Below are 54,715 nucleotides of genomic sequence, written 5' to 3'. Positions count from 1 at the left end.
TCGGCCGCCCGCTGCCCGCCGTACGGCGCCGCTGGGCCGGTGTCTACGCCCAGTGCACCGACACCTCACGCGTCGTCCACCGCGAACAGGTGCAGGACGGCGTCTGGCTGGTCACCGGGCCCGGCGGGCGCGGCATGACCTGCGCCCCCGCCATCGCCGAAACCACCGCGAACGACCTGGGCTGGTGACACCGATGACCGCACCGCACACCCCGCACGACCCCCGCGACACCGAACTCGTCGTGCTCGACATGGCCGGCACCACCGTCGCCGACGGCGGCCTCGTCGAGCGGGCCTTCGTCACGGCGGCCCGCGCGCTCGGCGTCGAACCCGGCAGCCCCGACCACGAAGAAAAGCTCCGGTACGTCCGCGCCACCATGGGCGAGTCCAAGATCTCCGTCTTCCGGCACCTCTTCGGCGACGAGGCGAGCGCACGGCGCGCCAACACCGCCTTCGAGGAGGCGTACGGGGAACTCGTCGACGGCGGCCTGATCACCCCGCTGCCCGGCGCCCGCGAGACCATCGAAACCCTCCGCGCCGCCGGTCTGACCACCGTCCTGACCACCGGCTTCGCCCGCGTCACCCAGGACGCGATCCTGCGCGCGCTCGGCTGGCAGGACCTGGCATCGCTCACCCTCTGCCCCGCCGACGCCGGGCGCGGGCGCCCCTACCCGGACATGGTGCTCACCGCCCTGCTGCGCACCGGCGCCACCGACAGCGTGCGGCGGATCGCGGTGGCGGGCGACACCTCGTACGACATGCTCTCCGGGTGCCGCGCGGGTGCCGCCGTCGTCGCCGGGGTCCTCACCGGCGCGCACGACGCGGCGCAGCTGGAGACGGCTGGTGCCACCCACGTCATCGGCTCGGTCGCCGAACTCCCCGCGCTGCTCGGGGTGGTGTGAGATGCCGCCCGCACCGCAGGCGGACACCCCGGCGGGCATCCGCTTCGACGGGGTGAGCGTCGCCTACGGCCGCAACGTCGTCCTGGACGGCCTCGATCTGACCGTCGAGCCGGGCGAGGTGATGGCGCTGCTCGGGCCGTCCGGATCCGGGAAGACCACCGCGCTGCGGGCGGTCGCCGGGTTCGTCAGGCCGGTGTCGGGGCGGGTGCTGATCGGCGGCCGTGACGTCACCGACCTGCCGCCGTACCGCCGCGGCATCGGCATGGTCGTCCAGCAGTACGCCCTGTTCCCGCACATGAAGGTCGCCGAGAACGTCGCCTTCGGCCTCAAGGCGCAGAAAGTGCCGCGTGCCGAGATCGCCCCCCGGGTGACCGAGGCGCTGGAGATGACCGGCATGGCCGGGTACGCGGAACGGCACCCCAGGGAACTGTCCGGCGGGCAGCAGCAGCGGGTGGCCATCGCGCGGGCGCTCGCCATCCGCCCCGGCGTGCTGCTCCTGGACGAACCGCTGTCCGCCCTCGACACCCGGCTGCGCTCCGGCATGCTCGCCGAACTCGCCCGCCTGCACCGCGAGTTGCCCGACGTCTCCATCCTCTACGTCACCCACGACCAGGTGGAGGCGCTGACCCTCGCCGACCGGATCGCCGTGATGGACCGGGCCAGGCTGCGCGACTGCGGCACGCCCCAGGACCTCTACCGCCGCCCGCGCACCGAGTTCACCGCCTCCTTCGTGGGCACCGCGAACCTGCTGCCGGTGACCGTGGCGGACGGCGCGGTCCGCTTCGCCGGCCGGACGCTGCCGCTCGCCACGGGCGGCGCGGCCGATGGCGCCGCCGCCACCCTGTGCGTACGCCCGCACCTCGTCGGCATCGGCGAGAGCCCGGCGGGGGACGGCGCCACCCTGCGCGGCACCCTCACCGACATCGAATGGCGCGGCGCCACCCACCGGCTGTACGCGGAGGTGTCAGGCCACCGCGTCATGGCCGACGTCCGCGAACTGCGCGAAACCCCGGCGCCGGGCGACGGGATCGCCCTCCACTTCGCCCCCGATGACGCGGTCCTCATCCCCGCCGGGCTCGCCGAAGGCGGCGTGGCCGATGGCTAGCGCGGCACGGCCCGGCGCGGCACCGGCCGCCCGCCGCACGCACGCCCTCTGGGCGCTGCCGCCCGTCGCCGCGCTGGCCCTCGTCTTCCTCTATCCGCTCGCCCTGGTGGTGTGGCAGTCCTTCAGCCCCGAGGACGGCGGCCACTCCACCGCCCCCTACGCGGCGGTGCTCGCCCAGGCGTCGTTCCGCGCCGCGCTGGCCGACACCGTGCTGATCGCCGTCGGCGCCACCGCCGGCGCCCTCGTGCTGGGCTGCGTCCTCGCGCTGGTCATCGCCTTCGTGCCGTTCCCCGGCGGCCGGGCGCTCGGCCGCTTCATCGACGTCTTCCTCGCCTTCCCCTCCTTCCTCATCACCCTCGCGCTGCTCTTCCTCTACGGCACCGTCGGCGTCGCCAACGGCGTGTGGGTCCAGGCGACCGGCGCGGCGAGCGGCCCCTTCGACTTCCTGCACACGCCCTGGGGCGTCCTGCTCGCCGAGGTCACCTACTTCACGCCCTTCGTGATGCGCCCGCTGCTGGCCGCCTTCGCCCAGGTGGAGACCGGTCAGCTGGAGGCCGCCTCGTCCCTCGGCGCCCGGCCCTGGCGGATCGTGCGGCAGGTGATCCTGCCCGAGGCGCTGCCCTCGCTCGCGGCGGGCGGCGCGCTGGTGCTGGTGATGTGCCTGAACGAGTTCGGCATCGTGCTCTTCACCGGCGCCAAGGACGTCGTGACCCTGCCGGTCCTCGTCTACACCAAGGCCATCCTCGACGGCGACTACACCGGGGCCTGCGTCGTCGCCGTCGTCAACATCGCCCTGTCCGTCGCGCTGTACGCGCTCTACCGGTGCGTGGCGGCCCGTACCGCCGCGGGAGGTGTCCGCCGTGCTCGTGCATAGCCGAGCTGCCCGATGGGCGGTGTGGACCGTCTTCTTCGCGCTCTTCCTGCCGCTCTTCGCGCTGCCCCTGCTGGTGATCGTGGCCGCGTCCTTCGCCACCGGCTGGAGCGGAGCCCTCCCCTCCGGCGCGACCCTGGCGCACTACCGGGACATGGCGCACGGCGGCTCCCTGGACGCCCTGGTGACGAGCGTGTCGACGGCACTGGCCGCGAGCGTCATCGCGCTGACGGCCGGTACCTGGGCGGCGCTGGCGGCCGAGCGGCTGCCGCGCCGCGTCCGCAGGATCGTCGACGGCCTGTTCCTGCTGCCCGTCGCCGTGCCGTCCGTCGCCGTCGGTCTTTCCCTGCTGGTCGCCTTCTCGCAGCCGCCGCTGCTGCTCAACGGCACCCGGCAGATCGTGATCATCGCGCACACGGTGCTGGTCACCGCCTTCGCCCACCAGTCCGTCAGCGCCGCGCTCGCCCGTCTCGACCCGGCGTACGAACAGAGCGCGGCCGGGCTCGGCGCGCGCCCCGGCTACGTCCTGTGGCGGGTGAAACTGCCGCTGCTGCTGCCGTCCCTGACCGCAGCCGCCGGGCTCTGCTTCGCCCTGTCCATGGGCGAGTTGAGCGCCACGATGATGATTTACCCGCCCGACTGGATGCCGCTGCCGGTGCAGATCTTCGCCACCACCGACCGGGGCTCCCTCTTCGCGGGCGCCGCGCTCGCCGTCGTCCTGATGGCCGCCACCCTCCTCGTCCTGCTCGCCGTCTCCCGCATCCGCACCAGGGCCTCGTACCGCTGACCCCCGGCCGGCCGCCCCCTCCCACCAGGAGTCCCACCCGCCATGCGCACGCACTCCCTTCCCGCCTCGCTCGCCGCCTGCGGCGGTGCGCTCGCCCTCGCCGCTTCGCTGACCGCCTGCGCCGCCGCCGACCCGAACGCCAAGGAGATCACCGTCTACAGCGCCGACGGCCTCCGCGGCGAGAAGGGCGACGGCTTCTACGACACGGTCTTCAAGGGCTTCGAGAAGGAGACCGGCATCAAGGTCAACTATGTCGAGAGCGGTTCCGGCGCCGCCGTCCAGCGGCTGGCGCGCGAGCGCTCCCACACCCAGGCCGACGTGCTCGTCACCCTCCCGCCCTTCATCCAGCAGGCCGACGGCAAGGGCCTGCTGGACACCTACCGGCCCCGGGGCTCCGACCACGTCGCCGCCCACGACAAGGACCCGGGCGGCAGATGGACCTCGGTCGTCAACAACTACTTCTGCTTCATCTACAACAAGAAGGAGCTGAAGCGGCCCCCGGAGAGCTGGCAGGACCTGCTCGACGCCAAGTACCGGGGCAAAATCCAGTACTCGACGCCGGGGGTGGCGGGCGACGGCACCGCCGTCGTCGTCAAGGCCATGCACGACCTCGGCGGGCAGGCACCGGCCATGGCCTACTTCAAGAAGCTCCAGGCCAACAACGTCGGCCCGTCCTCCTCCACCGGACAGCTCGCCCCCAAGACCGACAAGGGCGAACTCCTGGTCGCCAACGGCGATGTGCAGATGAACTACGCGAACATGCCCGCCATGCCGCACCAGGGCATCTTCTTCCCCGCGGCGAAGCCAGGCGGCAAGCCCGCCACCTTCGCCCTGCCGTACGCGGCGGGCCTGGTCAAGAACGCCCCGCACACCGCCCAGGCCAAGAAGTTCCTCGACTACCTGCTCTCCGAGCCCGTCCAGCGCCAGGTCTCCGCGGCCGGCGGCGGCTTCGCGGCCCGCCAGGACATCGAGGCGAAGGACGCCCGCGCCACCGAACTCGCCGCCCTCATGAAGGGAGTCGAGATCTTCGAGCCGGACTGGAAGGACATCGACAAGAACCTGGACAGCTACGTCGGCGCCTGGCGCACGGCGACCGGCGGCTGAGCCCGCGCCCCGGCGGACCGGAACCCGGACGACCGCCGGGGTCTCCCTGGGCCCGCCCTGACTTAGGCTGGCCGTGTCGGCTGTACGTACGAGTCCGCGGCGCACGGTGTGGTCCGTGGGGCGTACGGGAGGCGGTCGGCGCCCCTGGTCAACACGTACGGCAGGAGTCCGGCAGTGGCAGAGCGCAAGCCGATCGAGTCATGGCTCACCGACATGGACGGCGTCCTGATGCACGAGGGCATCCCCGTTCCCGGCGCCGACGCCTTCATCAAGCGGCTCCGCGAATCGGGCAGGCCCTTCCTCGTGCTGACCAACAACTCCATCTACACCCCGCGTGACCTGCACGCCAGGCTGTCCAGGATCGGGCTCGACGTGCCGTGGGAGTCGATCTGGACCTCCGCGCTCGCCACCGCCCAGTTCCTCGACGACCAGCGCCCCGGCGGCACCGCGTACGTCATCGGGGAGGCGGGCCTGACCACCGCCCTGCACGACATCGGCTACGTCCTCACCGACCACGCCCCCGATTACGTCGTGCTCGGCGAGACGCGGACCTACTCGTTCGAGGCGCTGACGAAGGCGATCCGGCTGATCAACGACGGCGCCCGTTTCATCGCCACCAACCCCGACGAGACCGGCCCGTCGGCCGAGGGCGCGCTGCCCGCGACGGGATCGGTCGCCGCGCTGATCACCAAGGCGACCGGCGTCGACCCGTACTTCGTCGGCAAGCCCAACCCGCTGATGATGCGGCACGGCCTCAACGTCATCGGCGCGCACTCCGAGACCTCCGCCATGATCGGCGACCGGATGGACACCGACGTGGTGGCCGGCCTGGAGGCGGGCATGGAGACCTTCCTCGTCCTCACCGGCCTCACCCGCCCCGAAGAGGTCGAGCGGCACCCCTTCCGCCCCTCCCGCGTCGTCGACTCCATCGCGGACCTCGTCGACCTGATCTGACCGGCCCGCCGTCCGGTGCCCCGCTCACCTGAACGGGGCACCTGACGGCCGCCCCGGATGCGGCAGGACCCGCGCGGGCTGACCTTCGACATATCGGAGGTTCACCATGCGCTCACCGCACTTCACTCTCTGTGCCGCACTCGCAGTGTGTGCGGTGACGGCATCGCCCGCGTACGCCGGGGACGGGCGCGGCGCCGGAACCGGCACGGCACTCATCGCCCCGGCCGCCGCCCCGAGCGGCTCGGCGGCCCTGCCCGGCACCGGCCCGGCAGCCCGCACCGTCATACCGGAGCTCAGGCCCCACCCGGCACCGGCCCCACGGCCCGAGCCCGCGCAGGTCACCGGCGCCGCGACCGACACCGAGATGAACAACACCCAGGCCGTCGGCCTCGTCCTGGCCGGCGGCGCGGTCCTGATCATCGCCGGGCAACTGCTCAGACTCCGCCTGCGCACCCGCCGCGAACGGCAGGGCGGTGGCGATGAGGACTGAGCACCACGGCGCAGCGCGGGTGGCCGCGACGGCCACCACGGGCGCCGGATACGGGCGGCTGTTCATCGGGGTGGGATGGCTGGTGCTGCTGCTCGGCCTGTGGCTGTGGGGGAGCGGAACGGCGGGGAACGCCGCCCTGTCCCAGCTGACCGCCACCGGAGACGTCGCAGCCGTCGGCCGCCCCCTGGGCGGCGGGCCCCCGCGCACCCACGACCCGGTCGCCGCGCCCGGCACCGTACGCCCCAGCGGCCTCACCATCCCCGCCCTCGGCATCCACACCGGGCTCGTCGCACAGGGCCTGGACGCCGACGGCGCGGTGGCCGTGCCCCCGGCTGACGCACCCGGCAGCGTCGGCTGGTACGCCGACGGGCCGCAACCCGGTGCGGCCGGAGCGGCGGTACTCGCCGGTCGGTCCACAGGGGGCGAGGGGCGGGCCGCCTTCGCCGGTCTGACCAGGCTCAGGCCGGGCGCGCGGGTGGACGTACAACGCTCGGACGGCAGCACCGCACGGTTCACCGTCGAGGACGTCCAGGTCTTCGAGCACCGGGACTTCGACGCACGGAAGGTCCGCCGCGCCCACGAGCCGGACCGGGCCGAACTCCGGCTGGTGACCCGCGGCGCGCACCCCGGCGCCGCGCGGGACGGCGGCCCGGCCGACGTGGTGGTCTCGGCCTACCTGAGCGGCTACGCACCAAACCGCCCGGCGTCCGGCTGATCCGCCGCACACCGGGCCGCGCCCGGGAACGACTGAGGCCCCCCGCATGGCGAGGGGCCTCAGTCCTACGTGCGCCGCCAGGGACTCGAACCCCGGACCCGCTGATTAAGAGTCAGCTGCTCTAACCAACTGAGCTAGCGGCGCGCGCTGACCTGAATAACTTTACACGAATGCGCGGAGTGCTTCCGACCGCCTTTGGTCGTCCGGGCGCCTCTTCATGCGTGAAAGGCCGGTGATACGCGTCACACGGATGGGCTTCGAGGTAATCCGGGCCCGGGGAGCGGCGCGGGGAAAGGCGAGGGAATCGACACCGGAAGGGCGGCGCACGGAAATGGCGCCGCACCTACCGCACGGAATTCCCGTCCGATGCGGGCGAAAGTCCCTCGATCTCGGGACCTTCGACTGGTGGGTCGCCCGAATTGCTCTGTGAAGATCGAGTTCAGTGCGCTAGATCATCAGTTGCCCCGTCAACATGCGATATCGCCCGCCAGTTGCGAGGCTGAAGCGAGTGCCGGGGCGGGAGAAGAGCGGAACGCGGACGGAAGGGAAGCGGGAATGCCGGTGCAGGGTCGCGCGGCAGGCGCCCGCGGGTATCCGTGCGCCGCCGGCACCGCCGCGACGCCCGGGGCGACCGTGGCCCGCGACGCGCAGGTAAGGACCGCGTTCGCGATGGTGTCCGTCACTCCTGCCCCGACTGTTGCAACCCCGTCCCTCTGGGTCACGTCTGCTAAGACGCGCACCCCGAACTCGGGTCCGCCGGGACCGTCCCCCCTCGGAAAGGTTGATCGTCATGGTGTCGACAGCCAAGCGCACCCTGGAGATGCAGCTCCTGCTCGGCCCGGAAGAAGCCCTTCCGGTGTCCGGCACGTTCAGCTACCGCAGCGACCGGCCCTACGAGGTCGAGGTCGCGTTCGTCAGCCGTGGCGCCACGGTCGCGACCTGGCTGTTCGGCCGCGAGCTGCTGCTGGACGGGCTGCGCGGCGAGGAGGGCGAGGGGGACGTACGGGTGTGGCCCTTCCGCGAGGCGGACGGGCAGCGCCGGATCCACATCGAGCTGTTCACCGACGACGCCGTCTGTGAACTGTCGGTGCGCACGGGGGAACTGGCCGCATGGCTGGAACAGACGGCCGCGATCGTGCCACCCGGCCACGAGGACCGCTATCTGGATATGGACACCCACCTGGCTCGGCTGTTCGCGGGGAAGTGCTGATGACGACCATGACCACCACGACCGACCCCGGCCCCGGCACGCGTGCGGCGCAGCGCAGGCTGCCGACGCCGCCCGCGCAGCGCACGGCACCGCAACCGGCCGCCCCGCGCGAAGGGGGCCACCCGTACGTGCCCGAGCAGCGGCAGGCCGGGCACGAGGGCCCGAGCGGCCACGACGGCCGGCCGGCGCAGCAGTCCGATTCCGGCCACCCGGATCTGCCGGATGCGGCAGCGGACCAGCGGGCCGCCGACGCGCGGGCGCACGATCCGCGGGCGCACGGCTTCCTGCCGGAGCGGCCACCGGTGCGCAGCATGATCGGCACCTGGACGCGACTGGACGCGACGGCGCGCGCGGTGGCCGTCACCCCCGACCGCGAGGCGGCCGTCGCGGCCGTCGAGCGCGCCGGCCGCAGCGGCGAACTGGCCGCTCTCCGGCAGCGCGTCTCACGTCTGTCGCCGCGCAACGCCGAGGCCGCGGCGATGCGGATCGCGGTGATCGCGGTGGCCTGCGGCTGGAACGGGCTCGACCCGCAGGCGCCGGCCGCGCGCGAGTCGGCCGACGGGGCGTTCCTCGACCTGTGGGCCGCGATCGCGCACCGCATCGACCACGACCAGTTCGTCGCGCTGCCCACGCTGTCGCTGCACAACTGGGCCCCGGAGCGCAAGCCGCGCCGGCACCTGCCGATCGATCAACTGGCCCGTACCGAACAGCTGGTGCCGATCGTCCGCTGGGCGCCTGAAGGCCAGCCGCTGTGCCGCCTCGACCGGCTGATGCTGGCCGTGACGCGGCTCGAAGCGCACGGCATCTGGCTCTTCCGGCTCGCCGAAACCCTCGCAGGGCGGGCGCCCGACGACTCCTCCACCCCGACGGCGCTCCGCCGCCTGGTCCGTATCCAGCACGCGCTGCGGGCCCAACTCCAGGAGGAGACCGCGGAGTTGGCGGCGGCTCCGGCGACCGCGCGGCAGTGCGCGGTGCTCGGCGCGCTGGCCGCCCAGGGCGCTCTGGAGCCGCCGGTGCTCCAGGCGGCGGACGCGGTGCTCGGCGTCGGCGGGCGGCGTACGGGCGAGGGCGGGCGGCAGTCGGTCCGCCGTCACCTGCCCACGCACCACCGCGCCTGGCTCGGCGCCATGGACCGGCACTGCGCACCGGTCCGCACCCTCGCCCATCGCGGCGGCCCGGATGCCGCCGTCTACCGCGAGGCGCAGGAGTCGCTGATCGCGCTGCGGCGTACGTACACGGCCCTGGTGCACACGGCCGCCCGCCCCGGTCCCGGAGATCTCGCCACCGCGGCCTGAGGCGCCGGGCGAGCGTCCCGGATCCGGGACGCCCCTGAGGGCCGGGTGATGTCCGGGGGTGTGGGGCGCCCGCGGAGTGCGAGGCCCCCGGGACAAGGCAGTTGCGGGTCATCGGCGTACCGCCGGTGGCCCGCTTTCGGCATGCTCCGGAAGCCGGAGCTCCGGTTGTTATTGGTCTGGACATGTCCAGCACCCGTCGTTAGTCTCCGATGTGGTCTAGACCGCACTTCCCCCCCCCGCTGATGAAACACCCCACGTTCGTCAGGAGCGAAGCATGCGCAAAAGGATCAGTGCTGCCGTGATCGGGCTCGGCGTTGTCGGCGCCTCCCTGCTGGCCACCACCAGCGCGTCCAGCCACGGCTACAGCGACGCACCCCCCAGCCGGCAGGCGCTCTGCGCCAAGGGCACGGCCAAGGACTGCGGCGCCATTGCCTACGAACCCCAGAGCGTCGAGGGCCCCAAGGGCTTCCCCGCCGCCGGTCCCGCCGACGGCAAGATCTGCTCCGGCGGAAACGAAGGGTTCGGTGAGCTGGACGACCCGCGCGGCGGCAAGTGGCCGGCGACCAAGCTGTCCGCCGGGCAGGGATACACCTTCACCTGGCGGCTGACCGCACGTCATGCCACCACGGACTTCGAGTACTTCATCACCAAGGACAGCTACGACCCGAGCAAGCCGCTCACCCGCGCCGACCTTGAGCCCGAGCCGTTCATGACGGTGCCGATGGGCGGCAAGCAGCCGGAGGCGACGGTGCAGCACCAGGGCACCGTCCCGACGCAGAAGGCCGGCCACCACATCATCCTGGGTGTCTGGAACATCGCCGACACGGGCAACGCCTTCTACGCCTGCTCGGACGTCGACCTCACCTGACCCGGCCCCGGCCGCAGGCGCGCACACCGCCCGCCTGCGGCCCCTGACCGCCTGGCCTCCGGACCCGCCGGACCCGCCCGGTCCCGTGCGTCCCCGGCCCGCAAGTCCTCACCTTGCGGGTTCGCGGACCGGGCCGGGCCGAGCCTCCGGAGGCCAGGCATCCACGCCAAGGGCGGGCCGTAACGCCGAAGTGGGCACCCCCGGATAACCGAGGACGCCCACTTCACAGGTGCGCCGCCAGGGACTCGAACCCCGGACCCGCTGATTAAGAGTCAGCTGCTCTAACCAACTGAGCTAGCGGCGCGCGCTGACGAAAGAAATACTACCCGGTCCCGGCGGGTGCTCTGGACCACCGGCCGGCCGGGAGCACGCGGGGCGGCCCGAAGCGAGCGGTACGAGGCCGCCCGCCCCGTGGTCGGGCGGCGCCGTGACCGGGCCCGCGGATCAGAGCGCGAGCGACAGCAGTACCGGGGCGGCCCTGCGGTTGAGGGCGTCGGCGGCCTGCCGCAGGCGGTGCGCGTGCTCCAGCGGCATCGACAGGGCGAGGCAGCCGACCGTCGAACCCGCGGTGATCGGCACGGCGGCGCAGACCGTGCCGACGGCGTATTCCTGGAGGTCGAGGACGGGAACCGTCGGCGGCTGGCTGTCGAGCTTGTGCAGCAGGATCCGCTCGTTGGTGATCGTCCGGGAGGTGAGCCGGGCGGTCTTGTGCCGGGAGAGGTGGTCCTTGCGGCCGTCGTGGTCCAGCTGTGCCAGCAGGCACTTGCCGACCGCGCTGGCGTGGGCCGTGCGCCGGAACTCCGCCCACTCGTTGACCTTGGGGGCGAGCGGCCCGTCGGCGTAGTGCAGGATCTTGACCTCGCCGTCGATGTAGCGGCTGATGTACACCGCGGCGCCGACCGAGTCCCGCAGCTCGTCGAGCGTGATCTGGAGCTTGTCCCGGAGTGCCTGGTCGCGGTCGCCGCCGGTACCCAGCAGGAGGAGCGATTCGCCGACGACGTACGCGCCGTCGGAGACCTGCTCGATGTAGCTCTCGCGCCGCAACATCGAGAGCATGTGGGCGAGATGGCCGGTGGCCAGGCCGGTCTCGCGGGCGATCTGGACGTCGGTCACGCCACTGGCGTGCCGGGAGATGGTTTCGAGCACGCGAAGGGCGTATTGCACCGAATGGAACGGCGCGGTCGGCTCGGGCTTCAGCGCCACGGTGTCCCCCTAGCAGGTTGGTACCGCTTGCGTAGTGACCGTCGCGGGCGGGGCGAACGGCGGGGACCGGACGCTCCCGGACAGCGGGGCTCGTACCACGATAGCGGCCAACGGCCTTCGGTGGAGGGGGTCTTGACCGAAAAGCATGGGCCGGTATGCGCCTGTCCAGGGAAGCGCCACGCTGGCATATGCCGCAGGCACAGTAGTGCGCCCCCCCCGGTGCACACGGCGGAGCCCGGCCCGGGGAAGGGCCGGGCTCCGTGGCGTACCCGGTGACCGCGCCGCTTCAGAGCACCGCGCTCAGGAACTCCCGGGTGCGCGCGTGCTCCGGTTCGGTGAAGATCTTCTCCGGCGTACCGGATTCGATGACCCGGCCCGCGTCGAACATCAGCACGTCGTCCGAGATGTCCCGCGCGAAGCTCATCTCGTGGGTGACGCAGAGCATCGTGATGTCCGTGGTGCGGGCGATGTCCCGCAGGACGTCCAGCACGCCGGCCACCAACTCCGGGTCGAGCGCCGACGTCACCTCGTCCAGCAGCAGCACCTGCGGGCGCATCGCCAGGGCCCGCGCGATGGCCACCCGCTGCTGCTGGCCGCCGGAGAGCTGCGTCGGGTACTTGTCGAGGTGCGCGGTGAGGCCGACCAGGTCGAGCAGGCCACGGGCGCGCTCCTCGGCCGCTTCCTTGCCGAGCCCCAGCACGTGCACCGGTGCCTCGGTGATGTTGCGCAGCACCTTCATGTTGGGGAAGAGGTTGAACTGCTGGAAGACCATGCCGATGTTCTTGCGCACCTCGCGGGTGTGCTTCTCGCCGGCCGGTACGAGCCGGCCGCCCCTCTCCTCGTGCGTGAGGTAGTCGCCGCCGACCCTGATGGTGCCCTCGTCCGGCGTCAGCAGGGTCATCAGCAGCCGCAGGATCGTCGTCTTGCCGGATCCGGACGGGCCTATCAGGGTCACGTGCTTGCCCGACGAGACCGTGAAGTCCAGCGAGTCCAGGACCGTGTGGGCCCCGAACCGCTTGGTGACGTGGTCGAAGCGGATCAACTCGGTACCGTCCACCGCCGGGTTGGCGGTTCCTTCGGGGAGGTGCGGGTCAGCGGACAAGACGGCGCTCCAGGGCTCGCAGGAGGAGGGAGGTGGGGTACGCGATGACGAGGAACAGGACCCCGACGACGGTGATCGGCTCCATGTAGTCGAAGGTGGCGGCGCCGATGCTGTTCGCCTGGAAGAGCATGTCGCCCACCGTGATGGCGGCCAGCATCGGTGTGTCCTTGAACATCGCGATGACGTAGTTGCCGAGCACGGGGACCACCCGCCGGAACGCCTGCGGCAGGATCACCGCGCTCCAGGTGCGCCGGCGCGGCAGGCTCAGCGCGGTCGCCGCCTCCCACTGGCCGGCCGGTACGCCGTCGATGCCGGCCCGGTAGACCTCGGCGGTGAACGTCGAGTAGTGCAGGCCGATTCCGATGACGCCGGTGGCCAGCGGCGGGAAGGCCAGACCCCAGCCGGGCAGCACGAAGAACAGGAAGAACAGCTGCACCAGCAGCGGGGTGTTGCGGATGAATTCGATGACGATGCCGACCGGCCAGGTCAGCAGGCGGTGCGGCGAGCGCAGCGCCAGCGCCCACACCAGACCGAGCGCGAAGGACACCAGCGAGCCGTACAGGGTCGCCTGGACGGTGATCCACAGCCCCTTGAGCAGCTCGGGCAGTATGTCGCCGACGTACCCCCATGACCAGGTGTTCACGGCTTCCTCCCTCCGGTGGCCAGCGGTTCCCGGCCGGTGGCGGAAAGCGTGCGCGGGATCCGGCCGCCGGACGGCTCGGGAGCCCGGCCGACGGACGCCTTGGCCCGCCGCTCCAGCAGGCGCATGACCCGGGTCACCGCGAAGGCGATGACGAAGTAGAGGACGAGGATGATGCCGTAGACCTGGGCGCTCTGGCCCGTGGAGAGCCGGGCCAGTTTCGCCTGGAACGTCAGCTCGCCGACGGACAGCAGCGAGGCCAGCGCGGTGCACTTGAGCAGCTCGATCAGCAGGTTGTTGAAAGGCGGCAGCATCTCGGGCACGGCCTGCGGGAGGATCACCTTCCGCATCCGCTGCCAGGGCGAGAAGCTCAGCGCGACGGCCGCTTCACGCTGCGCGGGGGCGACGGCCTGGAGGGCGCCGCGCACGACCTCCGAACCGTACGCGCCGTAGGACAGGCCGAGGGCGAGGGTGCCCGCCCAGACGCCGGCCAGCTGCCAGCCGAGCAGCGGCAGGGCGAAGAACAGCCAGAACATCAGGACCAGCGCGGACATGCCGCGGAAGATCTCCATGTAGGCGCCGGAGAGGAAGCGGACGATCCGGAAGCGCGAGGTGCGCGCCATACCGACGCCGAAGGCGACGGCGGCGGCCAGGGCGGCGCTGTAGACCATCAACTGGACGGTGATCCACACGCCTTGGAAGAAGAGTTCCCACAGTGCTCCGGTCACCGGCCACAGAGCTCCTTCGCGGTCAGATCGGTCATGAACTCCTCGGTGAAGCCGAACGGCTCGGCGATACGCAGGAGTTCGCCGCTCTTCTTCATCGCGTGCAGTTCGCGGTTGAACGCGTCGCGCAGCTTCGTCTCGCCGGTCCTGAAGCCGTAACCGCCGCCGTCCCGCTTCGGTTCGCCCTTGACCTCAGGGGTGAACGGCTCGGTCATGTCCACCTTCGGGTGCCGCCCGGCCTTCAGCGCCTCGATCATCGTCAGCGCGGTGCCGGCGAAGCAGTCGATCCGGCCGGCTTCCAGCGCCTCCATCCCCGCGATCTGGTCGCCGTAGGTCTGAATGGCGCTTTTCTTCACGCCGTTGCCGATCGCGTACTCGATTTCCGCATAGCCGATTCCGGAGCCCATGCGGAAGCCGCCCCTGGCGACGTCCGCATACGAAGTGATGCGCTTCGGATTCCCCTTGAGTACGAGGAATCCGTCCTTCGACTCGTAGTCCGGATCGGAGAAGAGAACGGCCTGGCAGCGGGCTTTGTTGATGAACATTCCCGCGACGATCACGTCGTACTGGAAGGAATGCAGACCCGGTACGAGGGCGCCGAATTCGACCGGCACCGGTTCGAAACGTCCGACACCCAGCTTTTTGAAGATCGCGCCCGCCACCGCCGGTGCCTCACCGGTCAGTTCGCCCTGTTCGTCGATGGACGCATAGGGCGGCTCACTGGCGATTCCCATGCGTACGGTGTTCTTTTCCCGTAGCTCATCGAGCAGATGTCCCCCGTCCGTTGCGCCGGCGACGTCGACGCGGGAGCACCCCGCACTCGCGCCCAGCGCGCTTGCCACACCCAGGGCCGCCGCTCCTGTCAACAGTGAGCGGCGGCCGATTCCTCTGACACTCTTGCCTGAATCTTTCCCCTGTGGTGGTGCCATGGGCGCCCGGCTACCCGGACTTGACGAAAATATGCAGATCATTTCCGGCCCCGGGAAAAGCGTTGTGAAAGTGTGGCGGAAGTCCGTCATGAGTGCTTACGGTGCGGGTGCCGGATGTGTAACCCCTGGAATGCCATGGGGGGTTGGGGCATATGTGTGACGGTGGAGCCCGGTGGTGATGCTGTTCCGTACGGGTGTCACGGAATTCACCGTTTCGGACGGCCCGCCGTACCGGCCCGACGTCTCACAAAGGGATACCCAGGAACCGGACGCGCAGGATTGCCGCCGCGCGCCCTGAAGAGACCGGCACACGACCGAAGAGGACCGATAGGAGGCCACATGGCCGACCGTTTCGTCGAAGTCTCGCTGGACAAGCGGGGCGTGAGCTGCACCGCGAAGCTGCTGGACGCGCGGGCGCCGATCACCTGCAACGCCGTCTGGGACGCCCTGCCGCTCGGCGGCGACGTCTACCACGCCAAGTACGCCCGCAACGAGATCTACGCCCTGGTCCCGCCGTTCGCCCCCCAGGAGCCGCCGCTGGAGAACCCCACCATCACACCGATCCCCGGCGACCTGTGCTACTTCACCTTCAGCGACACCGAGTTGGGCACCGCCTCCTACGGCTACGAGTCCGAGGCCGGGCACCAGGGCCGCGCCACCGTCGTCGACCTCGCGCTCTTCTACGAGCGCAACAACCTGCTGATCAACGGCGACGCGGGCTGGGTGCCCGGCATCGTCTGGGGCTCCGTCGTCGAGGGCCTCGACCGGATGGCCGACGCCTGCCAGGACCTCTGGCGGGGCGGCGCGCTCGGCGAGACCCTCAACTTCCGCCGGGCCTAGGGATGTCGGCGACCCCGGAGGTGTAGAGGGCGTGCGCGGCGCGCAGCACCAGCGCGTCCGCGTGCCGTGCGCCGATCAGTTGCACCCCGATCGGCAGCCCGTCGCCGTCCAGACCGCAGGGCACGGTCGCGGCGGGCTGCTGCGTCATGTTGAACGGGTAGGTGAACGGCGTCCAGCCGGTCCAGCGGGTGTGCCCCGAACCCGCGGGGACCTCGGCCCCCGCCTCGAAGGCGGTGATCGGCTCGGTCGGCGTCACCAGCAGGTCGTAGGCGCTGTGGAAGCGGCCCATCGCCTGGCCGAGCGCCATCCGCACGTCCACCGCCGCCAGATAGTCCAGCGCGCTGTACCGCTCGCCCTGCGCGCAGATCTCCCGCAGCCCCGGATCCAGCAGCTCCCGGTCCGCCGCGTCCAGGTGCTCGGCGACCCGCGCCGCACCGCTGAACCACAGCGTGTGGAACGCCTCCACCGGATTCTCGATCCCCGGATCGATCTCCTCCACGTACGCGCCGAGCGACGCCAGCGTCTCCACCGCCGACCGCACCGCCGCCGCGACGTCGGGCGCCACCGGCACGTCCCAGCCGAGCGCCGGGCTGTACGCCACCCGCAGCCCGGCGACCGGACCGTCCAGCGCCGCACGGAAGGACCCGGCGACCGGCCCGAGCTGCGACCAGTCGCGCCAGTCCGGGCCGCTGATCACGTCCATCAGCAGCGCCGCGTCCGCCGCGTCCCGGGTCATCGGCCCGGCGTGCGACAGCGTCCCGAACGGGCTCGCCGGATAGAGCGGCACCCGCCCGTGCGTCGCCTTGAGCGCGAAGATCCCGCAGAACGACGCCGGGATACGGACCGACCCGCCGCCGTCCGTCCCCAGGCTGAGCGGCCCCGCGCCCAGCGCGACCGCCGCCGCGCTGCCGCCGCTTGAGCCGCCCGAGGTGCGCCCCGGGTCGTACGGATTGCCTGTCACCCCGTGCCGCGGACTGTCCGTCACACCCTTCCAGCCGAACTCCGGTGTGGTCGTCTTGCCGAGGAACACCGCGCCCGACTCGCGCATCCGGGCCACCGCGGGCGCGTCCTCGTCCCAGGCCGCGTCCTCGGGCCTGACGGTCAGCGAGCCGCGCAGCGTGGGACGGCCGCGGGTCAGGAACAGGTCCTTGACGGTCGTCGGCACCCCGTCCACCGGACCGGCCGGCTGCCCCGACCGCCAGCGTTCCTCGGACGCCTTGGCCTCGGCCAGCGCCTCGTCGCCGTCGATCAGGGTGAACGCGTTGGTCCTGGCCCTGGCCTCATCGGCCCGCTCCAGCGTCTCCCGGGTGACGTCGACGGGAGAGAACTCACCGGCGGCGTAGCCGGCCGTGAGCCGCTGGGCGGAGAGGTCGGCGAGCTGGGTCGGTTCGGTCATGGCGTCCTCCGTGCGATGGGCCGCCCGTGGCGGGGCGGCGGCCGGGTGCGGGGCTGCTGCGGTGGGGACGGTGCGGGGGAGGGGAGCGCGGGCGGGGGCTATCTCACCGGGACGTAACCGAGCTTCTTGTCGACGAGATTGCGCAGCGGTTCGCCGGCCGACCACTGGTCGAAATTGTCTTGGAACTGCTCGGCGAGCGCGTCCCGCCAGCCCAGTGTGTCGCCGCTCATGTGCGGCGAGACGATCAGGTGCGGCACGTCCCACAGCGGGCTGTCGGACGCCAGCGGCTCCACTTCGAAGACGTCCAGCGCAGCCGCCGCGATCCGCCACTCGCGCAGCGCGGCGACCAGCGCGTCCTCGACGACCAGCGGGCCGCGCCCCACGTTGATGAAGCGGGTCTGTGGCCGCATCAGGGCGAACGCCCGCCGGTCGAAGAGGCCGCGGGTGGCGTCGGTCAGGGGCGCCGCGCACACCACCCAGTCCGCCCGGCCCAGCAGCGGATGCAGCGCGTCGGACGCGTGCACCGTGCCGAACTCCGGGTCGCCGGTCCGCTCCCGGCGGCCCACCAGGTCGACGTCGACACCCAGTGCCATCAGGGTGGTGCCGATGGCCCGCCCGATCGGTCCCGAACCCACCACGACGGCCCGGCTCCCGGCCAGCCGCAGGGTCTCGCGGTGCCGCCAGCGCCGCTGCCGCTGGAGCTCCCAACTTCCGTAGAAATCTTTGGCCATGGCCAGGACGAGGCCCGCGACGTATTCGGCGATCGGCTGCTCGAAAACGCCGCGCGCATTGGTCACGAGGGTGTCGTCGGCGATCAGTGCCGGGCACAGCAGCCGGTCCACGCCGGCGCTCGCGGTGTGCACCCAGCGGGGGCGCGGGCCCTGCTCAGGCCACGCCTTCCGGATCGCATCGGAGGTGAAATCCCAGGCCAACAGCACGTCGGCGGAGGGGAGTAGGTCCGCGAGAGCGGTCTCGTCGGCGTAGATCACCCGGGCCCGGCCGGAGAGCCGGTCCAGCTTCGGCGGCGGGTCGGAACCTAGGACAAGGACGGTGTTTTCGGACATGGGCCTGCAACCGTTCTGAAACGTGAGTCCCCTTAACTGAAGGGGGCGCCGACAGATGCCTGAGATGCGAGGATTGACCACGCTAAGAAGTCGTATCTACCGTGTCAACAACGGCTCTGTTCCGACGTCCCGGCTTATACCGGCTGCTCCAAAATCCCCTGGCCATGGCCTGGCCAATCCAGCCCTTCGTTCTTCTAGGGGCCTTCATGGACGTCTCATTTCTCGGTGGCCCACAGCCCCAGCTCGGCGTGGGTGTCGTAGCGCCCTTCGACTTCGCACTCGACCGCGAGCTGTGGCGCTGGGTGCCCGACGACGTGTCCCTCCACCTCACCCGTACTCCCTTCGTGCCCGTCGAGGTCAGCCTCGACCTGGCCCGTCTGGTCAGTGAGCACGAAACGCTGCGCTCCGCCGTGCAGGCGCTGTGCGCGGTGTCCCCGCAGGTCGTCTCCTACGCCTGCACGTCCGGCAGCTTCGTCGGAGGAATGGCGGGCGAGCGGGCCATGACGACCGCCATGGCCCAGGCGGGGGAGGTGCCCTCCCTCACCACATCGGGCGCGCTCATCGAAGCGCTGCGCGAGATCGGCGCATGGCGCATCGCGGTGGTGACGCCCTATACGAAATCGGTCACCGACTCCCTGGAGGACTTTCTCGGCGAGGCGGGTGTCACGGTCACCGGCCGCGCCTACCTCGGACTGACCCGGCACATCTGGAAGGTGCCGTACCGCGATGTCGTCGACATGGCACGGGCGGCCGTGGTGGGCGCCGCCGACGCGCTCTTCATCAGCTGTACGAACCTGCCGACCTACGACGTCATCCCGCAGCTGGAAGCCGAGCTGCGGCTGCCGGTGCTGTCCGCCAACCAGGTCACGATGTGGGCCGCGCTGCGCGCCATCGGCGCCCATGCGGTAGGCCCCTATCAGGCACTGCTGGATCCGGTGGCGCGGAGCGGTCCCGCCGCGATGTCCGGATCCGACGTGCCGCCCGACAGACGTCCGGCGGACACGCCCGAGGCCGCCTTCGCGGGGCCGCCGCTCGCACCCGAGCCCGACGCGGGCGAGGGCGGCGACCCACCGGACGACCTCGGGCCGAAGCCGCCGGTCTGAGCAGCCGGTGCCCGGTGACCGCCGGGCACCCACCGGACGGCACCCGGCGCGGCCGGTACCCGCACCCCGCGGGCGGCGGTCGCGCCTCCTGTACCCGCACCCCCATTCGTACGCGCAAGGGAGAGCTGCATGGCATCGGTTGGCTTCCTCTACCCCGGCCACTCCGCCGAGGACGACTACCCCCGGCTCGCTTCGCTGCTCGGGGGCGGCGTCCGGCTGCCGCTGGTGCACACCGACATCGGCGAGGACGCCCACCGGGTGGACGCGCTGCTGGAGATGGGCTCGGCCGGGCGGCTCGCCGCCGGGGTCGCCGAGCTGAAGGAGCGCGGCGCCGAAGCCATCGTCTGGGCCTGCACGAGCGCCAGCTTCGTCTTCGGCTGGGAAGGCGCCCACGAGCAGGTCCGCGAGCTGTCGGTGGCCGCCCAGCTGCCCGCGTCCAGCACATCCTTCGCCTTCGCGCACGCCATCCGTGCCCTCGGCGCCCGCCGCGTCGCGATTGCCGCCACCTACCCGTCCGACGTGGCCGACCACTTCCACGCCTTCCTGAAATCCGCCGGCACGGAGGTCGTCTCGACCCGCGGCAGCGGCATCATCACCGCAGCCGAGGTCGGCACCTGGGGCCGCGACGAGGTGCTGGCACTGGCCAGGGCGGGCGACCACCCCGACGCCGACGTGGTGCTGCTGCCCGACACCGCCCTGCACACCGCCGCCCACCTGCCGGACATCGAAGCCGCGCTACGCAAACCGGTGCTCACCGCCAATCAGGTCACCGTCTGGGAGGGCCTGCGCCTCCTCGACCGGACGCTCGCCTGCCCGGCCCTGGGCACCCTCTTCGCCCGCAGCGCGCCGCAGGAGCCGTAACGGTCTGGGGAGCAAATACCTCCCGCCCGCTCCGGGAATAAGCGGAGAACTACTCCGGTTGTCCTCCTCGCAGACCAGCGACGCGAGGAGGACCCGCCCGTGAGCGGCAGCAACGACGAGATCCGGGACACCGGCGACGAGATCCGCGGCACGGCCGGGGGCACCGCTCCCGTCCCGCTGTCCGTACTCGACCTGGTGACGGTCGGCGAGGGCAGCACCGCGGCCGACGCCGTACGGACCGCCGTCGGCATCGCCCGTACGGCCGAACGCCGCGGCTTCCACCGGTACTGGGTCGCCGAGCACCACTCCATGCCCGGTGTCGCGTCCTCGTCGCCCGCCGTGCTGCTGGCCCACATCGCCGCGCACACCGCGTCCATCCGGCTCGGCTCCGGCGGCGTCATGCTGCCCAATCACGCGCCGCTGGTCATCGCCGAGCAGTTCGGCACCCTGGAGGCGATGGCACCGGGCCGCGTCGACCTCGGCCTCGGCCGCGCCCCCGGCACCGACGGCGCCACCGCCGCGGCCCTGCGCCGCACCGAGCGGCTGCACGAGGGTGCCGACGAATTCCCGCAGCAGCTCGCGGAGTTGACCCGCTTCCTGGACGACGACTTCCCTGACGGGCATCCGTACGCCCGCATCCACGCGGTGCCGGGACCGGTCCAGGCCACCGCTCCCGGCGGCGTGCAGTCGCCGCACCGGCCGCCGCTGTGGCTGCTCGGCTCCTCCGGCTTCAGCGCCCGCCTGGCCGGTTCGCTCGGCCTGCCGTTCGCCTTCGCGCACCACTTCTCGGCCGCCAACACCGTCCCCGCGCTCGACCTCTACCGCGCCTCGTTCCGGCCATCGGACGTGCTGTCCGAGCCGTACGCCCTGATCGGCGTCGCCGCGCTGGCCGCCGATGACGAGCGGGAGGCCAAGCGGCAGGTGATGACCGGCGCGCTGTCCATGCTCCGGCTGCGCACCGGCCGGCCAGGACTGGTGCCGAGCCCGGAGGAAGCGGCGGCCTACCCGTTCGACGAGCGGGAGCGGGACTTCGTCGACAGCTGGCTCGGCAACGTCATCCACGGCACCCCCGACGCCGTCCGGCAGGGCCTGAACGACCTCGCGAAGCGGACCGGCGCCGACGAGCTGATGATCACCGCCAATGCCCACGGCGGCCCCGCGCGGCTGCGCTCCTACGAGCTGATCGCCGACGCCTACGACCTGCCGCAGGGCTGAAAACCGTCCTTCGGGGCGGTCCGCGTGCGGGCCGCGGCGGGCGCGGGGAGGCGCCGGCCGCGCCCCGTACGCGGACCGCCCCGAAGGCGTACGGAGCTGCGGGCGGGTCAGCCGCCGGTGCGGCCACCGGCGTCGAGGAGTGCGTCGATCCGCTCGGGCGGCACCGGCCGTGAGTAGAGCCAGCCCTGGCCGGTGTCACAGCCGATCCGCCGCAGCCGCGCCGCCTGTTCGGCGCTCTCCACGCACTCCGCCGTGACCGTCAGGCCGAGCCGGTGCGCCAGTGCGACCAGTGCCTCCACGATCGTCTCGTCCGCCGGGTTGGGGTGCTCCTGCGAGCGGAACCCGCGGACGAAGGACCCGTCGAGCTTGAGGACGGAGACGGGCAGGCGGCTGAGGTAGGCGAGGTTGGAGTAGCCGGTCCCGAAGTCGTCGATGGCGATCCGTACGCCCATGTCGCTGAGCGCCTGGAGGGCCTGCAACGGGCGCCCGGCGGAACCCATCACCGCCGACTCGGTCAGCTCCAGCTGGAGCAGTTCGGGCGGCAGCCCGGTCGCGGCGAGGATGCCGGCCACGTCCGCGACCAGATCCGAGTCCCACACCTGGCGCACCGCCACGTTGACGCTGACGAACAGCGGCCGGTCGCCGGGCCGCTCCAGCTGCCAGGCGCGGGCCTGCCGGCACGCCTGCTCCAGCACCCAGCGGCCCAGTTCGACGATCGCGCCGTTCTCCTCGGCCAGCGCGATGAACCGATTCGGCGACAGCATCCCGAACTGCGGATGCCGCCAGCGCACCAGCGCCTCGACACCCTCCGCACGGCCGTCGTCCAGGCCGACCAGCGGCTGGTACTCCAGCGTGAACTCGCCGCGGTCCACGGCAGGACGCAGGGTGCTGGAGAGCGCCTGCCGGGTCATCCGGTGGGCGTTGCGCTCCGGGTCGAACAGCGTCCAGCGGGCCTTGCCGTCCTCCTTGGCCCAGTACAGCGTGGTGTCCGCCGCCTGCATCAGCCCGGTCGCGGTCGTGCCGGCCGCGGCCCGCTCCACGACGCCGATGCTCGCCGACACCGAAAGGCGCTGCCCGGCCAGGTCGAACGGCCGCTGCAGCGCGTCCAGCGCGCACTGGGCCAGCTCGGACAGCTGGTCGGTGCCCGTCGAGTCCTCCACCAGGAGGGCGAATTCGTCCCCGCCGAGCCGGGCCACCAGATGCGCGCGGCCGTTCCCCGGGACGCGGTCCGCCGCGTGCTCGGCGCAGTGCGTCAGCCGCTGCGCCACCGCGCTCAGCAGCCGGTCGCCCACGCGGTGCCCCAGCGTGTCGTTGACGGCCTTGAACCCGTCGAGGTCCAGGTAGCACAGACCGATGCGGCCGGTGCCCGTCGACGCGACCGATGCGGATTCGAGGGCCGATGACAGCCGCTCGAAGAACAGCGCGCGATTGGGCAGCCGGGTCACCGGGTCGTGCATCTGCAGATGCCGCAGCCGGGCGAGCAGGTCGTGCCGGTCGCTGCTGTCGGCGACGGACAGCAGCATCCGTTCGCCGCCGGACAGCGGCTCGACGGTGATCTCCACCCAAAGGGTGTGTCCCGAGGGGTGCTTGAGACGACGGGTGCAGCGCAGCCGGTCGCTGTGGCCGCTCAGCACCTCGCGGTAGGCGGCCTGCACCCGTGGGTCGGAGCCGAGGTCGGCGAGGTCGGCGGCGGTGGCCGCGACGAGCCGCCCGGGGTCGGTACCGAGGAGTTCGCCGAAGGCGGGGTTGGCGGCGAGGATCCGCCCCTCGCGGTCGAGTACGGCCATCGGGAGGCGGGCGGCGTGAAAGGCGGTGCGGTAGTCGCCGAACGAGGCGGCCGGGCATTCGTGGGCCGGTTCGGGGACGTCGCGGGCGACGGTCGCCTCGCGGGCGGCGGCCGGCCGGTCCGCGCGTACTCCGGATTCTTTGGTCGTGCCGTTACGCTCCGTCACGGAGGGCAGCGTCGCTCCGTGCGTGCGGCCCGTCCTGTCGGGGTGTCCGCTCACTGCTCGCTCCCGCATGGCGCATGTCTCGTGATGGAGGGGGGATCTCGCGCTGGAAAGTGTGGCGATCATAGAGGCTGCCGCAGCGGCCGATCCAGCGACACTGCCGTGATCATCGGCACGTGTGACGGAAGTTCGGCCAAATCTGCCCACGTCTGTTCGCGCAGATTGCCCCAATGGTCGATTGTTACGTTCCGTTACGTTCGGGTGGTGGCGCGCTGCTCACTCCGCTGGACCTTGAAACATGACGAATGGCGTTGAATCACCACAGGGTGGGTGAGGTGTTCCCCTTCCTTCCCTGGAGGTTGATGTGCCGTCCGCCCGGACACCCGACGGGGTGGACCACCGACGACTGCGACGCCTCGCCGCCGTCGTCACCTCCCTGAGCGCACTGATAGCGACATCGATCGTGGCCGGCCCGGCCACCGCTTCCGAAGCCACCCTCTCGTGTGCCCTGGGCCGGACCGACGCCCACCACTCCGAGGGCGTCGACACCTGGAACGCCGCCTACCCGCGCCCCCACGGCACCCTCAACGCGGTGATGATCTTCCTCTCCTTCCCGGACTCCCGGCCCGTCGCCGACACACGGGAACTCTCCCGGGACTACTTCCCGGAGACCTCCCGCTTCTTCGACCGCGCCTCCTACGGCACGTTCACACTGCGCCCGCACCTCCACAAGAAGTGGATCCGGATGCCGCACACCTCCGGCAGTTACGGCATACAGCGGGACTGGGCGGACGGCAAGCGTTCGGCCTACCTCCATGACGCGGTCGCCGCCGCCGATGCCTCCGTCGACTTCAGCCGCTACGACATGGTCTACCTGGTCGCCGACCCCGATGCGCCGGGCGTCGACTCGGACGCCACCAAGGTCGTCAATCTCGACCAGCCGATGCGGGCGGACGACGCGGACCTGCGGCGCTTCGTCACCGTCTTCGAGCAGAGCCCGCCGGACCGCAACGTCCTCGCCCACGAGACCGGGCACGTCTTCGACCTGCCGGATCTCTATCACCGGCCGCAGGACGCCAAGGGCGACTGGGACACCTACGTCGGCGACTGGGACCTCATGGGCAGCCAGTTCGGCCTGGCGCCCGACCCCTTCGGCTGGCACAAATGGAAGCTCGGCTGGCTGACCGACAACCAGATCGACTGCGCCGAGCTGACCGGGCCCGCCCTGCACACCCTGCGGCCACTGTCCGCGCCGATGGAACCGGGCGACGAGCGCAGGCCACGGCTCCTGGTGGTCCGCACCGGCCCCGGCAGCGCCCTGGTCATGGAGGCCCGCGACGCGAGCGGCAACGACAAGGCGGTGTGCCGCGAGGGCCTCCTCGTCTACCGCGTACACAGCGAGACCGCGTCGGGCTCGGGGCCCGTGCAGGTGCTCGACGGGAACCCGGGCACCTCGGCCTGCCGCGGCACGTCCGTCTATCCGCCGCTCGCCGACGCGCCGCTGGGCGTGGGCGAGAGCCTGCTCGACCGCGAGGACGGGGTGCGGGTGGAGGTCGCCGGGAGATCACCGGCGGGGGACTGGACGGTCAAGGTGACCCGCGGCTGACCGGCGCCCTGCGGGTACGACGAAGGCCCCCACCGGAGTGGGGGCCTTCGACTGTCTGTGCGCCGCCAGGGACTCGAACCCCGGACCCGCTGATTAAGAGTCAGCTGCTCTAACCAACTGAGCTAGCGGCGCCTGCTGACGGACGAAACATTAGCACCCGGACCGGGGAGGGCAAAAATCGATCCTGTACCGCGGCAGCCTCAGCGGGAGGTCAGGGCGGTGACGGGAGGCCCCGACGGCCGGTGGGCGGCGGCTTTGGCGGCATCGGCGCCGCCCGCGTCCGGCGCTCCGGTGTCCGCACGGGCGGCCCGCACGCAGGCCCAGAGCAGGATGTCGGGCCCCGGCAGCCACGGGCTGCGGACGTCGGGCGCCACCAGCCAGCGGGCGGCGGGCGGCAGCGGGTCGGTCCCCCGGCCGCCGGGATGCAGCGGCGGGATGGTCACCGCGTCGCCGCTGCCGTGGCACAGCAGCGGCGGCACCGCCCGTACCCACTCCTCCCAGCCGAGGAGCGCGGGCAGCCGGTGGGCGGTGCCGGGGGCGGCGAAGAGCAGGATCCTGCCGTGGTGGGTGGCCACCGGGCCCGAGCCGGGGCCGTCGGTCCACAGGCGGTCGACCATCCGGCGCCCGAAGAGGGCCGGGGCGTTGATCACGTCGAAGGCGGTGCCGCAGGGCAGCACGCTCGGAGCGGTCGGCCGCTGCGCCCACAGCGTGTGCAGGCGGTGAGGATGCGGGCTGGCGGAGGCGAGCCAGTCGGCTCCGGCGAGCGTGACGTAGGAGGCGGTGGGGAAAGGCGGGGATACCGGGATACGGGAGGGTTCGGGCAGCCGGTCGCTCATGGAGACAGGTCTACCGAGCCGCGGGGGACCGGCACCGGAGGTTGGCGGAAAACGGGACACTACGGGTCGGTAAGGAGTATGTTCCCTCCCCGCATATGCCAACGGCCCATGGTCATCAAGGACCACGGGCCATCGGTACGGGCAAAACGGGCGCGGGCGCGGGCGGCCTGAGCCGGGCGGCCCGCTGCCGGTCAGTCCCCGCCGTCGGGACGCGAGCCGCCGTCCCGCATCAGCGTCCGGCCGAACTCGACCATCTTGCGGGCATAGTCCTCGGTCCACTCCGCGCGTTCGGCGAGCGCCGAGAGCGGCAGCCGGTCGAAGCGCTTGGGGTCGGCGAGCTGGGCGGCGGCCATCGCCTGGAACTCCGTCGCGCGGTCGGCCGCGGCACGGAAGGCCAGGGCCAGCTCCGTGGAGCGGCCGAGCAGCTCCCGGGGATCCTCCATCGACTCCAGATCGAAGAAGTGCTCGGGATCCGCCACCGCCTCGGGCGGTTCGAAGAGCAGGGGCGCGGGCTTCAGGCGCCGAGGGGCGGGTGCCGTACCGCGTGGGTCGGGAGCCGGTCGCGGCTCGGACATGAACGTACCTCCAGGGTCGAGTGCCGCATTCCATTGTCCCGCGCCGCGCAAGAGGGCCCCGTGACATGGCCCGCGCGGGCAGCCGCGCCCCGACCGCCGGGTCAGCCGCGCCAGGGCACCCGGTGCTCCGCGAGATGCGAGAGCACGGCGTGGTGGGCCTCCCAGCCGTCAGGGAACTTGACCGTCACGCCCAGCCGCACCGGCTCCGTCGACGGGTGCTCGTCGAGCAGCTCGGCGACACCAGCCCGGCAGACCACGATGCAGGCGTGACGGTGGCGGGAGGCGAGCACGCACAGCCGGCCGGTCTCCAGGTGGAACGCGGTGGCGTCGGGCCGCCCCGAGAGCGGGTGCAGTACGACCGTGACGTCGAACTCGCGGCCCTGGAGGCGGTTGGCGGTGTCCACCGCGACGCCGGTCACACCCAGGCCGGCGAGCGCGGTACGGACCGCCGCCGCCTGGTCGCGGTGGGCGGTGCCGACCGCGATCCGGTCCGCGGTGAGCGGCTCGGGATCAGGACCGCGCTCGCTGGTGGCCGCGCCGCCGCGGTCCAGCAGCCGGCGGACCACCTGCGCCACCGCGCCGACGGCCTCCGGATCCGTGCGCGGGGTGTGCCGGGCGGGCAGCTCCAGCAGGCCCCAGCCGGACTCGGCCGCCTCGTCCAGGACGCGGTCCACACCGGAGCCGTCACCCGGAACGCCGAACGCGAGCCGGCGGTCGCCGTGCTCCGTGCCGCTGCGGAACCGGGTGAAGGGGTAGAACGCGTCGGAGACCAGCCGGGCGGCCGACGCGGGCAGCCGCCAGGAGACCGGCAGGCGGTGCTGCGGCAGATCCGGGTTGTGCGCCAGCAGGGTGGACACCGCGCTCGACGACGGGTCGTAGGAAAGCCCCGCCCACTGCTCGGCGCCGACCACGCTGAACGGGTCCAGCTGGCCGGGGTCGCCGACGAACAGCGCCCGCTCGAAGAGGCCGGCGACCGACAGCAGCGCGTCGGAGCGCATTTGGTACGCCTCGTCGACGATGGCGTGCCGCCACGGCTCGTCGACCTTCGTGTAGGCCCACTTCGCGGCGGTGGACACCACGACGTCCATCCCCGCCAGGTCGGCGATCTTCGTGGACGTACGGACCTCGGGCAGCTCGGCGAGTGCCGGGTCGAAGGAACCGGCCTCACTGCTGTGCAGCCGGCCGACGGGCAGCGCGGGATCCTTCTCGGCGAGCCGCAGCACCAGATCGTCGACCTGCGCGTTGGTCTGCGCGACGACCATCAACGGGTGCCCGGCGGCGGCGAGTTCGCGGGCCGCGCGCACCACGAGGGTGGACTTCCCGGCGCCCGGAGGGGAGTCCACGACCACGCCGGGCCGTGGGCTGTGCAGGGTGTCCTGAAGGATCTCGGCGGTCGCCCGCGCCGCTGCCGCCGCCGGGTCGAACGGCTCCGCGCCGCCCGCCCGCCGGGGGTGCTCCGTGTCGTGCTGCGGGGCGCAGGTCACAGGAAGTCCTCCGCTGTCGTCGGGTCCGGCGCGTCGCCGGACGGCCCGGTGGTGGGCGGGCCGCCGTGTGTCCAGGGGGTGTCCTCGGGGTCGGGAAGCTCCGGGCCGCCGCGTGGAGCGTGCTCGAACAGGGTCCAGCACACGGTGTCGCCCGGCTCGGGTACCGAACCGGGCTCCGGTACCTTGCCGCGTCCCATGCCGCCGGTGAGACGCACCGTCAGGCTGCCCGATGCCGGGTCGTCGTACGCCACGAACACGGCGGTGCTGGTCTTTCCGCCGGCCGACGGGCGGTGGAGCTTCGTCCCTTCGGAGAGCTGCGGCCGGTCGTCCGTGCGCAGGGTGACCAGGGGGCGTGGCATCGGCCGTGCGCCATCGGAGTAGGCCATCTCGACGCCGGTGACCGTGCCGGCGAACGCCTCGCCCGCCAAACGGCGGGCCGCCATCACCAGGGGGTCGTCCAGGGCTTCCTGGGCGTCGAGCTGGACCTGCGCGGCCTCCCGGGACGACAGCTTCCTGGCCGCGGTGACCGCGTCGTCCCGCTTGGGCTGCGGGGGCTCGCCCGCGCGCACCCGGTCGCGGTGCGCGGTGTACGACCAGCGGTCGCGCTTCCAGCGGTCGGCTACCCGGGCGCCGGGCGGCAGGGCGCGCAGCAGGCCGATGCCCTGCCAGACGGCGTCCCACGTCGGCCGGAGCTGCCCTTCGACGAGGCGGCGCAGCTCCTCGCCGGCGCCGGGCAGCCCGGCGTCGTAGCGGGCCATGGCCGGGGCGAGCAGGTGGTTGTCGAACGCCGGGTCCGTGGCGGGGCCCGCGGGCGGGCACCGCAGCTGCCCTTCGGCGTCCCGCGCGGACTCGGCCAGCTCGGCGGCCGTCCGGCCCGATACGCCGGGGGGCGGGTCGATCCAGGACAGCAGGGCACCCAGGTGCTGGTCCTCCAGCGCGCTCTGGCCGGTGGCCCAGTGGCGGGTCAGCAGGTCCGTCATGGAGAGCAGCAGACAGGCGCCCGGCACCTGGGCGCGCTCGCCGAAGTGGGTGAACCAGCGTCCCAGCAGCGGCACATGGGGCGGCGCGGGGTGCGGCGTTTCCGGATCCTGCTCGGCCGTCCGCCGGAACCGCATCGACCGCCCCATCAGCCGGACGAAGTCGATGCCCGCCCCGCTCGGGACGATCAACTGCGGTGCGTCCGCGCACAGTTCGACCTGCACCGTGACCTTTTTGCCGGTCTCCGGGTCGGTCTCCTTGCGCTCCTCCCACTCGATGCCGTCGGCGAAGCCGTCCACGTACGGCAGGACGGCCTCGGCCAGCTCGGCCAGGAAGGCGAAGCGCAGATCGCGGTCGCGCGGCTGCGGAACGGCCAGCAGCAGCGGGTTCTCCCGGTCCGTGCCGACCAGGGCGCCCAGGGGCGCGCCGGCCTCGCCGGATGTGGTCAACGGCACGAAGACCAGCGGGTTGTGGGACAGGTGGCGGTGCCGGACGGTGGTCAGCGGGCGGGCCTCTCCTGCCGCCGCCGCCTCCATCCGGGCCAGCGTCTCGATCAGTGGCATCGCGGCTCCTGTCGTCCCTGCGCCGCACCGGCGCCGTCGGCATCGCGCACCGGGTCCGCCGCCGCTCCGTCCGCCACGGGGGCGGCGGCCAGTGCCTCGGCGCGCAGTGCCGCCGCCCGGCGCAGGGCGTCCGCCGCGGGGTCTTCGGGGGCGTCGCCGGGGGACGGCCCGCACGGGGCGGCTGCGGTGAGCACCTCGCCGATCGTGTGCAGCGTGCCCAACTCGCCCCGCACGCTGCGCCCCAGCGACTCCACCGCGCCGTCTTCGCGGGAGCGCTTACGGCAGTGGAAGGCCAGCTCGCAGGCGGCCAGGCACTCCGGTGCGTAGGTGGCGCCGACCGCTTCGACGGCGGCGGCGAGTTCGCCGGCGGGGCGGGTCGCGGTCGTCCCGTCGTCGGCGAGCCGCAGGTCGAAGGTGGTGCGCGGGGGCAGGGCCGCGGCGATCTCCTCGATGCGGGTGAGCCGGGCCAGTTGCCGCCGGGTGGTGGCCAGTTGCTTGCGGATGTCGACGGCGGCGGCCGTCGGGAGGTTGGAGAAGTCCTTGGGGCACACCAGCAGGACGCGGTCGCGGACCTCGGCAGGGCGCCCGGTCCTGGCCGTGACGTGCCCGGCGACCTTCTCCAGGGCGAGGACGTAGACGGCCGCCTGGCGGGCCGCGGCGCCCACCTTGGCGGCGTCCGCCACGCCGTCGATCATCGGGAAGGACTTGATCTCCACGACCGTCCAGCCGCCGTCCGGATGCACCACCACTGCGTCCGGCTCCACGTAGGCGGGCGATCCGGCGACCTCGACGGCGAGCATCGGGTGGTCGAGCAGCGTCCAGCCGCCTTCCTCGGTGGCCTCCCGCAGCGCCAGCGCCGTACGGGCCGCGCGGCCCTCGGGCCCGGCCGCTGACAGGTCGGGGACGGCGACCTCGCCGTCCTCGGGCGCCGGGGTGCCGGGCCGCAGCCGCTCGTGCAGCAGCCGCAGCAGGTCGGCGCCGCCGTCGGCCTTGACCCGCGCCTCGAAGCTGTTGCCCCGGGCGAGGGCGAACCGGGACTGGCCGTAGCTCGCGGGCGAGCCGAGCGCCTGGGCGAGCGCGGTCTTGTCGACGCCGGCGCCGTCCAGCAGCGCGCGGCGCCGGCAGCCGGGGTTGGACGCCAGCGCGGCCAGCGCGCGGGCATCCAGCGCACGCGGCCGTACACCGGGTCCGCGCAGCTCAGTGAGCCGCTGCCGCAGGCTCGGAGTCGGCGCCTGCTGCTCCGTCGGCGGAGCGGCTGCCGCGGGTCGGCTGTCGCGGGAAACGTTCACCTGCGGAAGTCTCGCATCCGGCACTGACAACGCCGCCCGGCACCCGCCCGCGCAGGGCGTCCGCGCGCCGCAGGAAGGGCCGGGCGAGCAGCGCGCCCACGCCCATGACGGCGATCCCGGCCAGCACGTCGAGCAGGTAGTGGTTGGCGGTGCCCATCACCACCAGGGCGATGGCCACCGGGTAGGCGACGGCCAGGGTCCTCGCCATCCGGGACGGAGACAGCCGCCACACGGCGGCCCCGCACCACAGTGCCCACCCCACATGGAGGCTCGGCATCGCCGCGTACTGGTTCGTGAGCCCGCCCAGGCCGCGCGGCGCACTCGCCTCGCCGCCCCACCAGCCGTAACCGGCGTACTGGGCCATGGAATCCGTGAACCCGTGTCCGGCGTCCAGGAGGCGGGGCGGGGCGGTCGGGAAGAACGTGAATCCGGCGAGCCCTATGAGGGTGGCGATCAGCAGGCCGCTGCGCAGGGTCCGGTAGTCGTCCGGGCGGCGGCGCCACAGCCAGACGAGTACCGCGGGGGTGACCAGGTAGTGCAGCGCCGCGTAGGCGAACGCCGCCGGTATGCCCAGGGCCGGGGTCGTGGTGAACAGCCGGTTGAGCGCGGGCTCCGGGGTGAGGCGCAGTGCACGCTCGACGCGGAGCAGGGCGGTGCCGTTGCCGGTGGCGGTGTGCACGTCACCGCGGGCCAGCAGCCGGCCGGCCGTGTACGCCAGGTAGACGGCGGCGAGCAGCGGGAGTTCGGTCCACCACCGGGGCCGGCCGCCGCCTGCCGCCGTGCGGCGCGCTGCGCTGGGCATCAAGAACCTTCTTCACTCGTGCCGTGCCGTGGGCGCCCCCGCGCCGTGCCGCCGGAGATTCCGGCGACCGTCCACCATACGCTGTATGGCGGGGATCTCCGGACAGGCCCCCGCGCCGCCCCCGCACCCGGCGGGACGCCGTACGGGCAGGTCAGCGGGGTGCCCCGAACCCCGGTGCAACGGCAGGTGCGCGATGATGGAAGTCCCGCGGGCCGCGCAGGCCCAGCGCAGCGTCTGCGCCGCCCGCACCGAGCGACGAACAGCCGAGACATCGGCGAGAGGTACGGCCCATGGCAGCGCGCATACTCCTGGCCAGGCACGGACAGACGGAGTGGTCCCTTTCCGGCAAGCACACCGGCCGTACGGACATTCCGCTCCTGGACGAGGGCCGCCGCGGCGCCAAACTGCTCGGCGAGCGGCTGCACCACACCCCGTGGAACGGCCTGCCGGACGTCGAGGTGCGCACCAGCCCGCTGATCCGCGCCAAGGAGACCTGCGAACTGGCCGGCTTCGGCGACCGCGCGCAGGACTGGGACGACCTGATGGAGGTCGACTACGGCGCCTACGAGGGCCTGACCCCGGCCGAGATCAAGCGGGACCGGCCGGGCTGGCTGATCTGGCGCGACGGCGTCCCCGATGGCGAGACGCTCGCCGAGGTCGCCGCGCGGGCCGACCGGGTCGTGGAGTGGGCGCGTTCGGCCGACCGCGACGTGCTGGTCTTCGCGCACGGCCACATCCTGCGCTCCCTGGGAGCCCGCTGGCTTGGCATGGACCTCTCCTTCGGCGCCCGCATCCGCCTGGAGCCGACCTCGCTCTCGGTGCTCGGCTGGGCCTACGGCGAGCCGGCCATCGAGCGCTGGAACGACACCGGGCACCTCGGCTGACCCGGGCGGGCACCCCGTAGGGGGAGGGCCGGAGCGGCCCGCCCTCCTCGGCCCCCACGGGCCCGGCCCGTCAGGTTCCGTTCCCCCACGCCACGGGCAGCGCCGCGTACCGGTCGAGGAAGGCGGCGACCTCGGGGGCCCCGCGGCGCGGGCGCAGGATGCGGGCCGTGCCGTCGAGCATCGCGCGGATCCGTGCGGACCTGACCTGCCCCAGCAGGTGCAGCGCCCGTGTCCCCGCCGCCGCGGCCTCATCGGGCGCGCCGCCCGCCGCCAGGTCACCCGCCAACTCCGCGGTGAACAGGGCGATGTTGCGGGTGAAGTGGGGATTCTGGAGCGCCACCGCCCGGCGCGCGTGCTCGGCCGCGCGCCCCCCTTCGCCCAGCGCCGACCAACACTGCGCCTCCAGGCCCTCCAGTTCGGCCTCGCCGAAGAAGGACATCCACTCCGGATCCGGGTCCGCGGGGCCGCGCCCGAAGAGCCGCTGGGCGCGCAGCAGCGCCTGCTCGCAGCCGGAGCGGTCGGCCAGCAGCGCGCAGCCGCCGGCCTCGCGCAGCGCCAGCAGCGACAGCAGCCGGGGCGAGGCGAGCCGCCTGGCGGCCTGTTGGGCGGCCTGCGCGGCGCGTACCGCCTCGCGCGGGCGCCCGGCGTCCCTGGCGAGGAAGGCGGTGTTGCAGAACGCGTGCGCCTCAAGACCGCGGTCGCCGCAGATCCTGGCGGTGGCCAGCGCCTCGGCGTAGTACGAGCGGGCCTCGTCGAACCGGCCCGAGTCGTGCGCCAACCAGCCGACGGAGATGGCCAGTTCGCCGGTGCCCGCGTGCAGCCTGTCGGACACCGAACGGCGCTGCGCTCCGGCGTCCAGCAGGGCGTAGGCGGCCTGGAGCGGCGCCGCCGCCCGGTGGTGCAGGCCCTCCGCGCCGTGCCGGTCGTCGAGCAGCCGGATCTGCCGGACCGCTTCCTCGACGGCGGCGGCCTCGGCGGCGCCTGCCCGGCCGCCGGACGGTGGCCTCGGCGCGGGCACGGCGGCGGCACGGGGCGGCTGGGCGGCCATGCCCAGGGCGGCGGTCGGGCCGCCGGTGATGAACGCGCGACGCAGCACGTCGCTCTCCTCGCAGCTCTGGATACGGGTATCGCGGTGGTCGGATTCGGTTGCCGGGGGCGTGGCGCCCGCCGCCGTACGCGCCCTCCGTCCGCGTACCGTCTCGCGTGGCGCGAAGCCCATGCCGGACAGCGTCAGGCCGGGGAACATGTGCCGGAACACCCGCTCGTAGGCGTAGTTCGGGCAGCGGATCGCGCCGGACTCGACGCGGCCCACGTACCGGGCGTCACACGAGACCTGCTCGCCGATGTCACGGGCGGCCCGCCGGACCGCCGCCGCGAACTCGCCAGGTGACAGCTCGCCGCGCAGCTGTCTGAAGGCGGTGTTCGGACGGGCGGGGACAGTGCGGGACGACGCTGAATTCGCTGTAGGCGACGCCATGGCGGACCCTCTCCGTGCCCTTTTCGTGGCGGTGCCGCGGCCTGGCGGCGCGGCGGGACGACCGTACCGGCTGTGACGGTCCGGGTACAGAGAGTTTGGCTACAAATCGGATATCTCACGCAGGATCCGCCATGAAGTGCCATCCTTTGCAGCGGTCCGCCGCCGTAGCCGTTGACGGGCCGCGCCGTTGAACACGGGGTAACGGTGCGGCGTGTGCATGAGGAGGGGTTCCCGTGTGGGATACCGGCGTGAGCAGGGGCGGCAGCGGGTTCGCGGAGCCGGGTGCGCCGCCACAGCCCGCGCAGCCCTGTGACCTCGTCACGGTGCCCGCACGGCAGGGTCTGGAGGCGGTCGACATCCTGCGGCTGCGCGACGGCGTGGGGCCCGTCCTGCACGACGGCGGCTGCGACACCCTCGGCTTCCTGGTGCCCCCGGGGACGGCCGACGGCTGGGACGTCCCGGGCAGTGCGTGTACCCAGACGTACGGGTGCGGGATCGAGCCGGGCGCCGCGTACGGAAGCGGGGAGCCACTGCCGGAGCCGCCGGTGACCGGGACCGGCTGGCTGGTGCCGCCGGGCGGCGCGTACGGCACCGCCACCGACCCGGCGGTGCTGCGCAAGGCGCTCGGTGAGGCGGCCCGCACGATCGAGGCCGTCGACCGCTGCCGCTGAGGCGTGCGCTGAGCAGGTGAGGGGGGCCGCCCGGACAGCCGGGCGGCCCCCTCGCGTTGCCATGAGGTGACGGTGCGTCAGTGTGCGGGCTGCTGTGCCTCGTCGGCCGATGGGTGCGCGGGGGCGACCGGACGGGGCGGTGTGACCGGGCGGGGCAGGGCGGGGGCGGCGACCGGACGGCCGTCCAGGCGGCGGCGGACACCGCGCACCAGCCGGCCGGCGGTGAAGGCCGCGCCGTACACGAAGCGCATCGCGGGGCCGAACGACGGGGCGGTCAGCAGCCCTGCGAAGAACAGTCCTGGCCACGACGATTCGAAGCCGCCGGTCAGTTCGGGTGCCCGTCCCGCGCCCACCGTCCGCAGCGCGTCGCGCACCCGCGGGTCGAGCAGCCGCAGCCGCCGCAGGTCGGGCGCGAAGCCGGTGGCCGCCACCACGTGCTCGGTCTCCACGACCGCCGACCGGCCGTCCGCGCCCGCCAGTTCGATCCTCACGGTGTCGTCCCCGGCGACCGCGGCCCGGACGCGGTGCCCGAACAGGACCGGCACGGCCGTCTCGAAGCGGTCCCGCAGCCACCAGGCGCCGGCCGGGCCCAGCGCGGTGGCCGCGAGGTGCACCCGGGCCGCGGCGGGCAGCCGGCGTACCGCCCACGGCAGTTCGGCCCAGGCCCAGTTCGACCAGCCGGTGCCCAGCCCGCCGTGCGGAGCGCGCAGCGTGCGCAGCGGCCCGCGGCGCAGTGGCTGCGGCGGGCCGTCCCACCCGAGCCGGCCGGCGCGGGCCACCACCCGGGCCCGCGCGCCCTGTTCGGCCAGCAGCGCCGCGGTCTCCAGGGCCGACTGCCCGGAGCCGATGACGGTGACGTCCCGGCCGGCGAAGCCCGACAGGTCGTGGTGGTCGCTGCTGTGCGAGGCGAGCGCGGCGGGCAGTTGGTGCAGCGGCTCGGGGCGGTGGGCGAACGGCAGCCCGCCGACCGCCAGGGCGACGGCGCGGGTCCGCAGGCTCTCGCCGCCCGCCGTCTCCACCCGGAATCCGCCGAAGTCGGGCCGTACCGCGGTCACCGTCACCTCGTCGACCGGCGGCGCCGCGTGCTCGCCGAACCACCTGCCGTACGCGGCGAAGGCGCCGACCGGCAGCGGGACGCCGTGCCGCACGGTGAGGCCGTGGGCCGCGCAGTAGGCGGCCAGGGTGTGCTCGCCCGCCGGGTCGGACAGGTTGGACGACCAGGGCTCGGACTTGAGGAACATGCCGGCCGGCATGTGGTCCCGCCAGGAGGCCATCGGGCGGCCCAGTACCCGCAGGTTCAGGCCGGAGGCCGCCGCGTGCGCGGCGATCGAGAGTCCGTAGGGGCCGGCGCCCACCACCACGAGGTCGTACATGGCTTGTCCCTGCGCTTTCTTGTCGGGTGCGTGTCCGTGTCCGTGCGTCGTGCGCTCACCGGACCGGGATTTCGCGGGAGCCGGCGGAATGCGCAATGCGCGGCACACTGCGGCGAGTTCGGCCGGGTCCGTGAATCGCTCGGGCGGCAATTCCGGCGTCGGATATTCCCGCCTGGCCCGGGGAGCGGGACGTACCCGGTGCCCCGTGACGGAAAGGAATCGGGCCGGTCAGGAGTGACGGTGCGGGTGCCTCGGTGGCGAACGATGGCATGAACGGAGTCCTTCACTCGATGAGCTGTGGGCGGAATGCGTAATGGCCTGTCGGAATGCATCCGGGTGGCGGCCTGCGGCCGGGTACCGAGGGCTGCTCCGATTTCCCGTTGCCCTGCCGGACGGCGGGGCAACGGTCGCGGCCTGATGTCCGTGCCGCACGATTTCCGTCTCCGGCTTCTCTCCGTCAAAACAAGAGAGCACTCTGGCAGACCGTATGCGGAAAACGGTGGTTGCCGCGCCGGGATGCCGGTCCGGATTCGGCCCGGCGTAACAGCGGACTTCGGCGCGCTAAACGGCGGTGTCTTCCAGAAGGACGAACGTTTCTCCCGGAAGGAGGAATGCCAGCATCTCGAAAACACCCTGCTCGTTGTGACCGATGCCCCATTCGTCAATCGAAAGGAGAATGATGATGAAGCGGATCGCCAAGTCCGCCGCGGTGGCTGCGGCCGGCTGCGCACTGGTGCTGGGAGGCGCCGGAATCGCCTCCGCCAGCGGTGGTGACGGCCATGGTGGCGCCAGCGCCGTCGGAGCGGCTTCGAAGTCGCCCGGTGTGATCAGCGGAAACGTGATCCAGGTGCCGGTGCACGTGCCGATCAACGTCTGCGGCAACAGCATCAACGTGATCGGCCTGCTGAACCCGGCGTTCGGGAACACCTGCGCCAACAAGTGACCCCGGCGCCGGCTCGGCCGGCAGCGCGGACCCACGCGACGGCGGGCCGTCCCTGACCTCGGTCACGGGCGGTCCGCCGCTTCCTGCCGACCGGCCGCCGCCCCTCCGCTGACCAGCGGATACGGGCCGGCGGCCGGCCGCCATACTGGGGGCATGGCGAAGAGCAGACGCGGGCGCGGCGGCGGGGAATCCGTGGTGGAGACGGTGGCGGGCGGCGTCGCCGAGCTGCGGCCCGACCGGGACAGGCCGCGCGCCAGGACCCTGCTGATCGACGGCGCCCCGCAGTCGTACGTCGACCTCGACGACCCGGCCTACCTGGACTTCTCCTACCAGCGGCGCCTCGGCCACGTCGCCGACCTCGCGGCGCCGCCCGGCAGGCCCCTCCAGGCCGTCCACCTCGGCGGCGGCGCCCTGACCCTGGCGCGGTACGTCGCGGCGACCAGGCCGCGCTCCACCCAGCAGGTCGTCGAGATCGACACTCCGCTCGTCCAACTGGTGCGCCGCGAGCTGCCGTTGGAGAGCGGCTGGCGGATCCGGGTGCGCGGCGGCGACGCCCGCGAAGGGCTGGCGAAGGTCCCGGACGGCTGGGCTGACCTGATCATCGCCGACGTCTTCGGCGGCGCCCGTACCCCCGCCCATCTGACCAGTACCGAGTTCGTCGCCGATGTGCGGCGGGCGCTGCGCCCCGACGGCTGCTACGCCGCGAACATCGCCGACGGGCCGCCGCTGCGGTTCCTGCGCGGCCAGATCGCCACCGTCCGTACGGCCTTCCCGGAACTGTGCCTGACCGCCGACCCCGCGGTGCTGCGCGGCAAGCGGTTCGGCAACGCCGTGCTCGTCGCAGCGGACCGGCCGCTGCCGGTCGCCGAGCTGACCCGGCGGGCCGCGAGCGACCCGCAGACCGGGCGCGTCGAACACGGCAGGGCGCTGCTGGACTTCACCGGCGGCGCCGCGCCGGTCACCGACGCCACCGCGGTGGCCTCGCCCGCGCCGCCGCCCGAGGTCTTCGACTGACCCGCAGGCCGTCACCGCAGGCCGTACCCGCAGCGCCGCGTCAGCCCATCTCCTCGCTGCTCTGGACCATCGGCGGATGGTCGTTCCAGGTGCAGAAGACCGACGTGTGGCCGGGCCCGGTGAAGTCGACCCGGATCCAGCGGTCCTGTTTCCACACCTGCATCTCCCAGCCCGGGTTCGGGGTCGCCGACACCAACTGCGCCGATTCGGCGCGCAGATCGAAGACGACCCGGCCGCCCGCCGTCGACCAGCTCTTGACCTGCTGCCCGCCGGACGCGGAGCCGGCCGGCGGGTCGGGATCGCGGTGGGGGGACGCGTTTTGGGTGCGGGAGGGCGCGGCGGACGCCGGCGGGGCGCCGGATGGCGACGCGTGGGGACCGGCGGACGGTGACGGCTTGGGACGGTGGGTGGAGGAGACCCGGGGTGCGGCGCTGCCGTCGGGTGTGGACGGGACGGCAGCGGACAGCGGCAGTGCGCGCGGCGGGTCGTACGCCGTGCCTGACATGACCGTGTGCACCCCGTACCACGACAGCGTGACCGCGGCGCCGGTCGCCAGCGTCCAGGCCGCGGCGTGCATCAGTCCTCGTCGCATCCCGCTCATACTGCACCACCCGCGGGCCCGGACACAGCCCGCGGGCAATGGCTTCCCGGCGCCTGCGCGGTGCCGGTTGCGGGCGGGGGAGTCGCCCGTATGGCGTACGGTGCCGCCCATGGCAAGTGTGCTCGTCGTCGAGGACGACCAGTTCGTCCGCTCGGCTCTCATTCGGCATCTGACCGAGGCGTCCCACACGGTACGGAGCGTCGGCACCGCCCTGGAGGCGCTGCGCGAGGTGGCGCACATCGGGTTCGACGTGGTCATCCTCGATCTTGGCCTGCCCGATCTGGACGGCGCCGAGGCCCTGAAGATGCTGCGCGGCGTCACGGACGTACCGGTGATCATCGCGACCGCCAGGGACGACGAGGCCGAGATCGTGCGGCTGCTCAACGACGGTGCCGACGACTACCTGACCAAGCCGTTCTCCGTGGAGCACCTCTCGGCCAGGATGGCGGCGGTGCTGCGCCGCGCACGGGGCGGCGCGGCGGGCGCCGACGCGCCGTCCGGGGTGGTCAGGGTCGGCGGGCTGACGGTGGATCCGCTGCGCCGCCGGGCCGCGCTGGACGGCGTCGCGCTCGATCTGACCCGGCGGGAGTTCGACCTGCTGGCCTTCCTCGCGGGCCGGCCAGGCGTCGTCGTCCCCCGCAGGGAACTGCTCGCCGAGGTCTGGCAGCAGTCCTACGGCGACGACCAGACCATCGACGTCCATCTGTCGTGGCTGCGGCGGAAGTTGGGGGAGACGGCGGCGAGCCCCCGGTATCTGCACACGCTGCGCGGGGTGGGTGTGAAGCTGGAGCCGCCCCGGTGAGATGGGCGCTCGTGAAGGTGGCGCTGGCGGTCACGGTCATGGTCGTGGTGGCCTTCGCCGTCCCGCTCGGCCTGGTCGTCAAGGAGATGGCGGGCGACCGCGCGTACTCCAACGCCGAACGGCAGGCCGCCACCATCGGCCCGGTGCTCGCCATCACCACCGACCGCACCCAGCTCGAACGCGCCGTCGCCAGCGCCGAGACCGGCCCCGGCGGCCGGATCGGCGTCCACGTCCCCGCGGGCGGCAAGGGCGCGCGGGCCGCCGAGATCGGCTCCTGCCGTGCCGCGCCGCGGGACGTGGCGTCCGTGATCGACCTCGGCCGCGCCTCCATCGCCCCCGTACGGGGCGGCTCCGTGCTGCTCCAGCCGACCGCCGTCGCCACCGGGATCGCCGTCGTCGAGGTCTACGTGCCGCACGCCGCGCTCACCAACGGCGTCACCACGTCCTGGCTGGTGCTGGCCGGTGTCGGGCTCGCGCTGATCGCCGGCTCGGTCGCGGTCGCCGACCGCCTCGGCACCCGCATGGTCCGCCCCGCCGAGCGGCTGGCGGGCGCCGCGCACGACCTCGGGACCGGCAGCCTCGGCGTCCGCGTCCCCGAGGAGGGCCCCAAGGAGCTGCGGTCCGCGGCCGTCGCCTTCAACTCCATGGCCGACCAGGTCGTCCAACTGCTCGCCAACGAACGCGAGTTGGCCGCAGACCTGTCGCACCGGCTGCGTACGCCGCTCACCGTGCTCCGGCTGAACGCGGCCTCACTCGGCGAAGGTCCCGCCGCCGACCAGACCAGGGCCGCCGTCGAACAGCTGGAGCGCGAGGTCGACCAGATCATCCGCACCGCGCGCGAGCAGAAGGCCCAGACCCGGCAGGCGGCGGCAGCGGCGGGCTGCGACGCGGCGGAGGTCATCCGCGAGCGGATGGACTTCTGGTCGGCGCTCGCCGAGGACGAGGGGCGCACGGTCCGGGTGGCGGGCATCCACCGTCCGGTACGCCTGCCCGTCGCCCGCCCCGACCTGGCCGCCGCCCTCGACGCGATGCTCGGCAACGTCTTCCGGCACACCCCCGAGGGCACCGCGTTCGCCGTCGACGTGCACCACGCGGGCACGGCGGGCAATGCGGTGATCGTGCTGGTCTCGGACGCGGGGCCCGGCATCGACGACCCGGCCGCCGCGCTGCGCCGCGGCCACGGGGGCGGCGGCGACGGCTCCACCGGACTCGGCCTCGACATCGTGCGCCGGCTGGCCGAATCGACCGGCGGTGATGTCCGCATCGGCCGCTCCGTACTCGGCGGCACCGAGGTACGGGTGTGGCTCGCCCTGGACGGCAGGGGGCCGCGCGGCGCCGCCCGGCGCGGCAGCGGCCACCGGCTGCGGCGTCCCCTGTGCGGCCGAGGGAAACGGGCCGCCCGGCGGGCGTGAGGGCAGGCCGGACGGGGTGGTCCAGGCCGGTCCGCGAGCGGGCCGCGAGCGCCGTGTGAGCCGGGTTCTTAACCGGCCCCTTCCCCTCCCTTAAGCGGTCCATAAATCCGCCAACCACCGCACAGAACCAGGCATTTGTCCGTTTCCTGATCGCTAGCGTGCGGGAACGCATCCCCGTCCCCCCACGACGACAGGCAGGCTCGCCATGAGTTCCTCGGTCCACCGCCGGCGCATGAGCCGCACCACCAAGCTGATCTCGACCGCCGCCGCCGTCACGGTCGCCGCGGGCGGCGCGTTCGCCGTCGCGGGCACGGCGACGGCGGGCAACGCCCCGCAGGCCACCGACGCGCCGAAGGCCGCCGCCTTCGCCCCGTACGTCGACACCTCGCTCAGCCCCGCCTACGACCTCGCCGACACGGCGCAGAAGACCGGCGTCAAGCACTTCACCCTCGCGTTCGTCACCTCGGGCGGCGGCTGCGACCCCAAGTGGGGCGGCGGCGGTGCGCTGGACGACAACCCGGTGGCTCGGCAGATCCCCGGCCTGCGGGCGGCCGGCGGCGACGTCCGGGTCTCCTTCGGCGGCGCCAACGGCTCGGAACTGGGCCTGGCCTGTGAATCGGCCGACGCGCTCGCCGCCGCGTACGGCAAGGTCATCGACCAGTTCGAGCTGACCGCCGTCGACTTCGACATCGAGGGCGGCGCGCTCCCGAACACCGAGGCCAACACCCGCCGCGCCCAGGCCATCGCCCAGCTCCAGAAGAGCCACCCCGGCCTGGACGTGTCCTTCACGCTGCCGGTGATGCCCGAGGGCCTGACCCAGGACGGCGTGAACCTCGTCGCCGACGCCAAGAAGAACGGCGTCAAGGTCTCCACCGTCAACGTCATGGCGATGGACTACGGCGCCTCCTACGACGGCGACATGGGCACCTACGCCACCCAGGCCGCCACCGCCACCCAGGCGCAGCTGAAGAAGGCGCTCGGTCTTGACGACGCGGCAGCCTGGAAGGCCGTCGCCGTGACGCCGATGATCGGGGTCAACGACGTCCAGAGCGAGACCTTCACGGTGGACGACGCGGCCGAACTGGTGGCCTTCGCCAAGGAGAAGCACCTGGGCGCGCTGTCCATGTGGTCATCCACCCGCGACAAGGCGTGCGAGGGCGGCGCCCAGAACTCCGCGCAGCCCACGTGCAGTTCCATCGAGCAGGGCCCGCTGGACTTCACCAAGGCGTTCGGCAAGTACACCGGCTGAACCGCAGGGCCGGCGGGTCCGGGGTGCCCCGGGCCCGTCAGCCCTTGACCGCGCCCTGCATGATGCCGCCGACGATCTGCCGGCCGAAGAGCAGGAAGGCGAGCAGCAGCGGGAGCGTGCCGAGCAGCGCGCCCGCCATGATCACCGACTGGTCGGGGATGTAGCCGCGGCCCAGACCGGTCAGCGCGACCTGCACCGTCGGGTTCTCCTGGGTGAGCGCGATGATCGGCCAGAAGAAGTCGTTCCACGCCTGGACGAACGTGAGCATGCCCAGCACCGCCATCGCCGGGCGGGCGGCCGGGAAGACGACGTGCCACACCACCCGCAGGCTGCTCGCCCCGTCCATCCTGGCCGCCTCGACCAGCTCCGTCGGCAGCGCCTGGAGCAGGTACTGCCGCATGAAGAACACCCCGAAGGCGCTGACCAGCGTCGGCAGCACCACCGCCTGGAGGTGGTTGGTCCACTCCAGCTGGGCGATGGTCATGAACAGCGGGACGACACCGAGCTGCGGCGGGATCATCATCGTGCCGATGACCAGCAGCATCAGCAGGTTCTTCAACCGGAAGCGCAGCTTGGCGAAGGCGAACCCGGCGAGCGTGGAGAAGATCACCGTGCCCAGCGCGATGGTGCCCGCCACCACCGTCGTATTGGCCAGCGCAAGACCCATGTTGGCGTCGGACCAGGCCGTGCCGAGGTTCTTCAGCAGATGGGAGCCGAACCAGAAGGGCGGCGGCGTCTGCGCCAGCCGCCCGTTGTCCCGCGAGGCCGCGATGGCCGTCCACACCAGCGGGAAGAGCGAGCCGACGGTGAACAGCACCAGCACGGCGAGGGCCACGGGGCCGCCGCGCAGCGTGCGGCCCGCCCCGCCGCGCCTCCTCCGCCCACCCGTCCCGGCCCTGCGCGATGCCCTCACTCCGCCTCCTGGTCGCTCGGAATCCGGCCGTCCGCCCGGCAGTTCACCGGTCCGCACGCAGCCGCCGGCCGACCAGCGCCGCGATCCCCGCGATCACCAGCAGGATCAGGAACATCGCCCACGCGACGGCGGAGGCCCGGCCGAGATGGAAGTTGAACCAGCCCTGCTCGTAGAGGTAGAGCCCCAGGGTCTGGAACTGGTGCGCGGCGCCGCCCTTCTGGCCCGCCGCGCCGCCGAACAGCAGCGGCTCGCCGAACAGCTGGGTCGCGCCGATCGTCGATACGACCACCGTGAACAGCAGCGTCGGCCGCAGCGAAGGCACCGTGACGTGCCGGAACTGCCGCCACGGTGACGCGCCGTCCAGCGCCGCCGACTCGTACAGGTCCTTCGGGATGGCCTGCATCGCCGCCAGGTAGATCAGCGCGTTGTAGCCCGTCCAGCGCCAGATGACGATCGAGGAGACCGCGAGCTGCGATGACCAGGTGCCGCTCTGCCAGTCGACGGGCGCGATCCCGGCCGCGCCCAGCACCCAGTTGATCATTCCGTAGTCGCGTCCGAAGAGCAGCACGAAGACCAGGGAGGCCGCGGCGACGGACGTGGCGTACGGGGTCAGCAGCGCCACCCTGAAGAACGACGCGCCGCGCATCCGCTGGTGGAGGAGGTGCGCGAGGCCCAGCGCCATCAGCAGCTGCGGCACCGTCGACAGCACCCCGAGGGTGAAGGTGTTGCGCAGCGCGTTCCAGAAGAGGTCGTCGTCGAGCAGCCGTACGTAGTTGTGCAGCCCGGCCCACTGCATGTCGCCGGGCGCCGACAGCTCCACCCGGTGCAGCGAGGCCCACCCCGTGTACAGGAGCGGGAACAGGCCGAACGCGGCGAAGAAGAGGAAGAACGGCGCGATGAAGGCGTACGGGCTGTAGCGCACGTCCCAGCGGTAGCGGCGGCTGCGCCGGGCGCGGCGGCGGGCTCCCCTGTCGTCCGCGGCCTGCGCCGCCGCGGCCTGCGCCGCGCCCGTCACCCGTCCCCCCGGCCCGGTGCGGCGCCGCTCACCCGTCCACCGCGCTCTGGATGTCCTCGACCGCCGCCTGCCAGCCCGCCTGCGGCGACTTGCCCTGCTGCTCGACCTGGAGCACGCCGACGTCCGTGAACGCCTGGGTGATCTGCTGGTCCTTGGGCCCGATCCGCAGCGTCGGAATGCCCTTGGCGGCGGCGGAGAAGATCTCGCCGGTCGGCGCGTCACCGAAGTACGGGTTGCGGGCGTCCTTCACGGCGGGCAGTTGGTAGGCGGCGGGTGTGCTGGGGATGCTCGCCTGCTCGGCGAAGACCTTCGCCTGCTGCTCGGGCCGGGTCAGCCAGACCGCGAGCTCGACCGCTTCGGCCTTGTGCCGGGCGGCCCGGGGTACGGTGATGAAGGAGCCGCCCCAGTTGCCTGGCCGCGGCGCGGGAGCCACGTCCCACTTGTCCTCGCCCGCCGCCCCGGACTTCTCCTTGATGTAGCCGAGCATCCAGGGCGCACAGGCCACCGTCGCGAACCTGCCGTTGGCGAACGCCTGGTCCCAGGGTTTCTCGAACTGCTTGAGCCGCGCGGTCAGCCCGCCTTCGGCCGCCTTGACGGACAGCCCCCACGCGTCCTTCACCGCCGGGCTGTGCTGGTAGATCAGCTTCCCCTTGGCGTCGTAGAAACGGTCGGTGTAGCCGTTGACGACCGCGTTGAACAGCCCGGATGCCGAGTCCATGAAGACCGTCCCCTTGGGGGCCTTCTTCCGGTACGCGGTGCCGGTGTCCACGTACTTCTGCCAGTCGCCCGCCCACAGCTTGCCGACCTCGTCGCGCCGGGTGGGCAGCCCTGCCTTGCGGAACAGGTCCTTCCGGTAGCACAGCGCGGTCGGCCCGATGTCCGTACCGAGCCCGACCGTCCGGCCGTCCGGGGCGGTGGCCTGCGCCCACTTCCAGTCCAGCCAGCGCTTCTTGTCGACACCAGGGGCCCCGGACAGGTCCTCGAACTTGTCGGTCTGGGTGGTGACCACCTCGTTGATGTTGTTGACCTCGACGGCCTGGATGTCCGACAGGCCGCTGCCCGCCGCGAGGTGGGTGAGCAGCTGCGGGTAGTAGATGTCGTTGCGCTCGATCACGTTTTCCTTGATCGTGACATCCGGGTGCAGCTTCTCGTACTCCTTGTAGAGACCGGCCTGTTGATAGCCGAAGACGCCGAAGGTGCCGACGCTGATGACGGTTTTGCCTCCGGCGGCATCGGCGCCGTCGTCGGCGCAGCCGGCGAGCAGCGCGGCACCGAGAGCGGTGACCGCGGTGAGGATCACTACCGTGCGGGACGTACGGGAACCGCCGTGCATCTGCGTCCTCCTGGTGCCCTGACGACGTACCTGTGCGTACGAGAGATGTAGGGATCCCGTTCCGGGAGCGCTTCCAGCTGTGATGAGGTGAAGAGTCACCTCAACCCCCGGTGGTGTCAAGGGAGTACGCACCAACTCACGCCACAGCTCACCCCGGCGCCCCCGTCGCACAGGGCGCCCCAACTCACCCCGGGCGGCGCCGTGTTCCCGCTCAGGGGCGGCCGGCACCCGCGAGCGCCGCGACCCCCGTGCTGCCCCGTACGGCCTCCCGGAAGGCGATCGGGGTGGTGCCCGCGTGCCGCTGGAAGAACTTGGTGAAGTTGGTGGCGTCGGCGAAGCCGAGACGGTCCGCGATCCGGGCCGCCGACCTGTCGCCGTGCGCCAGCAGCCGCTTGGCCTCCAGCACCACCCGGCGGTCGATGAACTCCTTCGCCCCGATCCCGGCCGCCGCCTCGGTGGCGCGGGACAGGGTGCGCGGCGCGTACCCCAGCGCCCTGGCGTAGTCGGCGACCCGCCGGCTGCGCGCGAAGTCCCGCTCCACCGCCTCCCGGAACCGCAGGTACGCCTCGCTCGCCTCACAGACCGAACCGTCGGCGGCGTGCGCCGGAGCCTCCAGGTGCGCCACCCGCAGCACCAGTACGGCCAGCAGGTGCCGCAGCACGTCGAGATGCGTCTCCAGCGGCAGCCCGCCCAGCACCCCGAACTCCCCGTGCAGTTGCCGCAGCGCGTCCTCCGTACGACGGGCCGCCGCGCCCTCCGGATGCCGCACGGCCGGCCCGTACCAGTCCTCGATCCGGGCCGCGGTCGCCGTCGCCGGATCCAGGAAACCCGACTCGAACAGCACCAGCCGCCCCTCGGCCCCGGTCAGATCGCCGAAGTGCTGCACCTGCCCCGGCCGGGACCACAGCCAGTCGCCCGCGGTGATGGTGTGCTCCCGGAAGTCGACGGTGTGCGTCAGGCGTCCGCTGTCGACGGTCAGCAGGTGGTGGAAGCCGGGGCGGTGCGGGGTGGCAAGACCGCAGGCGTCGGCGCGGTCGCGGAGTTCGGCCAGCGTCATCACCTCGACCCCCGCCGGCCGCCCGGCGGGCGCGGCGAACGGGACCTCCCGGATATCGGCACCCGCCCCCGCCTGTCGCATTTTGACCATCACCCGTCCCATGTCTACCCCGAAATGTCCCGCTGGTCCCTCTAGCGTAGAAGACGTCAGCGCGGCTGATGACGGAAAACGGAAGTCCTCACCGGACCCAGCACCCCAGGAGTCACCATGTCCACGATCGCGATCTTCGGCGCCAACGGCACCATCGGCAGCCGCATCCTCCAGGAGGCCCTCGACCGCGGCCACCAGGTCACCGCCGTCGTCCGCGACCCGGCGAAGATCACCACGAGCCACCCGAACCTCACGGTCACCACCGGCGACATCCTCGACCCGGCATCCGTCGCCGCCGTGGCCAAGGGCAAGGACATCTTGGTCAGCGCGGTCGGCGGCGGTGACGGCCCCGGGCACGTCGCCACCATCGAGCCCGCAGCCAAGGCGCTCGTCGCCGGCCTGCGCACCCTCGGCGACGCGGCCCCGCGGCTGATCACCGTCGGCGGCGCCGGCTCGCTCCGCAAGGCCGACGGCACCCTGGTCTGGGACGCCGAAGGACTCCCCGAGTTCCTGCTCCAGATCATGCACGCGCACGGCGACGCGCTGGAGTACTACCGCACCGTCAGCGACATCCGCTGGACCAACCTCAGCCCGGCCGCCACCATCGAGCCCGGCGAGCGCACCGGCAGCTACCGCACCGCCGTCGACGACCTGCTCACCGCGGCCGACGGCAGCAGCCGGATCTCCGCCGAGGACTACGCGGTCGCCCTCGTCGACGAGATCGAGCGCCCGCAGCACACGGGCGAGCGCTTCACCGTCGCGTACTGAGCGCACCCCCAGCGCACGGCGCCCGACAACACGCAAGGCCCCCGACCGAAGTCGGGGGCCTTGACGTTGGGGTGAGTAACGGGACTTGAACCAGTTCTTTGACCCTATTGTGACCTGCACGGATGCAGAAATTCGGGCAATTCAGTGACATTCGATGTCGCTCATTGACGCTCGACAGCGTCAACTGCGGGGTGGTGCTCCCGTGGGAACACGTCCGGGGCGCGGTGGCCCGGCGGCCGGGGCGGTGAGTAGAAAACTGCCCTACCGCGACCGGCGCATGCGAGCCACTGGCGAGTCGAGCGGGGCTGTCTGAGTCGGCACTGCTCGGCAGGGGCGTTCGTGGGCGTAGTCGACCGTCGGCGGTCCCGACGGTCGGTCATGGACATACCGGAGGTACGGCTCGTCACGCTCGATCGGCGTCTGGCATCGGCAGCAGATCATGGGGGTGTCCTTTGAGGGTGGTCGTGTGTCCGCTGGTCTGCATCGGCGGATGAAGGCAGGGCCACGGCGGCGACTCTTCACAGCGACAGGAGGAGCACGGCGGCCAGGAGGGCGGGCAGCCCAGCTAGTACAGCCCAGCCGGCCAGGCTGATGCGTACCGCCGCAGAGGCATAGCGCCCTCCCCGCTCATCACTTGGGTATTCGGTCATTCGAACTCCGTAGAGGGTCCGGTCAGGCGGACATGTAGTCGCCCAGGAGTGCGTTTTGCACCTTGGCCTCCAGCTCCTGGATGCACGGCTCGCAGAGGTGCAGAGGGGCCGTCGCGGTGGCCCGTTCGACGACGCCGACCCAGAGCGTCGGCACGAGGCGGGAGCATCGCCAGCAGTCCGCGTCGGCCCATCGGCGCCGTCCCGGCAGGGGCCCGTGCCCGCTTGCCCCGCCGCGCAGGTGCCAGGCGCGCAGCTTGTTCTCGACATGGTGGATGCATGCCTCGCAGGCGTGCAGTGCGGCGTGCTGACCATCCCACTGCACCGGCCCGAGCCACAGCACCTGGACTCCGGTGCGCTGACACCACAGCCAGCAGTCGCCAGTCGTCCATTGCCGGTCCACGGGTTGGGCCCTCCCTCAGTTCTCTGACCAGAGCGGAGTTACAACTCCCAGGGCGCGGGCCCCCTCCCGAATGGCGATGCCTGGAGTGCCTTCGTCTTGCAGTACCGCTCGTGGGCGTACTGGATCAGCGGGGCGCCTGTCGGCCGGTCGTGGACGATTTCGCGGCGCCTCTCGGAATTCCGGATTGGCTCCTGGCATCGGCAACAGTTCACGGTGTGGGTCCTTCGTGCTTGATCGGGCGGTTGCCCACGCGGAAGGCGTCGGCGCGGCCGGCGCGGGGGTGCGTCTCGACGGTCCTGTCCCGCAACGGTTGCTTCGGCGTGATCTCGCAGGCTGCGCAGAGCTTGAGATACCAGCCGGGGCCGGAGGCGGAGTGCTGGTAGGTCTCGATGACGCCTTCGGTAGTGCCGCAGGTGTCGCAGCGGCCGGTGGCTTCGGCTGCCGCTTCATGAACCCAGGCGACGGCGCCGGCGACGACGTCCTCGGGGATGTGGGGCTCCGCCCGCCGCAGGGCGCACGGCAGGCACAGGGTCAGCTGCGGCGCGTCGTCCCGCTCGGGGAGGGTGTGGACATCTTCGGTGGTACCGCAGGTCTGACAGACGGGAGCCGTCATGGGCACCCCCAGTCGTAGCCGGGGCCGGGCGGGCGGAGGTCGCGTTCGTCTGCACATGTTCGATGCACCGTGCCGTGCTCCTGGTAGCTCCGGCGCCACCTGCCCATGAGGACGGTGACCCGGTCCTCGGGCCACAGCGGCTCGCAACACAGCGGGCACTTCTTGGCGGGCTCGCCCTGGGGCAGGGTGATCACCCCGATGCCCCCGGCGACCCAGGCTTCGAGCGACACGTATCCGGCCGACCTCCCGGGCGCCACCCAGTAGGGATACCCGTGCTCGGCGCGACGGTCCGCCTCCGGGACAGCGAATTCGGTGCCGGTTTCCGGACGTGTGATGTAGCGCTCGACGCGACGCCACTCCCACCGGTCCGACCGGGTAGTGCTCCGCAGGTACAGCCAGGTGGCGCGCTCCTCATCGAGGATGTACGCGTGCTGGCTCCCTTTCGTGGCGTATTGCCTGGCCTCTGCGGGGATGCTGACGGCCGCCCAGGGGACGCCCACCGTCATCGTCAGCACGCCGGAGCCCGGCGGCGGCGACCAATCCGGTAAGCGAAAAGAAGGCTGCTCCACGGCGGAGGGACCTTTCGTTCGTTGAGTGGGCGCCCCATTCATGGACGCCGGAGGTTGGGTGCTCCGGCCGCCCCCTCGGGGGTGAAGGCGGCCGGAGCGGGCCCACCCCGGCCGCCTCTTTCACGAGCACGCCGGAGGTGGGGGTCATGGGTTCGGGCCTACGGGGCGCCGGGGCGCACGAGACGCAGGTGCCGCCCGTCGCCACCACGGGCGGTGTCCCGCCAGCACGTGCGGCAGGCGTGGAGGACGAGGCCGGGGCCGCTTTCCGATATGAGGGCGTCGACCTCGATGCCGGAGCGGGTCGGGGCGTCGCAGTAGTGGCACACGGCGACTGGGCCTTGATGGGCTGCGTCGGCGAGAGGTCCGACGACGGCCTCCACGGCATCGCGCAAGGCCGCCGGCATGGTGAACAACCTGCCGTGCCCGGGGAGTCGGAGCCAGCGGGTGCCGTCGTGGTGCCCTTCCCGGCCGGGAACCGGCAGCTGATCTCCGGGCTGGTGGACTCTCAGCCCCAGGGCGCCAGTGAAGGGCCAGTCTGCCGCGCCTCCGGGCGGGACGAGCCACAACATGCTCCGTAGGCACGTGTCCACCCAGACCGCCCCGGTGCGGTCCCCGAGGGCAGCGAGGACATGGAGCCCCCAGTCGTGCGGGACGGCGACGGCTCCTAGGGATTCGTCGAGTTGGAGAACGTCGAGCGGAGCAGCCGGCAGGAGCCGGCGTAAGAGAGCGGGAGGCACCTCGGTCACGTCGCAGCACCCGCCATCCACGGCGCAGTATCCGTCAACGCGCCGAACGTGGTGGCGGTGTGGCCGCCGGCGACGGAGACGCAGCGCTGGAAGGCCGGCCGAACGGTGTGGTCCGCGGTGAGGCGGTCCCAGTTGTGCACCAGGCACACCATCGGGCGGCCCAGCGCACGACCATCGGCCGCCATCTGCCAGACGAGACTTTGGAACTCGGGTCGGTCCAGCGGGAGTTCGCCGAGAGCGTCGGAACCGCGGTCCACCCAGACGCCGACGATATCCCCCCCGTACTGATCCACGGTGTTCCGGCAGCCCAGCAGTCGCTGGTCCAGCAGCCGCCGGGAGCGGTACGCGGCGGTTCGGTCGTAGACATAGACGCACGGGGTCAGGGCGCCCCTCATGCGGAGCCAACCGTATGACAGGCCAGCAGCCACTGGCAGTCGCAGGCCAGCTGCTGCACCTGGACATTGGCCAACAGCGGCCCCGGCGAGAGCTCGCGGCGCGTTTGGGTCTCGATACCGTCGAGACGGACCGTCAGCTGATGCGCCTCGATACTGCCGGGCCGCACGCCAAGGATCGATTCCCGCACCAGGGGCAGCAGCAACCCGATGTGGCCACGAAGAAGCTGCTGCAACTCCAACAGCGTTCTGCGGTTCGGTCGCTTCGCCGCCAGTCGCACGGTCCAACGGATCGTTGCCGTGATGATCTCCGCGTCAACCGGCAGGCCATCCCGGACGGGGATGGCCATCGCCACCTGTGCACGCTCGGTATCCATGCAGCGAAGGTAGGAGCCTGTGACCTACCACTCAATGGCACTTTCCCGAGCCATCGCCTCGAAGTAACAACGCTTACAGCTACAGCGGAACCGCCAAAGCGTCGGCGAGATCACGCATCTCCGGTGTCAGCGTCCGGCGCTTCGCCACTACATCCGCCAGGATGTCTTGCGCGTATCGCTGGCTGCTCAGCCACTCTGGCGCCGCAAGTCGCACTTCGGACAGTGTGTCCACGGCTTCGCCGTACTGGCGCAGCATCAAATGGGCCTTGGCTACGTCCAGTCGATGACGGTGATATTCGGTACTGGACCGCTGGCTCCCCTTCTTCCCGGCCAGCACCAACACCTTGTCGGGCTGATCCAGGACGATGTGCCGCTCGGCCGCCTTGTACCCCACCGTCACAGGTCCCCAGGTGGCCAGCCGATCGCTGCCACGCGGCAACTCCCGCCCGGTCATCACCGCCACGGCCCGCGCCAGCCGCATGGTGTCCTCGGCCTCTCCATGCCGGTTGTCACGCAAGTTGGCGGCCGATGCCTGCAACAGGAGCCACCCCCACGCGGCCAGTTCCTCTGGCGTCGCCCGCGACATCCGAGGCTCGGCGTCGTCCGCCCAGCGGGTCGCCAATTCCCGCGAGGCACGCAGCTTGCCTTGTCGGACGAGGAGCCAGCTCCAGGTTGTGATGACCGACGCGCCGCGCAGACGGTCTGGGGCATCGTCCAGGGCACGCTGCAACGCCGTCTCCGCGGCGTCGAACTGGCGAACCTGAGTCAGCACCGACCCTGCGATCTGGAGGAGATGCGCGCGCAGGCCCCGGGCTTGGGAAGAATCTCCCAACGTGTCTGCGTCCCGCAGCAGCGGAGCCAGCAGCTCCGACAGCTCCCCGAGACGGCTACCGAAGTAGGCGCCGCGCACGGCGGGGAGGAGTGCCCGGACCCCTTGCACCGTCGCTTCCTCGCCTTGCGCTTGCGCTGGTACGGCCACCTGGACCGCGAGCTGGAGCGGGCGCCAATGCTCGGTCGTGTCGGCCTGGGGCGGTTCGTCATCACGTTCCAACAGGCTGCTGGTGGTGATGCGCAAGGCGGCAGCCAGCTTGTGGGCTGTCTCCACGCGGGTACGGGCGACCTTCTCCTGCTCCAGCAGACGGATGAGAGAGAGGGACACAGTGGAGGCTTCGGCAAGTCCTCGCTGAGTCAACCCCCGGCGCTTCCGCACCTCGCGGAGGCGTGAACCGATGTGCATGTCAGCATGCTCGGGCATAATGAACTCCACTCGTTCTGACCTAGACACTCAGAACGGTACCCCCGGCCGGCCGGGGGCAGTACTAGAGAACGGCCCCCGCAATATGCGGGGGCCGTCTTGGTAGTTGGCGCATCCGGCCTCGACCGGACGATTCACGGCATCCTGCGGTTCAGCGCGCGGCGATCTCGTACGCGGTCAGCAGCAGCGCGGCAAGTCCCGTCAGAGCCCCTACGGCTGGAAGCGGCCACCGCCCTCGCTGTAAAACTTCCACCGTGGCCCGCAGTTCGGCCAGCTCCGTCTCCGTGTCCGTCCGCAAGGCCGTGACGTCCCGCTCCGTACGTTCCGACCGAGATGCCATGACGGCGAGCGACCCTTTGATCTCCGCGAGCCCCGTCGCGATCTCCCCGCGCAACTGCGCGAGTTCTACCGCGACGGCCGCCTGCGGCTCCTGCTGGGGCGTCACTCGCGGACCGCCGTGCGCGGCCCCCGCACGGTCTCCGTGATGCCGGGGCCGCCACCGGTGCCGGTGCCCGAGGTCGCCACCGCGGTCAGCAGCGCCAGGACCGCGGCCATCCCCGCGGTGGACAGCGCGTCGACCCACGGGGCGTCCAGGATGCCGACCTCGTTGGCGCCGAGGATCGCCAGCAGGGCCTGGGCGAAGGTGCGGACGATGCGTTCGAAGGTCGCGCCCCAAAATGCCAGCTCAGTCATGGTGTTAGCCCTTCACGTCGAATCCGTGCTTCGCCCCGAGTTGGGCGAGACTGGCCCTGCCGGGGATGCCGTCCGCGTCACGGCCGGCGTACCCGAGGCGCCGCTGCCACGCGGCGTAGGCGGCGACGGTGTCGCTGCCGAAGTGCCCGTCAAGGCGACGCTTCGCGAGGAGGCCGGCATCGACGAGCGCGGCCTCCACCGTCCGCACCCCGCCGTACGTGACCGGCGCGCCCGACCGCGCCGGGTCCGACCGCGCCGCGGCCACGAGCCGGGACAGGGAGACGGACGGCCGGGAAGGCGCCGGCGGTGAGGTCGGCGCGGTGTGCCCGAGGCGTGCGGCGATCCGGGCGCGCATCGCGTCCATGGTGAAGCCGCGCGGATCGACCTTCCCGGGCTGCCACTCCAGGTGACCTAGGACGGACCGGGCGCCCCAGCCGTGCGCGCGGCAGATGGCCGCCGACACCTTCTCGATCGCGGCCAGTTGAGCTTCAGGCCACGGGTCCTTGCCGTCCCCGAGGTTTTCGCACTCGAACCCGTAGAAGACGCGGTTGCCGTCGGTGTTCGCCTCGTCGTCGTGCGGCAGCTTCCGTTCGGCAATCACGGCGGCGAGGACGTCGCCATCGCCGAGGCCGGCATGGTTGGCGCGGCCGTAGCCGACGAGGTGAACGCGGCCGTCCTTGGCGATCACGCCGTGGGCCAGCGGGCCCGGGAGGGCGCTGTGCCCATCGCGCACTATCTGCACGGTGCGGGCTGTACCGGAGGTGACGGTGTGGTGGATCATCACGCCGCGCACTGGGCCCCACGCACCCTTGCGGTTGTGGGTGCGCCAGTTGCCCTCCTCGACGACGGTCACCCCCTCACTGCGGAGGGCGGCGAGGAAACGGTCAGCGGACAACGGGTTGGACATGCGGAACTCCTGAAGAAGGGGCGGGGTCAGCCGCCCACGCGCGACGACATGTTCTTGACCTGGGCTGCGAAGGGATGTGCGGGCTCCCCGGCGAAGCTCTCCTCCTTCTCCAGGAAGAAGAAGCTCCCGCGGTACTGGGTGTCGGCGGTGGTGACGGTGTGGCGGGTGCCGTCCGCCGTGATCCGCGTGAACGTGATCTTGTCCGGTTGGACCCGGAGTTCGTAGTCGTTCCACACGTTCGCGGCGATGGCCGGCGTCGACTTCGTGGCCAGGTACTCGACCGGGTCGGTCGCGGAAGGCCATTTCGCCAGACCGATCTCCCCGGTGGTCCGCTGGTACGCCCGATACATCGTTTGCGGGCCCACGGGGTACTTGAGAGGGTTCAACTCGGCGTTGTTCTGCGCCCACGCGTACGGGTCGAGGTCTGTCTCCGCACCAAACAGCAGGCCCATCTTCGCGGCCTGCGCACCCGCACCGGGAAGCGAATTCCAGCGCATCGCCCACGTGATCGTGTAGTCCGTGGGGTCCTTCAGTGGGCACAGCCAACCGACGAGGACCGACGGCCGACCTTGCCCATCGCCGAAGTTGGCGGGCAGGATCAGCCCCTGCTCCGCGGCATCCGTACGGCCGCGAACGTACCCGCCGGTGGAGAGCACATCACGGTGGTCCGTGCGGTATGTCAATTGGCCGGTGCCCATGCGGCGGTGCTCCCATGGGTCGTACTCGGCGCGGTAGTCGTAGCCGCCCTCCTGCGGGCCCCGGCAGTAGACCGGGTCGAGGACGTACATGCCCCGGAGCCCCAGCGACGCAGCGCGCGCCTTCCAGCCCTGTCGGCTGTTGCCCCACATCAGGACTTGCAGTCCAACGTCCTTGTACGCCTTGAAGACGCTGTTGTGGTACAGGTCGTCGAGGATGACCCACGTCGCCCCCGAGGCCACTACGTCGGCCGCCGGGATCGGCACCGTCTTGGAGGCGTACGTCGTCGCGAGGGGCGGCACGATGCACGTGGTGATCCCTGCATGCGTCACCGTCGTCGCGGACTCCAGCTCGC

General features: G+C 72.2%; 56 protein-coding genes, 3 tRNA genes and 1 pseudogene (2 of these 60 cut by a window edge). 25 read left to right on the top strand and 35 right to left on the bottom strand.

The window, feature by feature from the left end:
• The 9 genes from ACGFNI_RS20565 to ACGFNI_RS20525 form a co-directional block, all read left to right on the top strand.
• Positions 1 to 188, top strand: the final stretch of a protein-coding gene (locus ACGFNI_RS20565; RefSeq protein ID WP_393685669.1) for a TIGR03364 family FAD-dependent oxidoreductase. The gene continues 934 nt to the left of window position 1, outside the view; only the last 188 of its 1,122 coding nucleotides appear in the window; its start codon lies beyond the left edge, outside the window; the stop codon is at positions 186 to 188.
• A 5-nt stretch (positions 189 to 193) separates the two neighbouring features.
• Entirely contained in the window at positions 194 to 901 is a 708-nt protein-coding gene (locus ACGFNI_RS20560) for a phosphonatase-like hydrolase (RefSeq protein ID WP_393685668.1), read from the top strand.
• 1 nt (position 902) lies between these two features.
• Entirely contained in the window at positions 903 to 2,006 is a 1,104-nt protein-coding gene (locus ACGFNI_RS20555) for an ABC transporter ATP-binding protein (RefSeq protein ID WP_393685666.1), read from the top strand.
• Positions 1,999 to 2,880 carry a 2-aminoethylphosphonate ABC transporter permease subunit gene (locus tag ACGFNI_RS20550; protein WP_393685664.1) on the top strand — a complete coding sequence of 294 codons (882 nt, stop codon included), beginning with the start codon at positions 1,999 to 2,001 and terminating at the stop codon, positions 2,878 to 2,880. Before ACGFNI_RS20555 ends, ACGFNI_RS20550 begins: the two co-directional genes overlap by 8 nt.
• Positions 2,867 to 3,664, top strand: coding sequence for an ABC transporter permease (locus ACGFNI_RS20545; RefSeq protein WP_393685662.1), 798 nt, complete (start codon positions 2,867 to 2,869; stop codon positions 3,662 to 3,664). The genes ACGFNI_RS20550 and ACGFNI_RS20545 overlap by 14 nt, the downstream gene beginning before the upstream one ends.
• Positions 3,665 to 3,706: 42 nt before the next feature.
• Positions 3,707 to 4,768, top strand: a complete 1,062-nt coding sequence (locus tag ACGFNI_RS20540; RefSeq protein WP_393685660.1) for a 2-aminoethylphosphonate ABC transporter substrate-binding protein — start codon at positions 3,707 to 3,709, stop codon at positions 4,766 to 4,768.
• A gap of 174 nt (positions 4,769 to 4,942) precedes the next feature.
• Positions 4,943 to 5,722 (top strand): HAD-IIA family hydrolase, encoded by a 780-nt coding sequence (locus ACGFNI_RS20535; protein ID WP_393685659.1) that lies wholly within the window; start codon positions 4,943 to 4,945, stop codon positions 5,720 to 5,722.
• A 154-nt stretch (positions 5,723 to 5,876) separates the two neighbouring features.
• Positions 5,877 to 6,212, top strand: a complete 336-nt coding sequence (locus ACGFNI_RS20530; protein WP_393685657.1) for a hypothetical protein — start codon at positions 5,877 to 5,879, stop codon at positions 6,210 to 6,212.
• Positions 6,202 to 6,927 (top strand): sortase domain-bontaining protein, encoded by a 726-nt coding sequence (locus tag ACGFNI_RS20525; RefSeq protein ID WP_393685655.1) that lies wholly within the window; start codon positions 6,202 to 6,204, stop codon positions 6,925 to 6,927. Before ACGFNI_RS20530 ends, ACGFNI_RS20525 begins: the two co-directional genes overlap by 11 nt.
• A gap of 70 nt (positions 6,928 to 6,997) precedes the next feature.
• Here the strand turns inward: ACGFNI_RS20525 and ACGFNI_RS20520 are convergent.
• Positions 6,998 to 7,071: transfer RNA gene (locus tag ACGFNI_RS20520), tRNA-Lys, on the bottom strand.
• Between the two features lie 646 nt (positions 7,072 to 7,717).
• Between ACGFNI_RS20520 and ACGFNI_RS20515 the strand changes: the two genes are divergently transcribed.
• The 3 genes from ACGFNI_RS20515 (at position 7,718) to ACGFNI_RS20505 (ending at position 10,300) form a co-directional block, all read left to right on the top strand.
• The gene (locus ACGFNI_RS20515; protein WP_393685654.1) at positions 7,718 to 8,137 is read left to right on the top strand and encodes an SsgA family sporulation/cell division regulator; all 420 of its coding nucleotides are present in this window, start codon (positions 7,718 to 7,720) and stop codon (positions 8,135 to 8,137) included.
• The gene (locus ACGFNI_RS20510; RefSeq protein WP_393685652.1) at positions 8,137 to 9,432 is read left to right on the top strand and encodes a hypothetical protein; all 1,296 of its coding nucleotides are present in this window, start codon (positions 8,137 to 8,139) and stop codon (positions 9,430 to 9,432) included. Before ACGFNI_RS20515 ends, ACGFNI_RS20510 begins: the two co-directional genes overlap by 1 nt.
• Before the next feature lie 274 nt (positions 9,433 to 9,706).
• Positions 9,707 to 10,300, top strand: coding sequence for a lytic polysaccharide monooxygenase (locus ACGFNI_RS20505; RefSeq protein WP_393685650.1), 594 nt, complete (start codon positions 9,707 to 9,709; stop codon positions 10,298 to 10,300).
• A 230-nt stretch (positions 10,301 to 10,530) separates the two neighbouring features.
• Here the strand turns inward: ACGFNI_RS20505 and ACGFNI_RS20500 are convergent.
• The 6 genes from ACGFNI_RS20500 to ehuB form a co-directional block, all read right to left on the bottom strand.
• Positions 10,531 to 10,604, bottom strand: a tRNA-Lys gene (locus ACGFNI_RS20500).
• 140 nt (positions 10,605 to 10,744) lie between these two features.
• Positions 10,745 to 11,503: an IclR family transcriptional regulator gene (locus ACGFNI_RS20495; protein ID WP_393685648.1), complete on the bottom strand. Its 759-nt coding sequence runs from the start codon at positions 11,501 to 11,503 to the stop codon at positions 10,745 to 10,747.
• A gap of 286 nt (positions 11,504 to 11,789) precedes the next feature.
• The gene (ehuA, locus tag ACGFNI_RS20490; protein WP_393685903.1) at positions 11,790 to 12,560 is read right to left on the bottom strand and encodes an ectoine/hydroxyectoine ABC transporter ATP-binding protein EhuA; all 771 of its coding nucleotides are present in this window, start codon (positions 12,558 to 12,560) and stop codon (positions 11,790 to 11,792) included.
• Positions 12,561 to 12,594: 34 nt separating this feature from the next.
• Positions 12,595 to 13,248: an ectoine/hydroxyectoine ABC transporter permease subunit EhuD gene (gene ehuD, locus ACGFNI_RS20485; RefSeq protein WP_393685646.1), complete on the bottom strand. Its 654-nt coding sequence runs from the start codon at positions 13,246 to 13,248 to the stop codon at positions 12,595 to 12,597.
• Entirely contained in the window at positions 13,245 to 13,973 is a 729-nt protein-coding gene (gene ehuC / locus ACGFNI_RS20480; RefSeq protein WP_393685645.1) for an ectoine/hydroxyectoine ABC transporter permease subunit EhuC, read from the bottom strand. The genes ehuD and ehuC overlap by 4 nt, the downstream gene beginning before the upstream one ends.
• Positions 13,970 to 14,899: an ectoine/hydroxyectoine ABC transporter substrate-binding protein EhuB gene (ehuB, locus tag ACGFNI_RS20475; RefSeq protein ID WP_393685901.1), complete on the bottom strand. Its 930-nt coding sequence runs from the start codon at positions 14,897 to 14,899 to the stop codon at positions 13,970 to 13,972. Before ehuB ends, ehuC begins: the two co-directional genes overlap by 4 nt.
• A 339-nt stretch (positions 14,900 to 15,238) precedes the next feature.
• Here ehuB and ACGFNI_RS20470 point away from each other — a divergent pair, with 339 nt between their 5' ends.
• On the top strand, positions 15,239 to 15,739 hold the full coding sequence (locus ACGFNI_RS20470) for a DUF3830 family protein (RefSeq protein WP_393685643.1): 501 nt from the start codon (positions 15,239 to 15,241) through the stop codon (positions 15,737 to 15,739).
• Here ACGFNI_RS20470 and ACGFNI_RS20465 read toward each other — a convergent pair.
• Positions 15,720 to 17,135 (bottom strand): amidase, encoded by a 1,416-nt coding sequence (locus tag ACGFNI_RS20465; protein WP_393685641.1) that lies wholly within the window; start codon positions 17,133 to 17,135, stop codon positions 15,720 to 15,722. The genes ACGFNI_RS20470 and ACGFNI_RS20465 overlap by 20 nt on opposite strands.
• Positions 17,136 to 17,233: 98 nt before the next feature.
• Complete coding sequence (locus ACGFNI_RS20460; RefSeq protein WP_393685639.1) at positions 17,234 to 18,199, bottom strand: D-2-hydroxyacid dehydrogenase; 966 nt, start codon at positions 18,197 to 18,199, stop codon at positions 17,234 to 17,236.
• Positions 18,200 to 18,405: 206 nt separating this feature from the next.
• On the opposite strand from ACGFNI_RS20460, the gene ACGFNI_RS20455 reads away from it, so the two are divergent.
• From ACGFNI_RS20455 to ACGFNI_RS20445, 3 genes are all read left to right on the top strand, one after another.
• The gene (locus ACGFNI_RS20455; RefSeq protein ID WP_393685637.1) at positions 18,406 to 19,302 is read left to right on the top strand and encodes a decarboxylase; all 897 of its coding nucleotides are present in this window, start codon (positions 18,406 to 18,408) and stop codon (positions 19,300 to 19,302) included.
• Positions 19,303 to 19,431: 129 nt separating this feature from the next.
• Complete coding sequence (locus ACGFNI_RS20450) at positions 19,432 to 20,163, top strand: decarboxylase (protein WP_393685635.1); 732 nt, start codon at positions 19,432 to 19,434, stop codon at positions 20,161 to 20,163.
• Positions 20,164 to 20,262: 99 nt separating this feature from the next.
• Positions 20,263 to 21,378, top strand: a complete 1,116-nt coding sequence (locus tag ACGFNI_RS20445; RefSeq protein WP_393685633.1) for an LLM class flavin-dependent oxidoreductase — start codon at positions 20,263 to 20,265, stop codon at positions 21,376 to 21,378.
• A 107-nt stretch (positions 21,379 to 21,485) separates the two neighbouring features.
• On the opposite strand, the gene ACGFNI_RS20440 is transcribed toward ACGFNI_RS20445, so the two are convergent.
• A complete protein-coding gene (locus ACGFNI_RS20440) occupies positions 21,486 to 23,399 on the bottom strand; it encodes a putative bifunctional diguanylate cyclase/phosphodiesterase (protein WP_393685631.1) in 1,914 nt (637 codons plus the stop codon).
• Between the two features lie 292 nt (positions 23,400 to 23,691).
• Here ACGFNI_RS20440 and ACGFNI_RS20435 point away from each other — a divergent pair, with 292 nt between their 5' ends.
• Complete coding sequence (locus tag ACGFNI_RS20435) at positions 23,692 to 24,933, top strand: M6 family metalloprotease domain-containing protein (RefSeq protein ID WP_393685629.1); 1,242 nt, start codon at positions 23,692 to 23,694, stop codon at positions 24,931 to 24,933.
• Positions 24,934 to 24,991: 58 nt separating this feature from the next.
• On the opposite strand, the gene ACGFNI_RS20430 is transcribed toward ACGFNI_RS20435, so the two are convergent.
• From ACGFNI_RS20430 to ACGFNI_RS20400, 7 genes are all read right to left on the bottom strand, one after another.
• Positions 24,992 to 25,065: transfer RNA gene (locus ACGFNI_RS20430), tRNA-Lys, on the bottom strand.
• Between the two features lie 68 nt (positions 25,066 to 25,133).
• Positions 25,134 to 25,829 carry a bifunctional DNA primase/polymerase gene (locus ACGFNI_RS20425; protein ID WP_393685627.1) on the bottom strand — a complete coding sequence of 232 codons (696 nt, stop codon included), beginning with the start codon at positions 25,827 to 25,829 and terminating at the stop codon, positions 25,134 to 25,136.
• 131 nt (positions 25,830 to 25,960) lie between these two features.
• Complete coding sequence (locus ACGFNI_RS20420) at positions 25,961 to 26,344, bottom strand: hypothetical protein (RefSeq protein ID WP_393685625.1); 384 nt, start codon at positions 26,342 to 26,344, stop codon at positions 25,961 to 25,963.
• A 101-nt stretch (positions 26,345 to 26,445) separates the two neighbouring features.
• On the bottom strand, positions 26,446 to 27,828 hold the full coding sequence (locus tag ACGFNI_RS20415) for an AAA domain-containing protein (RefSeq protein ID WP_393685623.1): 1,383 nt from the start codon (positions 27,826 to 27,828) through the stop codon (positions 26,446 to 26,448).
• A complete protein-coding gene (locus tag ACGFNI_RS20410) occupies positions 27,825 to 29,369 on the bottom strand; it encodes a hypothetical protein (RefSeq protein ID WP_393685621.1) in 1,545 nt (514 codons plus the stop codon). Before ACGFNI_RS20410 ends, ACGFNI_RS20415 begins: the two co-directional genes overlap by 4 nt.
• Positions 29,360 to 30,658: a hypothetical protein gene (locus ACGFNI_RS20405; RefSeq protein ID WP_393685620.1), complete on the bottom strand. Its 1,299-nt coding sequence runs from the start codon at positions 30,656 to 30,658 to the stop codon at positions 29,360 to 29,362. The genes ACGFNI_RS20410 and ACGFNI_RS20405 overlap by 10 nt, the downstream gene beginning before the upstream one ends.
• On the bottom strand, positions 30,567 to 31,460 hold the full coding sequence (locus tag ACGFNI_RS20400; protein WP_393685618.1) for a phosphatase PAP2 family protein: 894 nt from the start codon (positions 31,458 to 31,460) through the stop codon (positions 30,567 to 30,569). The genes ACGFNI_RS20405 and ACGFNI_RS20400 overlap by 92 nt, the downstream gene beginning before the upstream one ends.
• 290 nt (positions 31,461 to 31,750) lie before the next feature.
• On the opposite strand from ACGFNI_RS20400, the gene ACGFNI_RS20395 reads away from it, so the two are divergent.
• Positions 31,751 to 32,344 carry a histidine phosphatase family protein gene (locus ACGFNI_RS20395; protein WP_393685616.1) on the top strand — a complete coding sequence of 198 codons (594 nt, stop codon included), beginning with the start codon at positions 31,751 to 31,753 and terminating at the stop codon, positions 32,342 to 32,344.
• A gap of 70 nt (positions 32,345 to 32,414) precedes the next feature.
• Here ACGFNI_RS20395 and ACGFNI_RS20390 read toward each other — a convergent pair whose 3' ends face one another.
• Positions 32,415 to 33,821: a tetratricopeptide repeat protein gene (locus tag ACGFNI_RS20390; RefSeq protein ID WP_393685615.1), complete on the bottom strand. Its 1,407-nt coding sequence runs from the start codon at positions 33,819 to 33,821 to the stop codon at positions 32,415 to 32,417.
• A 233-nt stretch (positions 33,822 to 34,054) separates the two neighbouring features.
• On the opposite strand from ACGFNI_RS20390, the gene ACGFNI_RS20385 reads away from it, so the two are divergent.
• Positions 34,055 to 34,492, top strand: a complete 438-nt coding sequence (locus ACGFNI_RS20385) for a hypothetical protein (RefSeq protein WP_393685613.1) — start codon at positions 34,055 to 34,057, stop codon at positions 34,490 to 34,492.
• Positions 34,493 to 34,569: 77 nt separating this feature from the next.
• Here the strand turns inward: ACGFNI_RS20385 and ACGFNI_RS20380 are convergent, their stop codons facing one another.
• Complete coding sequence (locus ACGFNI_RS20380; protein WP_393685612.1) at positions 34,570 to 35,865, bottom strand: NAD(P)-binding domain-containing protein; 1,296 nt, start codon at positions 35,863 to 35,865, stop codon at positions 34,570 to 34,572.
• A gap of 682 nt (positions 35,866 to 36,547) precedes the next feature.
• Here ACGFNI_RS20380 and ACGFNI_RS20375 point away from each other — a divergent pair.
• Positions 36,548 to 36,808 (top strand): chaplin, encoded by a 261-nt coding sequence (locus ACGFNI_RS20375; RefSeq protein ID WP_393685610.1) that lies wholly within the window; start codon positions 36,548 to 36,550, stop codon positions 36,806 to 36,808.
• A 153-nt stretch (positions 36,809 to 36,961) separates the two neighbouring features.
• On the top strand, positions 36,962 to 37,822 hold the full coding sequence (locus tag ACGFNI_RS20370) for a spermidine synthase (protein WP_393685608.1): 861 nt from the start codon (positions 36,962 to 36,964) through the stop codon (positions 37,820 to 37,822).
• Between the two features lie 40 nt (positions 37,823 to 37,862).
• Here ACGFNI_RS20370 and ACGFNI_RS20365 read toward each other — a convergent pair whose 3' ends face one another.
• Positions 37,863 to 38,414 (bottom strand): hypothetical protein, encoded by a 552-nt coding sequence (locus ACGFNI_RS20365; protein WP_393685606.1) that lies wholly within the window; start codon positions 38,412 to 38,414, stop codon positions 37,863 to 37,865.
• A gap of 118 nt (positions 38,415 to 38,532) precedes the next feature.
• On the opposite strand from ACGFNI_RS20365, the gene ACGFNI_RS20360 reads away from it, so the two are divergent.
• The 3 genes and pseudogenes from ACGFNI_RS20360 to ACGFNI_RS20350 all read left to right on the top strand — a co-directional run.
• Positions 38,533 to 39,225 carry a response regulator transcription factor gene (locus ACGFNI_RS20360; RefSeq protein ID WP_393685604.1) on the top strand — a complete coding sequence of 231 codons (693 nt, stop codon included), beginning with the start codon at positions 38,533 to 38,535 and terminating at the stop codon, positions 39,223 to 39,225.
• The gene (locus tag ACGFNI_RS20355) at positions 39,222 to 40,637 is read left to right on the top strand and encodes a sensor histidine kinase (RefSeq protein WP_393685603.1); all 1,416 of its coding nucleotides are present in this window, start codon (positions 39,222 to 39,224) and stop codon (positions 40,635 to 40,637) included. Before ACGFNI_RS20360 ends, ACGFNI_RS20355 begins: the two co-directional genes overlap by 4 nt.
• A 358-nt stretch (positions 40,638 to 40,995) precedes the next feature.
• Positions 40,996 to 41,886 (top strand): annotated as a pseudogene (locus ACGFNI_RS20350) (chitinase); the annotation flags it as partial.
• Between the two features lie 37 nt (positions 41,887 to 41,923).
• On the opposite strand, the gene ACGFNI_RS20345 reads toward ACGFNI_RS20350, so the two are convergent.
• The 4 genes from ACGFNI_RS20345 to ACGFNI_RS20330 all read right to left on the bottom strand — a co-directional run bounded on the left by ACGFNI_RS20345 (position 41,924) and on the right by ACGFNI_RS20330 (position 46,294).
• Positions 41,924 to 42,799: a carbohydrate ABC transporter permease gene (locus tag ACGFNI_RS20345; protein ID WP_393685601.1), complete on the bottom strand. Its 876-nt coding sequence runs from the start codon at positions 42,797 to 42,799 to the stop codon at positions 41,924 to 41,926.
• 43 nt (positions 42,800 to 42,842) lie between these two features.
• Positions 42,843 to 43,814, bottom strand: coding sequence for a carbohydrate ABC transporter permease (locus tag ACGFNI_RS20340; RefSeq protein WP_393685599.1), 972 nt, complete (start codon positions 43,812 to 43,814; stop codon positions 42,843 to 42,845).
• Between the two features lie 28 nt (positions 43,815 to 43,842).
• Complete coding sequence (locus ACGFNI_RS20335; RefSeq protein ID WP_393685597.1) at positions 43,843 to 45,147, bottom strand: extracellular solute-binding protein; 1,305 nt, start codon at positions 45,145 to 45,147, stop codon at positions 43,843 to 43,845.
• Positions 45,148 to 45,358: 211 nt separating this feature from the next.
• Positions 45,359 to 46,294 carry a helix-turn-helix domain-containing protein gene (locus ACGFNI_RS20330; RefSeq protein ID WP_393685595.1) on the bottom strand — a complete coding sequence of 312 codons (936 nt, stop codon included), beginning with the start codon at positions 46,292 to 46,294 and terminating at the stop codon, positions 45,359 to 45,361.
• Positions 46,295 to 46,411: 117 nt separating this feature from the next.
• On the opposite strand from ACGFNI_RS20330, the gene ACGFNI_RS20325 reads away from it, so the two are divergent.
• Entirely contained in the window at positions 46,412 to 47,062 is a 651-nt protein-coding gene (locus ACGFNI_RS20325) for an NAD(P)-dependent oxidoreductase (RefSeq protein WP_393685593.1), read from the top strand.
• Positions 47,063 to 47,734: 672 nt separating this feature from the next.
• Here the strand turns inward: ACGFNI_RS20325 and ACGFNI_RS20320 are convergent.
• The 11 genes from ACGFNI_RS20320 to ACGFNI_RS20270 form a co-directional block, all read right to left on the bottom strand.
• Positions 47,735 to 48,112: a hypothetical protein gene (locus tag ACGFNI_RS20320; RefSeq protein ID WP_393685591.1), complete on the bottom strand. Its 378-nt coding sequence runs from the start codon at positions 48,110 to 48,112 to the stop codon at positions 47,735 to 47,737.
• 208 nt (positions 48,113 to 48,320) lie between these two features.
• Entirely contained in the window at positions 48,321 to 48,725 is a 405-nt protein-coding gene (locus ACGFNI_RS20315) for a hypothetical protein (protein WP_393685589.1), read from the bottom strand.
• Entirely contained in the window at positions 48,722 to 49,240 is a 519-nt protein-coding gene (locus tag ACGFNI_RS20310) for a hypothetical protein (RefSeq protein WP_393685588.1), read from the bottom strand. Before ACGFNI_RS20310 ends, ACGFNI_RS20315 begins: the two co-directional genes overlap by 4 nt.
• A gap of 212 nt (positions 49,241 to 49,452) precedes the next feature.
• Positions 49,453 to 49,698: a hypothetical protein gene (locus ACGFNI_RS20305; RefSeq protein ID WP_393685586.1), complete on the bottom strand. Its 246-nt coding sequence runs from the start codon at positions 49,696 to 49,698 to the stop codon at positions 49,453 to 49,455.
• 338 nt (positions 49,699 to 50,036) lie between these two features.
• Positions 50,037 to 50,435 carry a hypothetical protein gene (locus ACGFNI_RS20300; protein WP_393685584.1) on the bottom strand — a complete coding sequence of 133 codons (399 nt, stop codon included), beginning with the start codon at positions 50,433 to 50,435 and terminating at the stop codon, positions 50,037 to 50,039.
• Positions 50,432 to 50,809: a DUF6415 family natural product biosynthesis protein gene (locus tag ACGFNI_RS20295; RefSeq protein WP_393685582.1), complete on the bottom strand. Its 378-nt coding sequence runs from the start codon at positions 50,807 to 50,809 to the stop codon at positions 50,432 to 50,434. The genes ACGFNI_RS20300 and ACGFNI_RS20295 overlap by 4 nt, the downstream gene beginning before the upstream one ends.
• 79 nt (positions 50,810 to 50,888) lie before the next feature.
• Positions 50,889 to 52,064 (bottom strand): helix-turn-helix domain-containing protein, encoded by a 1,176-nt coding sequence (locus ACGFNI_RS20290; RefSeq protein WP_393685580.1) that lies wholly within the window; start codon positions 52,062 to 52,064, stop codon positions 50,889 to 50,891.
• Between the two features lie 151 nt (positions 52,065 to 52,215).
• Complete coding sequence (locus ACGFNI_RS20285; RefSeq protein WP_393685578.1) at positions 52,216 to 52,509, bottom strand: hypothetical protein; 294 nt, start codon at positions 52,507 to 52,509, stop codon at positions 52,216 to 52,218.
• Entirely contained in the window at positions 52,506 to 52,757 is a 252-nt protein-coding gene (locus ACGFNI_RS20280) for a holin (protein WP_393685577.1), read from the bottom strand. The genes ACGFNI_RS20285 and ACGFNI_RS20280 overlap by 4 nt, the downstream gene beginning before the upstream one ends.
• A gap of 4 nt (positions 52,758 to 52,761) precedes the next feature.
• Positions 52,762 to 53,664: an N-acetylmuramoyl-L-alanine amidase gene (locus ACGFNI_RS20275; RefSeq protein ID WP_393685575.1), complete on the bottom strand. Its 903-nt coding sequence runs from the start codon at positions 53,662 to 53,664 to the stop codon at positions 52,762 to 52,764.
• Positions 53,665 to 53,690: 26 nt separating this feature from the next.
• Positions 53,691 to 54,715 carry the 3' portion of a hypothetical protein gene (locus tag ACGFNI_RS20270; RefSeq protein ID WP_393685573.1) on the bottom strand. The gene runs 847 nt beyond the window's last position, so the window shows 1,025 of its 1,872 coding nt (coding positions 848-1,872); its start codon lies off the right edge, out of view; the stop codon is at positions 53,691 to 53,693.

Origin of the sequence: Streptomyces sp. NPDC048644, from assembly GCF_043199105.1 — a bacterium.
GTDB lineage: Bacteria > Actinomycetota > Actinomycetes > Streptomycetales > Streptomycetaceae > Streptomyces.
Note: the sequence above shows the minus strand (reverse complement) of the source record. Positions and strands in the feature narration are given on the sequence as shown.

What these genes read in the sequence shown, in the direction of transcription:
- ACGFNI_RS20560 (WP_393685668.1), top strand. Translation starts at nt 194, where the DNA reads ATGACCGCACCGCACACCCCGCACGACCCCCGCGACACCGAACTCGTC.
- ACGFNI_RS20555 (WP_393685666.1), top strand. Translation starts at nt 903, where the DNA reads ATGCCGCCCGCACCGCAGGCGGACACCCCGGCGGGCATCCGCTTCGAC.
- ACGFNI_RS20550 (WP_393685664.1), top strand. Translation starts at nt 1,999, where the DNA reads ATGGCTAGCGCGGCACGGCCCGGCGCGGCACCGGCCGCCCGCCGCACG.
- ACGFNI_RS20540 (WP_393685660.1), top strand. Translation starts at nt 3,707, where the DNA reads ATGCGCACGCACTCCCTTCCCGCCTCGCTCGCCGCCTGCGGCGGTGCG.
- ACGFNI_RS20525 (WP_393685655.1), top strand. Translation starts at nt 6,202, where the DNA reads ATGAGGACTGAGCACCACGGCGCAGCGCGGGTGGCCGCGACGGCCACC.
- ACGFNI_RS20515 (WP_393685654.1), top strand. Translation starts at nt 7,718, where the DNA reads ATGGTGTCGACAGCCAAGCGCACCCTGGAGATGCAGCTCCTGCTCGGC.
- ACGFNI_RS20510 (WP_393685652.1), top strand. Translation starts at nt 8,137, where the DNA reads ATGACGACCATGACCACCACGACCGACCCCGGCCCCGGCACGCGTGCG.
- ACGFNI_RS20505 (WP_393685650.1), top strand. Translation starts at nt 9,707, where the DNA reads ATGCGCAAAAGGATCAGTGCTGCCGTGATCGGGCTCGGCGTTGTCGGC.
- ehuB (WP_393685901.1), bottom strand. Translation starts at nt 14,899, where the DNA reads ATGGCACCACCACAGGGGAAAGATTCAGGCAAGAGTGTCAGAGGAATC.
- ACGFNI_RS20470 (WP_393685643.1), top strand. Translation starts at nt 15,239, where the DNA reads ATGGCCGACCGTTTCGTCGAAGTCTCGCTGGACAAGCGGGGCGTGAGC.
- ACGFNI_RS20465 (WP_393685641.1), bottom strand. Translation starts at nt 17,135, where the DNA reads ATGACCGAACCGACCCAGCTCGCCGACCTCTCCGCCCAGCGGCTCACG.
- ACGFNI_RS20460 (WP_393685639.1), bottom strand. Translation starts at nt 18,199, where the DNA reads ATGTCCGAAAACACCGTCCTTGTCCTAGGTTCCGACCCGCCGCCGAAG.
- ACGFNI_RS20455 (WP_393685637.1), top strand. Translation starts at nt 18,406, where the DNA reads ATGGACGTCTCATTTCTCGGTGGCCCACAGCCCCAGCTCGGCGTGGGT.
- ACGFNI_RS20450 (WP_393685635.1), top strand. Translation starts at nt 19,432, where the DNA reads ATGGCATCGGTTGGCTTCCTCTACCCCGGCCACTCCGCCGAGGACGAC.
- ACGFNI_RS20440 (WP_393685631.1), bottom strand. Translation starts at nt 23,399, where the DNA reads ATGCGGGAGCGAGCAGTGAGCGGACACCCCGACAGGACGGGCCGCACG.
- ACGFNI_RS20420 (WP_393685625.1), bottom strand. Translation starts at nt 26,344, where the DNA reads ATGTCCGAGCCGCGACCGGCTCCCGACCCACGCGGTACGGCACCCGCC.
- ACGFNI_RS20410 (WP_393685621.1), bottom strand. Translation starts at nt 29,369, where the DNA reads ATGCCACTGATCGAGACGCTGGCCCGGATGGAGGCGGCGGCGGCAGGA.
- ACGFNI_RS20400 (WP_393685618.1), bottom strand. Translation starts at nt 31,460, where the DNA reads ATGCCCAGCGCAGCGCGCCGCACGGCGGCAGGCGGCGGCCGGCCCCGG.
- ACGFNI_RS20395 (WP_393685616.1), top strand. Translation starts at nt 31,751, where the DNA reads ATGGCAGCGCGCATACTCCTGGCCAGGCACGGACAGACGGAGTGGTCC.
- ACGFNI_RS20390 (WP_393685615.1), bottom strand. Translation starts at nt 33,821, where the DNA reads ATGGCGTCGCCTACAGCGAATTCAGCGTCGTCCCGCACTGTCCCCGCC.
- ACGFNI_RS20380 (WP_393685612.1), bottom strand. Translation starts at nt 35,865, where the DNA reads ATGTACGACCTCGTGGTGGTGGGCGCCGGCCCCTACGGACTCTCGATC.
- ACGFNI_RS20375 (WP_393685610.1), top strand. Translation starts at nt 36,548, where the DNA reads ATGAAGCGGATCGCCAAGTCCGCCGCGGTGGCTGCGGCCGGCTGCGCA.
- ACGFNI_RS20370 (WP_393685608.1), top strand. Translation starts at nt 36,962, where the DNA reads ATGGCGAAGAGCAGACGCGGGCGCGGCGGCGGGGAATCCGTGGTGGAG.
- ACGFNI_RS20365 (WP_393685606.1), bottom strand. Translation starts at nt 38,414, where the DNA reads ATGCGACGAGGACTGATGCACGCCGCGGCCTGGACGCTGGCGACCGGC.
- ACGFNI_RS20360 (WP_393685604.1), top strand. Translation starts at nt 38,533, where the DNA reads ATGGCAAGTGTGCTCGTCGTCGAGGACGACCAGTTCGTCCGCTCGGCT.
- ACGFNI_RS20335 (WP_393685597.1), bottom strand. Translation starts at nt 45,147, where the DNA reads ATGCACGGCGGTTCCCGTACGTCCCGCACGGTAGTGATCCTCACCGCG.
- ACGFNI_RS20330 (WP_393685595.1), bottom strand. Translation starts at nt 46,294, where the DNA reads ATGGTCAAAATGCGACAGGCGGGGGCGGGTGCCGATATCCGGGAGGTC.
- ACGFNI_RS20325 (WP_393685593.1), top strand. Translation starts at nt 46,412, where the DNA reads ATGTCCACGATCGCGATCTTCGGCGCCAACGGCACCATCGGCAGCCGC.
- ACGFNI_RS20315 (WP_393685589.1), bottom strand. Translation starts at nt 48,725, where the DNA reads ATGACGGCTCCCGTCTGTCAGACCTGCGGTACCACCGAAGATGTCCAC.
- ACGFNI_RS20305 (WP_393685586.1), bottom strand. Translation starts at nt 49,698, where the DNA reads ATGCCGGCGGCCTTGCGCGATGCCGTGGAGGCCGTCGTCGGACCTCTC.
- ACGFNI_RS20300 (WP_393685584.1), bottom strand. Translation starts at nt 50,435, where the DNA reads ATGAGGGGCGCCCTGACCCCGTGCGTCTATGTCTACGACCGAACCGCC.
- ACGFNI_RS20295 (WP_393685582.1), bottom strand. Translation starts at nt 50,809, where the DNA reads ATGGATACCGAGCGTGCACAGGTGGCGATGGCCATCCCCGTCCGGGAT.
- ACGFNI_RS20290 (WP_393685580.1), bottom strand. Translation starts at nt 52,064, where the DNA reads ATGCCCGAGCATGCTGACATGCACATCGGTTCACGCCTCCGCGAGGTG.
- ACGFNI_RS20280 (WP_393685577.1), bottom strand. Translation starts at nt 52,757, where the DNA reads ATGACTGAGCTGGCATTTTGGGGCGCGACCTTCGAACGCATCGTCCGC.
- ACGFNI_RS20275 (WP_393685575.1), bottom strand. Translation starts at nt 53,664, where the DNA reads ATGTCCAACCCGTTGTCCGCTGACCGTTTCCTCGCCGCCCTCCGCAGT.